Below are 56891 nucleotides of genomic sequence, written 5' to 3' on the forward strand. Positions count from 1 at the left end.
GGGGTGTCATGGTTCCTCGTTCGCGTACTGGTAGGTCGGACGGACATCCTCAAGGAGCTCTTCGACGATTTCCCAGAGAATCAGGGAGGGAGTCTCGTGTTCGAAGGTGATCCCCCAGCGGTCCTCCGTATTCGCGGCAGAGTACTGGAAATGCGCCCGTCCGAGATCGGGATGGTCCTCGTCCTGGTGCCAGCCGGCGTGAAAGCCCGTGTTCGGATCAGTGTAGTTGATACGGAACCAATCGTGTGGGTCCTGTCGATACCACTTGACGGTCAGTTCCGGCGAATCAGGGCCCGTTGGGGGATCAAGGCGGGCTGGATCAAAAACCGCCCGCAGCTGCTTGGCCTCGATATCATCAGGAACGTACTCAACGGCCGTGATCTGGGGGACACGGTCGAGGACGTCCCGCTTCAATTGGGCGTAGAGGTTCGCGTTCGGGTCACCACCTGGATGCGGGACCGACATCCGTTAGCTGCTGGCCTCGGCAGGCTCTGTCGTCGGAGCGAGGAAGTCCCATTCGCGGATGGCGAAGCCAACGATCTGGATACGCCGTTGAAGGTGCTCCCACTCGCGGGCGATCTCACGGCGACGATCTTCCTCATCAGCGTCAAGGGACTCGTCAGCGAGCGTTCCGCGAAGCTGATTCGGTGACTCGACGCCGAATTCGTCCTCCCAGTCGCGAATCTGCGTTTTCATATTGGCGAGCCGGTCCGTAAGCTCCTCAACAGTGTGTCCGCTATCTCGGAGGCGCATCGCCTCCTGCATCGCTTGGCGGCGGTAATCAGGGTAATACGTCGTGTGAGTACCGCTTTCGTCACGGTGGAGGATGCCGTCGTCGACGAGTCGTTCGAGGACGCGCTTAGTTGGTTCGTGTGACCAGCCCGCTTCGGAGGCGATCCAGTTGGCCGTCTGTGGCTCCGACAGCTGCCGAGCAACCATCCGCACGCGGTCTTCACCCGTGGTCTGGCGTTCCATCAGGCCCTCGGAGTTCGATTCGTCTTCGGTCATACAACATCGTTCGGGCTGTATCTTAATATAGGTTGAGGTCATTAGTTCTATATCGAATCGACTTCTTCGCCATCGCCCCGATCTCAGCTGTGGGTAGCCAGAGTAAACACGGAGCCTGGTCTTGGCGGCTCTATCCCGGGGGAAGCGCCGTTCTGAGCCGATTGCAGCATTTGTGCTTACCGGACGGCGGCGGGGTACTAAAAACTGGTCGTGATTATTGGCATAATCAGGACCACTTGCTGTATTCGCCCCATCAGGAGAATACCGGCATCTGGAGCCTCTTACCCCCGGAATTCCGCACCACAGGATATTATATATCGTATATCGCTATACAAAATCTCAGGCCCTGAAGTTGAGACTACAGCGGGTTTAGCGGGCCTGTGATGCGTGCTTTCAGTCGAATCGACGAGCTGAAACTGGTTGGGTCGCTCCCCCAACGGGCGTTCTTGTTATGTTGGTAACTAATTCGGAGTGTTTCCGAGACTTCGGGTAGTGTAGCCACTCAGACGCTGGGCTAACGCGGGTGGCGCACCCTCACTATCCGATCCCTGTCTCCTTCTTCAGCAGCGTCAGTGTGTTATCGGCCGTCACGACCGGCGCGTGCTCATACTCACCAGTCAACTCGACCTGCACGAGTAGGTCCACTGCTCGCCAAATCGAGTACAGCAAGCAGGCGAACGCGAAATAGAAGAATCGCAACCCGAAATCCTTCGACGTTGTCGCGGCCATGAACCGCTTGATCGACCTGTAGCCGCTCTCGATCTCCCACCGATACCCGTATTCAGTGAGGTGACCACTCCCGCAATTCGTCATGAACACCGAGTACTGCCGATGATCGTCGTGCTCGGAATCCTCTTTCCGACGGTAGATTAGCTTCGTCTCGTGCCACTCATTCTTGCCGAGGTGGAGCTTCCGGTCGGTCTCGTATCGGTCCTGGTCGCGCTGGAGCAATCGCTTCGCCTGCGCTTTCTCGCTGGTCTGCATCCGTTTCGGTACTACGTAGGAGAGCCCGCGCTGGCTGAGCATCTCCAGGACGTGCTGGCTGTCGAACTCCCGGTCCATCAGCACGTTATCGACGTGTACCAGCTCCTCGGCTGAATTCAAGAGATCCTTGACGATTTCTAAGCGGGACTCACCCTTCCGAACTGGCCGCGCGTCTAGAACGATCGGAACGGCATTCCCTACTAACTGGACGGTGGCCCACTGATAGGCGTACTCGTCGGTCTTCTCCTTCGTCCCGATAATTTCGTCTTTGTGGCCCGTTCTATCACCGGTGAAGGGGTCAGCTTCGGTGATATCGATGGCGATGATTCCGGCTCGGAAGAACTCCTCTGTCTCCGCGACTTCGCTCAGGAGCCTGTTGACGGCCTGTCGGTACATCTCGCGAACCTGTTCGATCGAGAGATCGCGAATCTGCTCGCGATGGGCGTGACCTAGCGGAGTCCGCTCCCGAGTCGACTCGTAGGTGAAACTACGAGCGCCTTCGTTCGCAGCCAGTCTCTCACGGAGTCCGAGATACGTCTGCAAGCCCCAGTACGCGTTCTCGTGTATCTCACAGCCCTCACCTCGATCCAGCGAGAATGCCGGGAAGACAACGCGACTGACGTGCTCCGTAATCGTTGCCGCTTCGTCGAGGACACTGTGATCGGTTTGGTCTGATTCGTCCGCTTCGTCACCATGAGATGGAAGGTTTCGGTCTGGTTCGCGCGGAACAGCGACACCCGCGTTCTGGGCTTTGATGAGGATGGTCCGTGCAGCTGTCTCGACTGTACCGCGAAACTCGGCAGTGAACCGGTTGTGCCAGCTTCGCCACAGCGTCGATTGATTCGGCACTGTCTCCAGCCCCAACTGCTCGCAGAGCTCTGGGCGCCGATCCAGATACTCAATGAGGGCTGTCTCATGATCCCAGCCGTGGCACTCTTTCAGGACGAACACGCGAAAGAGCGTCTCCGTCTCGTAGCGAGTCGGGCCCGCGTAGCGGTCGTGCGTGTCGAAGTTGAAATACGCCAGCGGAAGTGAGCAGGTGAAGTTCTCGACCGACTCGTGGCGGTCGTGCCTGAACCAGGTCTGCGAGACTGTCCGGATATCGGACTCCAGCCCGTCCAGCGAGCTTCGGTCGTACAATGGCGTCGAACTGTATGCTGGCCAGTCCGTGTAGGTTCGCTGAGCGATCTGTCGGAAAACGGTTCGACGAGCGTTACAACTCGTAGTCATTCATGCCGGTAGTTGAGAGGTTCCCAAGGAATCGTCTTGATGACTGTCGCCGAAACGTCGAATACTGGGACGCGACGAGGCACGGACTGTAATTCAGTTAATCAAAAACCGAAGATAGATGAAATTCGTCGGGATATATGCCAGTTCCACGACTTGCTCTAACCAGTGTTTGGACAGATTAAGAACAAGATTACACGCCTTCGAGGAGATTCTACGGACGGAGGGCACACAGCGACCACACCACAGACTGGCTCCATTGATAAGAACGGAACCTCACCTGAGCAGCAGACATCCTCGCGTCTGTTCCGGTGTCCCTCCTGTGAAGCCGTATATATCGCTCACGCAAAGGAAACATGCGGAACCTGTAACACCGAGGTCACACAGGTCCGGTCAACACTCCGCGACCAGCCGCATCGATAGATCCGGTCGAATATCGCCGTCGTCCTGCGCGTTGCACAGTTTGGTGCGTAACTCTGGAGTGGCGGCTTCCGTTTCGTCAGTGTCACCCACTTCCTCAAAAACGACAGTGGGATGAAAACGTGCAGGGGTTATCCGCGTTCGGAACCAAGTGGATGTATGACACAGGTGGGCAAGACGTCTTCATTCGACGAAATGCTGGCGGCAGTAGCCGACACTCACCGACGCACACTCTTGCTCGCGCTGTTAGAGGAGAATCCCCAAGATGAGTTACCAGTCGGCAATGACGACTCTGCCGACGACGCGGTCGAGCAACTCGTCCAGATGAGACACGTTCACCTCCCGAAACTTGTCGAATACGGTTTTATCAACTGGGATGAGGAGGCAAACGAAGTCACAAAAGGGCCAAACTTCGAGGAGATCAGACCCTTACTCGAACTGCTCCGTGACCATGAAAACGAACTCCCTGATGACTGGTTGTAGCGTCACTCACATCGGACTTCAGTAACGCTGGACCAAGCGATACAGCGACCACCTGTACTGCCTGCTGTTAGCGTTCGTCCGAGTTCGCACGGACAATCACATCGCCACGACTGTGTACAGTCACCTGCCAGTCAGCAAAGTTGAATGAGACCGTGACGGTCTCCACATCCGAGGATGCGGAGCCAGTCGGCCGAAGAAGGGTATCCAATGCATCCGGGTCAAGCGATTCGTACAGTGGCTCGAGAGTCGTCGGCGCGCGATTGACAGCGATCGCGACTGTTTCGATGACCGCCGTCGAAGGGGCTGTCGACGACCACTCGTACTGGGCGCGAACAGGTTCAGTTGTCACATCCTGTTCATCAGCAGATGAACGCTCAGACTCGTCAGTCATACGCTTCACCTCTTTCGTACGCTGAGAAGTAAGTCATTACTCTGATTGGTCCCCGGTGGTATCGGTGTTCTCCAACCGCCACGTGAAGATCGCTTTCAGCACGACGACGAGACTGTTCGTCTGTCCTGCGCCCCAGATTGCGGTTTCCGACCGCGGATCGGTGGGCGCTGCATCCTCGCCGTTGACGAGCACGCTCACGAGCGTCTGTGTTCCGTCGACCACCATAAGGCGCCCTGCCGGCGTGTCCGACCAGACCCACAGGGAGTCGAACAGCTCCGCTCCCGGAATCTCGTCTTGGATGCGTTCTTGGACGCCGTCGGAAACGCCGCCGAGGCTGATCCTTACGTTTCGTTCTGCTGCAGCACCTAATGCGTCGAGGATATCCTCAGTGAGCACGTCCTCGACGGTCATATAGACGATCTCGTCGTCTGCCCCGTCGATGAAATCCAGCACGCGATCGGTGACCGCCCCCTGACTGTCGACCGTCCAGACGCCACGTTGTTCCTCGCTGCGCTGGACCGGTTCGAGTTCATCCAACGCCATCGTCAGGACCGACGTCCGGTGGTCCATCTCCTGTTCGAACTTCCGACCAGTGGTTTCGGCCGAAATCGCCCAGAACTCCTTGGGTGAAGACTGCTGAACGTCGACGAGCCCTCGACCGTGTAACTCGTCTATCGCGTCGTAGACGCGGGTCCGGGGGACATCCGAGACCTGGCTCACGTCTTTTGCGGTACCCGTCCCGAGCGTCACGAGCGCGACGAACGTCCGTGCTGCGTAAGCACTCAGGCCGAACTGTTCGAGTTGCTCGATAGCCGCAGCACGGGGATCATCGACGGGGTCGGTATCCATGGTTCAAGTCTCTGCAGTATCGAACCCAGCCACGGAAGGTGGCCGGGGCCGGCACGCATCGGGTTGTGGTTGGGACACAAGTTCCGAGTCGCGTGCCGGATTGTACGGTACCGACTCGGTGGTCATAATAGTATTGTGATTAAATGGGTGAAAATCTTGAGTGTGTCATAGAGTCCTGTACAGTACGCAAAAATGATTTTAGATATTTGTGAGTGCGCGAATTACACCTTCTATCCGGAGAGTACGCAGGGCTCTGGCTAAGCGTCTCTCTGGCGATTCGGTTCTCGCTCGACGGTTGGGATTACGTCCAGTAGTGACAACGCCTATCCACCCGGGGCAACGAGTTGTTGAGAAGGCCCGGGTTCCGCCGGGTTGTGAGTTGGGACACATGAGCACAGATGACACATTAGACGAAGCGGTCGAGGTACTCCAGCAACTCGGGTTAAAAGAATACGAAGCGAAGTGTTTCGTGGGACTGTCACGCCTCTCGACGGGCACCGCGAAACAGCTCAGCGAAATCACCGACGTGCCGCGGACCCGCGTCTACGACGCGGTTCGAATGCTGGAAGCGCAGGGCCTCGTCGTGACCCAGCATTCGAGCCCACAGCGATTTCGCGCCGTCTCACTCGAGGAGGCGACCGAAACGCTCCGGGACCAGTACGAGGCCCGCGTCGAACGGCTCGCAGCGGCACTCGAGGACGCCGAGAAGATCGACGCCGATGAGGAAGAGGAAGTCCAGGAAGTATGGAGTATGTCGGGGACAGACGCGATTGCAAACCGCTTGAACACGCTCATCAGGGACGCGAGCGAAGAGGTGGTGTTGGTCATCGGCGACGAGACGCTGTTGACCGACGAGCTGGTCGAGAGCCTCACCGGGCTCGACGAGAGCGTCGACCTGCTCATCGGTGCGGTCACAGAAGAGCTCGAAGAGCAGATTCACGACGCCGTTCCGCGAGCGACGACGTTCCTGTCGGGACTGGGCTGGCTCCGCACGGCAGGTACCGCCGATGACGATCTCGCTATCGGCCGACTCCTCCTCGTCGACCGGTCGGCGATCCTCGTCAGCACGCTCGTCCCTGAGACACAGGAGGAACAAGCCGTCTTTGGCGGGGGGTTCCGGAACGGCCTCATTGTGATTGCACGTCGGTTACTCTCCCAGGGGCTCATTCCGCAACGTGACCCACAGGCAGACTAGCACCCGTTCAAATAGCGGAATCGACAAAGCGTCTCGATCTGGCTGCGACTTCACGGCCATGTACGACAGCGCCACGGCGACGCGGAGACGGTCCGTTCAGTCGGTCACACCCATCCGTCAGGGAGCTGTCCTCGATTGTTGTCGAGTAGTTCGAGGAGTGGCTGGATCTCGTTGAACCGAGGCCCCCTCGTCACAAAGTGTTCTTGTCGGTTAGCATCGATGAATCCGGACTCCTCCAGTTTTGGGAGATGTACGTGGTGCATAGACAGATTCAGAGTTTCGTCTTCAGCATCCGAATCGAGTTGGTCGAGGGTGACAGCCCGGTCCTCGTCGGAAGTGCCATTCAGCAACGAGAGAAGCAGCCGACGACGCTCAACGTGGCCTAATGCCTCGAGACACGCTTCAAAAGACGTCGCCGCGACTTCCTCGCTCATATGGACATCTACGGCACCAACAGTCCTGTATCCCCCACATTCTCACATCAAATATTCTTTTGATTAACCGAGTAACATTGTTCGACTAATCGACGAGAACGACTGCTTTGTCGGACGCTCATGCATTGAGAGCGCTAGTCTCAACTTCAGCGCGACCGGGGAAGTTGAGACTACAGTGGGCTTAGCGGGGCTGTGATGCGTAGTTTCAGCTGAATCGACGAGCGGAACCTGCTGCAGATCCCTCTCCAAACGGGAATTATTGTTGAATTAGAAACTAATTCGGAGCATTTCCGATACCTCGGATAGTGTCGCCACTCAGATGCCGCGCTAACCCAGATTGAGTGTCTCTCTACCCGATACCAGTCTCTTTCTTCAGCAGTGTCAGTGTATTGTCGGCTGTTACGATCGGCGAATGCTCGTACTCACCAGTCAACTCCACCTGCACGAGTAGATCGACTGCCCGCCAGATCGAGTACAACAGACACGCAAACGCGAAGTAGAAGAAGCGAAGCCCGAAATCCTTCGACGTAGTGGCGGCCATGAATCGCTTTATCGATCTGTAGCCGCTCTCGATTTCCCACCTGTAGCCATACTCCGTGAGGTGACCACTCCCGCAATTCGTCATGAACACCGAGTACTGTCGATGGTCGTCGTGCTCGGAATCTTCTTTCCGCCGGTAAATCAGCGTCGTCTCGTGCCACTCGTTCTTGCCGAGGTGGAGCTTCCGGTCGGTTTCATACCGATCTTGATCACGTCGAAGCAATCGCTTAGCCTGGGCTTTCTCGCTGGTCTGCATCCGCTTGGGAACGACATAGGAGAGCCCGCGCTGGCTGATCATCTCCAAGACGTGCTGGCTATCGAACTCCCGGTCCATCAGGACGTTATCGACATGGACGAGGTCCTCAGCCGAATCGAGCAAGTCCTCGACGATTTCCAGTCGTGACTCGCCTTTCCGTACCGGGCGAGCATCGAGGACCAGCGGGACGGCGTTGCCGACTAACTGGACGTCGCCCACTGGTAAGCGTACTCGTCGGTCTTCTCCTTCGTCCCGATGATCTCGTCTTCGTAGCCCGTTCTATCGCCGGTGAACGGGTCAGCTTCGGTAATGTCGATCGCGACGATTCCGGCTCGAAAGAACTGCTCTGTCTCCGCAACTTCGTTCAGGAGCCAAGTGATGGCCTGCCGGTACATCTCTCGCACTTGGTCAATCGAGAGATCGCGGATGTGCTCGCGATGGGCGTGCCCCAGCGGCGTCCGATCCCGAGTCGATTCGTAGACAAAACTGCGCGCTCCCTCGTTCGCAGCCAGCCGCTCGCGAAGTCCGAGATATGTCTGCAGGCCCCAGTAGGCGTTCTCGTGGATCTCACAGCTCTCGCCACGGTCCAGCGAGAATGCGGGAAAGACGACGCGACTGACGTGATCGCTGATCTTCGCTGCTTCTTCCAAAACAGTCCGGTCGTCCGGATCGGTCTCCCCAGACTCGTCGTCATGGTACTGGAGCTTCCGTTCCGGGGCACGAGGAACCGCAACACTGGCGTTCTGTGCCTTGACGAGGATCGTCTGAGCCGTTCTCTCGACAGTCTCCCGGAGGTCGGCGCTGAAGCGGTTGTTCCAACTGCGCCAGAGTGTCGACTGGTCGGGAATGGCATCGAACCCGAGCGAGCGACGGGTTTCTAGGTGTTGCCGGAGATAGTCGACGAGCGCTGTTTCGTGGTCCCAGCCGTACATCTCTTTCAGTAGGAACGCTCTGAAGAGCTGTGGCATCTCGTATCGAGTCGGACCGGAGTACTGGTCGTGGGGATTGAACTCTACGTAGGAAAGTGGATACTGACAGACGAACGCTTCGACCGAATCGTGATTGGGGTGCTCGAACCAGAACCTCGAGACAGTACGGAAGTCTTCAGTAAGCGCTGTCAGTGAACTCTGCTCGTACAGCGGGGTCGAGTCGTACGCCGGCCAGTCGAGATACTCCGTTGTTGCAATCGAACGGAACACATCGCGTCGGGAGACGGCAGTCGAAGCCATTAGAGACGTTTCTTCCGCACAAGAGTAATGAGATGGTATCCTGACTGAGCTGCCGAAAGCTACTCACTCTCCAGTACTCTCGGAATCGTCTCGTAACAGCAATCCGGTAGCCATCAGCCGTCGAACGATCTCGACGAGCCCGTTGTCGAATCTCACAACCAAACACGCCCTGATCGTGTTCTCGCTAGTCACCACGTCCTGAATATCAGTTCGAAGTACCTCGCCAATCGTCTCCATAATGACGGTTCCACCCCGTTCCTGGGCTTCCCACCAATCCTCGGCCATTGATCAGTAAAGGATACATGTCTCGCAGTTTCACTGACTCTCTTATTCATGACCCTATAGCGTGTGGTAGGCTGATATAGCTCGGGGACCTACTCAAACGTCAAAGAACAATGGAAACAGTCGCTTCAGGAGATGGAACACCCATCGCCTACGAAAGAACGGGGAACGGACCGCCGCTCGTGCTGGTCCACGGTACTGCCGGGGACCATACGCGCTGGGAGCTGGGCGACGTTCGATCCGTGCTCGCAGAGCACCACACCGTCTATGTGATGGACCGTCGCGGCCGTGGAGGAAGCGGCGACGCCCCGGAGTACGACCTGAAACGGGAGTACGAGGACGTCGCTGCGGTCGTCCACTCCATCGACGAGCCTGTGCACCTGCTCGGCCACTCCTACGGTGCTATCTGTGCCCTGGAGGCATCCCTCCTGACCGAGAACCTCCGGTCGCTGATCCTCTATGAGCCGCCGGTTCCCTGGGAGATCGTCGGGCCGGAACTCTTCTCCGAGGAGACGGTGTCCGAGATGGAGGCGCTACTGGAGGCGGGCAAGGATGAAGCGGCGCTCGTCGTGTTCATGCGCGACCTCCTGGAACTCCCGGAGGAACAGCTCAAGGAGCTCCGCTCGGCCCCGAGCTGGCAGGGCCGCGTGGACGCGGCCCATACGCTGCCACGCGAGGAGCGGGCCCCGTTCGACTATGAGTGGAACCCGAGCCGTTTTGCGGAGATGACCACGCCAACGCTGCTGCTGCTCGGCGGCGAGAGCCCGAAGTGGGCCAAAGAATCGACGGAGGCGATTCACGAGGCGCTCCCGAACAGTCGGATAGCGGTCCTCGAGGGACAGGGACACGTCGCGATGAACACGGCGCCGGAGCTGTTCGTCGACGAGGTGCTCTCGTTCCTCCGGGAGACGAGGTGACCGTTGTGACCATGACGCCGAAACTCGAGACAGTGATGTCGGCCGACGACACCGAGATCGCCTACGAACGTGCCGGGAGCGGGCCACCACTGGTGCTCGTCCACGGGACGACCGCCGACCACACGCGGTGGGAACCGATTCGTCCTGCCTTGGAAGACCACTTCACGGTCTACGCTATGGACCGCCGTGGCCGTGGAAAGAGCGGTGATGCCGACGAGTACGCGCTAGGACGGGAGGTCGAGGACGTGGTAGCGGTCGTCGAGTTGATCGACGAGCCCGTGATACTGTTCGGCCATTCCTTCGGGGCGATCTGCTCGCTGGAGGCGGCCTTGCGAACCGACAATCTGCGGGGACTCATCCTGTATGAACCGCCACTGCCGGTCAGCGACCACGACCCCGACACCGAGGACATTCTCGACGAGATGGCGGCCCTCGTGGACAACGGTGAGAACGAGCAGGCACTCATCAAGTTCTTCCGGGAGATCCCCCGGGTTCCCACGGCGGAACTCGACGCGCTTCGGTCGGCACCGAACTGGCCGACCCGAGTGGACGCTGCACATACAGCCATCCGGGAGGAACGGGCGCGGAAGGGATACGAGTTCGACGCTACGCGGTTTTCAGGGTTAACCACCCCGACGTTACTGTTGGCCGGGAGCGAGAGCGCTCCATTTCTCAGGGACGCAACGAACGTGCTCAACGACGCACTTCCGAACAGCCGGATCGTCATCCTTGAGGGGCAGGCGCACGCTGCGATGAATACCGCCCCAGAACTCGTCATCGACGAAGTGCTCGCGTTCGTCCGTGAACCGGGCGACAAAACACTCGACGAGGAAGGATTGTCCGGAGAGACAGAGAAACTGTTAGCAGACGTCTGGGAGTTCCCCTTGTTCGAAGCCCTGTTCGGACGACGCGCACGCCGATTCGGGTTCGGCGGTGAAATTCCGGATGGCCCCCTCCAGTACAAATCGGAGAAAGATCCCCTTCCGTTGTCTGAACTGGAGCAATCATTGCTCATCGCTTCGGCGGTAGGCATTTCTGGTTGGCATTTCGGGATCCCGTACGCCAATGCCGAAGACGGTCTTTCGACGTACTCGCTCCGATTTACTGGCCGCCCCACTCCGACAGCGGCCGGCATCGGGACCGTGGAACTGTTTTACACCGACGACGACGGCGTCTATTTCGTGAGCACTCGGGACATCGACCCCGAAGGGGGCGAGTATCGGCGGACAGTAGACGATGTCGAGGACTTGCTCCGTGTCTGCCGGGCTCACACAACCACACTGCAGGACGCGCGACTCGACATCCCCCGAAAATCACCGCACATCAGTGGCCATAACCTCTGGGACGCCAACGTAGAGGGATCCACGTTGTTCATGCCCGTTGCCGATGTGGGCGAGCAACTGCTGTCGTTCATTATTATGATCGCTCGCAATGGCATCACGGTGTACGACGACCGGGCGGGCCGCTATGCCGGAGAGTTAGATACGTACTTCGAATCTGGACTCCTCAATCCCGAACGGAAATATCCGCTGACAGAACTGGAACAGTACGCGCTGGTGACGAACGCGGCGGAACTCGGGATTATGGGCCACAACATCGTGCTGTCCTTGCAGGCGATTGGTTTGGGCGGGTGGATGTTCACTGGCATGTTTCCGCCGAGCCTCATGGGGGCGTTCGCGGACCAAGGTGTGCCTGGACTCGGCTTCCGGTTCCAACGCAGCGACGACTGGGCCGTCCCCAACCCGATCGGACTGGATGACTACTACGAGAGTGTCTGTCCACCGTATCATTCTGACATGCATGCTGCGGCAGCATCCCTCGTCGAGAAGAAGTTCGGCGACGGTGGCACCTACGATCCGGCACCGCCTGGTCCGTATCCAAAGGAGGTCATGGAGACAGCAGGAGAATATTCGGACGAGTTCGTGGATGCAGTGGGCGAGATGGCCCAGTACATCTACGACACATACGGAAAGTTCCCGGCCACGGTCCCGACGATCCTAATGCGGCCGCTCGTGCAAGCACAGCATCTCGATACGGACTACTACGATGCGCACTTCGGGCCGGAAGGCTATCTCGACACCCACGCCAATCACCTAGAGCGCTGGCATCCCGACGAAGTGGCCTGATCACATCTCGTTTTATTGTTGCCCGCACTCAGTACGACGCATTCGTCCGTTCTTGGTGTTGGTGGAAGCAATTCCGCGAACTCACCGCCCCCTGTCTTGTTCACAAGTTCGACCGACGCTCTTGGGTAATCGATTGTTGGTGGAGAGCCGTCTGGTGATTTCGTGACAGCCCTTGTTCGGATACTGAATAGTCTGATCTCGGTCGTCACAAGCTACACCCGGCGGTCAAGGGTCCCGAATCAATTCGTCCTTACCACGACCAACAATCCTCTACACAAGAGCGAAGTTCTATGTCACGTTGAGACTTTTACGATCGTATGCATTGAGACGATCAGTCTCAACTACTGCGCGACCGCCGTTCGGACCCGGTTCTGAGAATAATCGCGAGACTGCAAGCAGATAGCTTGCTACACAATCTGCATAATGTACAATGCGCACGAAATTTGAATGGTGAGGAAAATCAGCCAAATCCAATGTTAGTCGTTCGTAGCTTGCTCGCTCAGCATCTCAACAACTTCCTGAACACGTTCCTCATCGGCTTCGATACCACGCTCCCGGAGGATCTGGAGGGCAACCTCATCACCGTGATCCGCAATTACCCGGAGACACGCATCTTGAAACTCTCTTCCCTCAAACTCGGGAACATCAAACATAGAGCACGCAGCAGTTACCGATGATCGCATCCGGGTGACGCCATCCCACGTGTCCTCCCGGACATAGAAGCCGTGCATATCGGTCTCATCAAAGGAGAAGGCCGGTCCACCGGTGGATTCGTCCACATCCTCCTCATCCTGCTCAGGAATGGACTCAGTCTCCGACTCTGTGTCCTCAGTAGTTATCTCTTCATCTGGTTGCGGTTCATCCTGGGTGTCAGTACGTTCGTCGTCGTCCGATTCAGCTCCGTCCTCCGTTTGTTTGAGCTGTTCAGCGACGTCCCCGAAACGGTCGTCCTCATTAGGCATGGCTGTGTTCCTCCACGAGGTCCGCTAAGTGGTCGAAATTCGGGATCTGGTCGCAATCTTCGTCGAACTCCGAGACCGGCATTCCTTGCTTGAACGCGCGAGAAATCGCGGTCCGTTCGCGAATCCCTGGCTTCGGAATACTATCGATGGTGCGTCCCGAATCATTGAGGGCATCGAAGATCTCCGGGTCCACACGAGCGTACTCGGGGACGAATGAACCGAACTCCCGGTTGAGATTTTCAACGAGAGTCCGATGCTCGTTGCGTTGTCCCATTGTTTCGCGAATCATATTCGGAGTGACTGCGAGGATATCCAACCCGATATTCTGCCGGATTGGGGAGATCTGGCGTTCAATCATCTTATTGAGGCCGTTGATCGAGCCAGCACGCGGGATGAGCGGGATTATGACGCGCTGGACGGCGATGAGGGCGTTGTCGGAGAGTTTCCCACGGCCGCCTGCGGCATCAATTATCACGTAGTCGTATCCGTTTTGAATGAGCGGATCGACAACGTTCCGTCGAAGCTTCACGTCTGCGAACCGTTCGTCCTTCAGCCTCGTCTCAACATTCTCGAGCTCGTTACTCGACGGGAGGAGGTGAACGCCGAAGTCCGTCTCGATAAGCAGGTCTTCGGGGTCCTCACCATCGATAAGGGCGTCACCGAGGTTCGCATCTCGGTCGTACGCATCGTCGTATCCCAACTGGGTCGTCATGTGTCCGTCCTTATCCAGATCCAATAGTACCGTCTCATGGCCACGAGCAGCGAGTCGATCAGCGATGTTGAGCGCGATCGTGGATTTCCCTACCCCTCCCTTGAGCAACGAGACAGCTGCTCCGGGGAGCCCTTCAAACTCGTCAGCACTCATAGCTCAGCACCCCCGTAAGCAGCGGATTTTGTACATTTTGTAGGTAATGTACATTGGGTAGATGTTGAAGGTTGCGCGAGTTTTGTCGATAATGTAAGTTTCGTACTGGTCATACGCGGTCAATGAAGCTCGTCCACCTTAATTCTGTGTCAGACAGATTGCGGACGCCATCCACACAATCTACATTTTGTACATTACGTAGATTGTTGGCACAATCTCAATTGTCAAAATCACCGTCGACTCTACGCAATCTACATAATTTAGATTATCAGCATTTCATACGTATTCATCGCAATCTTTGCCACCCACACGAACCAATTGAAGAAGCCCAATTTGCATTATCTACATTATCCACATTATGCAGATTGGCTATGAGATCTACATTCTTCAGTCATTCAATAGGAGAGTCCTGAGTAATAGAACTCAGACAGAGCCGTTCTACCCCGTCCTCTAGTAAGACTTTTAACTGTTACCGGATTATTGGTAACTACCAGATGTACGAGGTTCTCGACGACACCGCGGCGCAGGTCATCCTCGCTATCGAGAGTGGTGACTCCATCCGCCGTGTCGCCCAACACCTCCACACACCGTACGAGACGGTGAGACAGGCCGTCAATCGGCTGGAAGACGCAGGCTACGTTTCCTATGACGACGGCCTCACTGTCGTCGACGAGCGCGTACGCGACTCAGCACTCGAGCTCGTTGCTGCCAGCGCCGGCGTCAGTCCACCATCCATCGAGGAGGCCTACGTCATCCCGCAGTTCGGTGACTGGCCGTTCGCGTTCACGCGGATCGACGCCGTCTACGTGTGGACTCAGGGCGGCTACCAGGTCGGTCGCGAGCCCGACGACTATCCACTATTCCTCGCTGTTCGTGAGCAGGACGTCGACGCCTGGGAGACGTTTTTCGAATCGTTCGACCTCCCGACCGGATTCGAACGACAGCCCCGAGATGAGCTGGACCGACCGCTGCAGATCGTCCTCGAGCCACGCCCGTCACTCGACATCGAATACGTCGAGGGATACCCGGTGATTCCGAGAGCAGAGACAATCGAGTATATGCGCGAGAACTACGCTCAGTTCCAGTCGGCGTTGGCAATGCTCGACCGGATGTACGAGGACCTCGATCTCGGCGTCACGTATCGAGAGATGGAACGGGCACAGCCATGAGCTTCAACAATCGAAGTGACGCACTCATCGAACTGCTTGAAGAGCTCACCCAAGAAGGCCACGAGTACGTTCTCGTCGGTGGCTACGCAGTCTCAGCCTTCAATGCTCGCTTCTCCACGGATCTCGATATCGTCGTCGCGCCGGACTCCAAAGCTGACTTCGTCGAATTCCTCAAACGTCGGAACTTCGAGGAAACGGACAGCCACGCCAAGGAGTGGTTCTACGATACAGAGGTGATCGAGTACGAAAAGCGGCTCACGCCGCAACAGCCGATCGGCTTCGACCTCTTGGTGAACGGGCTCGGGTGTCGTCAGACCGAGGCACAGTGGTCGTTCGACTACCTGTACGACCACAGCCACCAACAGGAGGTGAGCGGGGGCACAGTGACGACGACGGCTAGAGTCATCGATGGGGCAGTCCTCGTGGCTGCAAAGCTCCACAGCGGCCGAGAAACGGACCTTCGGGACGTCTTGGCAGTGGCTGAAGAGATCGACCTCGACGCTGTCACACCCCACCTGCGGCGAGGGGACGACGATGAGCTCCGGGAGCAACTTGAGCGTGGTCTGGAGATCTTGGAGAGTGACGAACTCAAACACGGATTTCGGAGTGACTTCGGGGCCTCAGCTGTCTCAGAAGAAACGGTCACCGCTCTCCAAGAGTATCTGTCTACACAGATTGACTACCTGAGCTGAAGCGGTCGGGACTCCCTTGATCGGAAGTGAAGATAGGGACTTCAGCGGTGCTTGCAGTCAGTCAAAAAAAATCGGAGGGGCGGTGTCAGTCGACCGTCGCTAACACACGGACATCCGTAGCTGAGTGTCGTTCCCGTTCAGTACGAGCACCGTGCTCGCGGAGGAACTCCTCAATACGATCGACAAGGAACTCCGCATCCTCCCTATCGACGTGAACGATCAGCGTCGGACGCTCCTCGTCGCTGTTCTCGATCACGAGCGAGACATCGTTGAATTCGTCCGGCTGTCTATACGCCTCGAACTCATCTGCGACTTGGTCGGCCAGGTCATCGAGTACCTCAATCGGTTCCTTTGTCATAGATTGAATTTCGGCCTTGGAAGGTTGTGCCATCGCGAACGCGTGAAGAAAACGTGACGTAACTTTCAGAACCACCTCCATCAGACAAACTCGAACGGAGCCTTCTCACACCGATGGTTTACCGAGAAGAAGACCGATCCACAGAAGGGACAATGGGTTAGAGTGCTCGCGGATCGCTACCGACGATGCTCGCAAACGCGACGTTCTCCTGAACTTGTTCGATTTCGACTGTTGGCTCGTCGCCGGGTTGAGCGCCGGGAACGATCACGACGTACCCCCGTTCGACTTTCGCAATTCCGTCTCCTTGATCACCGACGGTTTCGATTGTCACGTCGCGCACTTCTCCCTCATCAACAGGAGGACCAGATGAATCGTTGCTCGTGCTCCCCTGAGAGGAGGGATGCCGTGGGCTCTGTGGAGATGTTGATTCAGCTTCGGAGGATGAATCAAGAAGAGCGATGCGGTACGTTTCATCAACAGTCAGCGCCCCATGCTTGATCTCACTCGGAGGAATCTCGATGACGAATGTGCCATCCTCCTCCTTAATTTTCGCAGTGAACAGCGAACACAGAGAGTCTGAGATTTCTACCATAGCTGGGTTTTGATACTGGATACAATTAATCGGTCTCTTTGCAAAGGAGCGAACTGGATCAGCTGTCCTCAGCTGGTTCTTCCCATGGAATGTCTCGCTTGTGGACTACAGCGAGCTTCGAGTCGTCATCATCGTCCATTGCACTAAGACCACGCTGGACGAGAGTATGAACCTGACCAGCGGACTCCGGGAACGAAAATTTGTCGTCCTCCGCATCAGCACGGAGTTCCAAATAATGGAGGTACAACCTGAACGTCGTATCTGCTCCGATAGGCCACCAAATCGTCCCTATCTGCTCATCTACCTGATTGTCCCAATGCTCTATGAGTTCACGGATATCGTCTACGAGCTCCTCCCCGGATGTGCGAAGGCGAAGAGAATAGTCTCGGTCATGCTCCATATCCTCAATTATATCCCGGAGGAAGGGCTCTGCTTCTAAAGCAGTGGGAGAGTTCTGGTCAGCTTCCAGAAGTTGTTCCAACGCTTGAAGTTCCTCAGACCGGGCAGCTACAGCGTAAGCGACGGTATATTTCTCCTCTGGGAAAATTTCGTGTTGACCTGGCTGCTGTGCCTGCGGGACAGAATCACCGGTGGATGAGCTAAAGAGGGTCTCAAATAGGCCCATACGTTGCGTCCGGAGGGGATCCATAAGTACTTCGTGCCATTATTAGCTCGACTTTTCACCTCAATCAGTAGGAGCTCAACGGAGAACCGCGGGGTATTATATCCTGTCAACAGGGAACAGAAGACAATGGGTCGGTTCATCAATTCGTTTGAGATCGACGTGCCGTCAGTAACCGCGGACCTCTATGATATCGATCCCCAGCCCAACGATAACTACTCCCTCCTCAATGCCCACGCCACAATCCTCGAGAGAAATGTAGGTGGAAGAGCACGTTGGTACAATCAGGGCGGTCGACATTATATCGCAGTAATCGGCGCCGAACGGGATTACGGAACGATTCAATCAGCGGACGGAGCGGAGCTGGAATTCGCACATGAATCTGATCTCGATTTCTCTGAGTGGAGTGATTTCAAGGTTCTACAGGAAGCGCTTATCGATGAACTGAAGGACGATCTCGAGACGGACGATTACTGGTACGACTCGACGAAGAACACGTTCTATCACGAGGATCGAGAGGCGCGTATCGAAGGATACGACGTCCATCCCGGCGTCGAAGTGCGAATTAGTCATCACGACCGACCTCTCATCACATTAGATCCGACGTTAGGTGCATTCGGATCACGGACGCTAGCTGACTATCTAAATGATCCTGCCTGGGGGATAGATCGAGTCAACGACGAACTCGTCGGGCGTACATTCATTTACCAAACCTCGGATCGGGCTTCTTGCACTGTCACGGGAGTCTTTGAGAACACGACAGTCTCCGAGATTCCACCCGGGCGGTTCGACAACGAGACACTAGACGAAATCGAGAGCCGGCATGGCAAAGAATATGCCGACAGAATCGATCCATCTGAACCGACCGTCAAAATCCAGTACGGCAATAGTGATTGGTATCCAGCTGCTCCGTCGTTACTCCTGTTCGCACCGTCTGAAGATCGCCCGGACGAAATCAGCCAACGAGCGACATTCGGGCCTCAAGAGCGATGGCAGAAAGTCGAAGATTTCCGTGAGCTGATCGGCGACATCAGTATCGGCTCTATCCAGACCGACATTAGCCCATCCCCGGTACGCGACGGGATCAGCGCATACGGTTATCCGGTACTGACGTTTGGCGATGACCCTTCAACGGAGATGGCAATTGGGCGGCCGAACATCAGCTTTAACGGCAGCGAGCTCACCCAAGAATACTGGAACCCAGCAAAGCAGGGGTATCTCGAAGAAGTCGGCCCTCGACGCACGTTTGACCAAGATTTCAGTGTGGCTGTCCTCTTCCCAGAGGGGACGGAAGACGAAGCGCTCAGTGCCTATCAACAGGTGCGAGAATATGTTGAGGAACACCTTGGACTCATCCTCTCGGATCGGCCTGGAAGAGTCAACTACGAGGACCCGCGAGAGGTCGAAGAATGGCAACGCTCGCTTGAGGATGTCGACGCCGGCTTTGGGTATCTCCCCGAATACGACGAAGATGTCTACCACAAATTGATCGAGATACTGGAGGGGAAGCCGCTCCAATCGTTAACCGCAACGAATCTGCGAAGCGCCCAGCGGTCGGGACACGAGGCCGATGTCATTTCGAACACGGCAGTCGGGTTAGGGGTGAAGCTAGGCGTGATTCCATTCAGCATCGAGAATCAGCTAGATACAGACGCCTACCTCGGGCTTAGCGTAACAGGTCGTGACCGAACCGTTGCCAGCGGAGTAGTAGTCTCAGGTACTGACAACCAGATTCTCTATCAAACAGAGGAGACCAATCCGACCGGGCGAAGTACGGTGACGAACCAAGGGATGACGAAGCAGATTCTGATTCGGGCCGTTCAGGGTGCGGTCAACGATCCTCGCTCTGGGTTCGATCAACTGAGTTCCCTCACGATTCACCGAAACGGGTACCTCGGCGACGATGAGATCTCCGGCCTCAAAGAGGGGGTAGAGTATCTGAAATCAAATGATTTCGTAACTGAGTCATTCGAATGGGTGGGCGTCGACGTCCAACATTCTCCCACCTATCGCATCTACGACGACGACGGAATGCCGGATATGGGTTCGTATGCTCAGCTGGATGATGAGACCGTCCTGATTGTCACGACCGACGCACCCCGACTAGGTGAGGGGACCCCGCAGCCGATTCTCTGTGAAATTTCCGTTGAAGAGGGAGATTTCGACATTTACTCAGTCGGACGGGATGCGTTCTATCTCTCGGAACTGAATTGGGGCGCGCCTTCAAAGGGAATCAAAGACCCTCTGACGGTGTACCTCACTCGGAGAATGAATAGTCGTCTCAGTCACGACCGTGTTTCACGCCTCACTTACCCGCCGTTCTAAGGTGGATAGGTATCCAGCCAATATTGGTTTGCGGCTAATCGGTGAGATCGTTCCGGCCGGTCATCGGGAGTCACACCGGCTGTGATGTCGTCGACGAGTGCCTCGAGATCATGATCGACCGATGCCGGAACCTCTTGTGTTATGAATGTCCTGAGCTCACCGTAGTCGTAGGTGTCGTATATTCGAGGCTGACTGTGTTCCAGAGCATCGAGGTGGCGTTCGAACGCGATACGGTCATCTCGAATCCCGTTCAGAAGGTTCGGGAAGTACTCGTCAGAGAGATCCATCACAAGATCGAACCGAAGTGCAGGCGGTGGATGTAGGTCTCCATCTGGATCCTCCTCAATATAATACGGATTGGAATGATGAAGGTGCCTAACAAGCGAAGCGAGATAAGACGGCCCAAAAGTCAATACTCCACAGACATCACAAAACAGTTCCTCAAACCAAGCCCGCCACGAGCGTGCAAACTGAGCCTCATCATCAATCTCTTGCCGGGTTCGTCCCTGGATTTCTCTTACGGCATTATTGAAGCCCGTCCTTAGTTCGTCGTGTCGGTCCAAGACCGCATGCGCGATTTCATGGGCGAATATCGGGGCATAGACCTCTGGGTCACTCTGGGTTCTAGGGAGGATGAGGGCGTAAATTTGGCTCAGATCACCAGTCGCAGGAATATTTTCATCGAGAGGATCGATCGCAAATCCATTCCAGATCACCGGGAGGACTGTAATATCGATTCCAAATGCATCCTCGAGCTCAGATGAGATCGACGATGCATGGTCAAGCCGGCCAGATATAGCCGAATTGCGTTGATACTGATGTAGATCTAAGTAAACAAGTTCCGTCTCCAGAACTTGGAGCTCTAGGGCAACAGTATCGATGGCTCCTAGATACTCTTCATACAGTTCGTGAGTCGCTTCTGCATCCGGTTCCTGGTCGTACGCTCGCTCGTAGAGAAAACGCGTTTCCTCGATATTATCGAATCCATCCTCCACGGAGCTGTAAATCGAATCTGTCACAGGAATCCGAGTATCGAGAGAATCCAAGACCTCGCGGGCGGCCTCGAATTTGCCCCGAAGAAACGCAACTTGGGACTCAGCGAGTTCCGTCGGCAAGAGTACCCCGCATACGATTGATACTATCTCGAGAAGTGCGGTTCGCAGTCTCCGAGATCTCCTTCAACTTTTCACGGACATCATCAAGACCCTGTTGAAAGGTGAGGGTCTCTTCAGCGGCATCCACGACCTCAATCAGGTCATCGAAATCGCCGACCAACCGGGAGCGTGCAGTAATCGCGTTCTCCTGAATCTGGTCAGCGATGGCTAATTCATACGGGTCAGCGTTCGGGTCTTCATCGAGCGCGTCGCGAATTTGCTCAAGTAGGTGGCGGCCTGATTCAAGTTTCGCTCGCAAGTCGTCCTCACTCTGCTCGAGATCGATGCCGTCACGCTTAGCTTTGAGGATAGAGATGGCTACAAGCGCCTCATCTGCACGCTCGCCGAACCGCCGGTTTGCCTCGTACCGGCGCTTCGCTCGCCATCGAGTCATACGCTATTACGTGTGTACGCCTTGTCGAGTGATATAAGTTTTCGCTTTAAATTCCGAGGGTTGAGAATAGGAATTGGAGGTAGAGGAGTTCCAGAGCAGGAATAGCGTTGGTGAGCCTGGACTAGCTCAGAAATTGCTCGATTCTCCTCGGACTGCGGCGCCGTCGGACTGCGTTAACCCCTCAAGCTGTGTGTTCAGGTCATCACCAAGAATATCCAACGAAAGCATGTCGTGGGTCGTGGTCCGATGCTCATCAGCGTCGGCAAAGTACAGCGTGGTGTGAACGATTCGGGAATCGTCGTTCTGGTGGAGGGCAGCTGCATACACTTCGAGCTGGGGCCAATACTTCTCTGCGAGGTCGTCGACCGACCGTTGAGAGGTGTCGTTCGTCTTGTAGTCGATAACGTGGTAGCTGTCTGGAGTGACCAGGAGCAGGTCGATATCGCCGACGATTCGGCCTGCCTCCAATCGCGTCACAACCGAGAGTTCCTCGTGAATAGTCGTCGGCGACTCGTCGTCGACGACGCCGTCACGGAACTGTAGGCAGCGCTCAGTATACTCTTCGATCCGATCCAAATCCCCATCAGTCACCGTATCATCCAAAGCAGAACCCAGCCGAGCCGCGATGGAGCGCCACCGGTCTCGAGCAGGTCGTAGCTCACAGAGCTTGTGGACGATCGTTCCCAGATGGTTGGCCTGAAGGCCATCCGTTTCGAGGCTCGCGGCGTCCTCCTCGAGTTCGTCAGTGTAGATGGCTGTATCATCCGGAGAGAGTGCTTTCGCAAAATTCGTGGCCGTGATCGACGTCGGGGGAGTGGACAGTTCTGGAGCAGGAATGTCGATCTGGGGGTAGTCGCGCTCAGTTGCCGCTGACGCGTCCCAATCGTGGACAGGAGCGGTTGGTGTTCGAACTGTGTATTCGCTCCCACGGATAGTGGTCGTATGCTCTGCCCCGACGGAGAGCTGTCTCAAGATATGTCCTGCATCACCGTCCCCGTCTTCCAAGAGAATCGGTTGGAGCCAATCACGCCAGTATCGTGCATCCGCGGCGTCATTCGGGTCACCTAACCCCAAGCCATCCTCCTCATCAACGTCGGTAGAGTGAATGCCGCTGAAGAGCAGGTGGTCACGGGCCCGCGTCGCTGCGACGTAGAGGAGACGCTTCAGTTCGGCTCGTTCCTGCATTCGGACCTCCTCCTGAAGCCGCGTCCGAGCGAGCGTATTCTGGTGCTCATAGGGATCGTCGGCTGACGGAGCTTTCAGACCGAGCACGGGTTCTGACTCGCCATCCCCGACGTCAAGCTCGTCGAGGTAGACTTTCCCGTAGTCGTCGACATCCCCCTGAAAGTTGAACTCGGTGCCCACTTCTGGAATTGCGACGATAGGGAACTCAAGCCCCTTCGCCGAGTGGATTGTTCGAATCTGGACGCCGTCGGCATCTTCGGGAATAGTCGCTTCGTCAGCGTGGGATTCGATTTCCTTCCGACGGTCGATTCGCGTGAGGAGTTCCGAGACAGTCTTGACGCCACCCTCTTCCCAGGCGCGAACCTGTTCGCGGAACCTGTTGATATTCACTGCCGCCTGTCGCGGGCGTTCATCTGCCCCGACACTGGCGATATACCCGGTATCGTCGATAATCCGGGAAAGCAACGTTCCCCACGGAACAGTCGTGTCAGCCGTTACCTCGTCGTTGACAGCAGCGATCTGCCGCCACTCGTCTAGGAGACGGGCAGCGTCGCCGAGATCATCCTCAGCTGTCTGGAGAGCAATCCAGAGTGGCTGATCCTCGGAGTGGAGTCGGGCGAGATCCTCATCGGGGAAACCAAACAGTGGCGACCGGAGGACACCGTAGAGAGCGATGTCGTCGTCCGGGTTCTCGAAGAACCTGAACAGATTGACCAAGGCTGTGATCTCGGGGGCGTCCCAGAACCCAGTACCCGACACGACAGTATACGGAATTCCGTATGCATCCAGCGCTCGTTCGTGCTCCTTGAGCCGGGTGCGAGCGCGCAACAGGATGGTGACGTCTTCGGGTTTCGCAGGTCGAAGGCATTCCTCGTCGTCATCGTAGACTTCCGGAGGATCGTCCAGTAACGAGGTGAGACGGCTGGCAAGCGCGTGAGCTTCTCGTTCGCCGTGCCCAGCGAATCGAGGAGTTTGATTCAAGTAATCGGTACCGTGGAGTTCCGGGACGTCATCGTCAGGCACGAGCAGGTACTCGACTGATCCGGTGACATCACGTCCCTGCCGGCGTTCATCCGTAAGTTCCTGCGGCTTGGCTTCATAGTCGCGGTACTCGTCGTCCATCGGCTCGAATACCTTGTCGAAGAGCGCGTTCAGGAACTCCCGCGTCTCCTGAATCGTGCGGAAATTGCCTCTGAGCTGCTTGGTGGTCTCGACATCGTCCGGATTAGCCGCAGCGAGGTCCTCACGAGCCGAACCAAAGGTGGTCACGTCGGCGCCACGGAATCGGTAGATGCTCTGTTTCTCGTCACCGACCAAGAAGACGTTCTGAGCGTCAAAATCATCGGTATCGCCGGCAGTCAAGAGTTTGATGAGCTCCCACTGGAGCAGGTCAGTATCCTGCATCTCGTCGACCATTACGTACTCGAACTGTGACTGAACTTGCTCGCAGACGCGGTCGTACGCATTCAGGAACTCGATACAGGTCTGGATGAGGTCGTGATAGTCCAGAGCATTCTGATCCGATTTCGTCTGTGTGTATTCGTCCAGAACAGTGCAGTAGAGCCGAGCAAGGCTCAGGACGTAATGACTACTGTTCCACTCGGTATCGAGACCGCCGATGAACTCTCGTTCCTCAGGTTCGATCCCTTCCAGAAGCGCATCTGCAGCTGCGTCTAATTTCTCCTGCTCGTCCTCGTGAGCACCCCAGCTTGACTTGGACCCCCGGTACCAGTGACGCCGGCTGTATCTGCTACCACTCCCAGTCGTCAGTCGGTCACAAATAACGTCGAAGGCTCGTTGCCACTCTCTACCTTCTGCCTCGCCGGTGTGAATTCCGGTTTCACGTGCGATCGTAGAGACGGTCTCCAAGAAATCCATCCCGTTATCACTAGGATCGATGTCGAATTCTTGGTCGTAGAGGTCGCAAATGGTGTTCAAAGCGGCCTGTACTGACGGGTCGCTAAGGTAATCCTCAGCAGCCTCCTGATCCGTCGGATAGAACGTCCTCCAGACATGGTCCAAATATTCGTCTACAGACTCGTCTTCCCAGCGATTCGCCCATTCGGTACTCATCGGTCGGCTGTTGAGTAGACCGGCCAGAACCTGCTCAAGAGAATCTCGACTCCAGAGTCGAGCGAGGCGGCGAATATCCTCATCCGTTTCCCAGCGAGCGTCAATCGTCTCCCTGACCACCTCCTGCATCAACACCTTGGAATCGGCCTCGTCCAGCGTGTCGAACTCGGGTTGGACCGGGGCTTCGACGACGTACTCGCGGAGCAGCCGAGAACAGAAGCCGTGGATGGTATGAATATAGCCGTCTTCCAAATCGTCCTTGATGCTGCGCCATCGACTGTAGTCGTACTCGTCTGATTCGGGGGCCTCACTGAGACGCTCAGCTACTTCTTCCCGGATACGCTCCTGCATCTCATTCGCGGCATCGTTCGTAAACGTGATTGTCGCGATGTTCTCGGGCGCGATGTCGGGATCGGACTCCAGCATCTCGAGGTAACGGAGAGTCAAGGTCGTGGTTTTTCCAGTCCCTGCTCCAGCGGTAATCGCGATGTTCTGATCGAGTTCCAGAGCCTCCTCCTGTTCAGTTGTTGGGGAGATCTCCTCCTCGTCTTCGTCGTCCGTCGACGATGGCGTATCGTCGATACCCGTCATTGGTCTACACCCCCGAGCGTATCCAGGAACGAACCATCTCGCGCCCTCTGTGGGATATAACCGGACGAATCGGAGCGATCCATCTCTTGGATTATCTCTTGTCGTTGGTGGTGTCGAACATCGCAGATGTCCCGATAGTCACAGTAGCGACAGCCCGCTTCTTTCGGCGAAAGCGTGGTCGTTTGGAAAGCACCATTCTCGATGCCGTCAGCTATCTCGCCAACTCGCGATGGGACGGTTTCTGTGAGGAACCGCTCGTAGTCCTCGTCAGTTCCATCGTTCCGTTCAAGGTAGTATCGAAGACTCCACTTTCGAGTAATCTCTGTCGGGGGCTCCGTTACATAGAATTCCCCGTCCACATCGGCAAGTGTATCCTCGTATCGGGCTGCTAGTTCTGCTCGTGTGGCAAGTATATAGAGCGGGAGCTGAAATTCGATACCGTCGATTGTCTGAATGGTTTCTGGGTCGCTCGTCTTGTAGTCGTGAACTAATCCTTCGATGGTACCATCGTCCTGTTCGCGAAGGCTCACGCGGTCGATGAATCCCCCGACGGATATCTCTCTTCCATCCGGCGTCGTCACCGTGATCTCGCCCTCTTCCGAATCCGAGAAGTCCATTGGCACCTCAAACCATGCCGGAACATCGTCGTTGTCGTCGTGCTCCGCATCAAGGAACCGGACGAAGAGTCCTCGATCGATTCCCTGATGAGGTCGATCTTCACCGAAGTACTCGTTCACGTCGGGCGTCGCGAGCCCAGCAAGGAGCTGTTCCAGCCACCGTTTATAGAACACGTCGTCGAAGTCGATGTCGGAGTCAGCAAGGCTATCTCGTGTCTGCTCAAACAGCTGTTCTTCGAGGAATTCTCGATCATATTCACTGAGGTCAACTGGATCGCCGTGGTCATCCTGGAGCCCGCGATAGAACTCCTCGAAGATATCGTGGACGAGGCTCCCGAGATCGACTTTCTGAGGCTCGAGATGGAACTCGTCGGGCGCTTCGATGCCCAGTATCCGTTTCATATAGTAGGCGTGCCCACACTGAGCGTAATCTTTCAGCTGCGTCGGGCTGTACGGCCCACGTTCACCGTGGAGCTCCGAGACCAATTCGGGATCAAGCTGTGCATCGTGGGCGGTTAGTCCGGCGTCAGCCCGACTTTCAGCGCACCTCGCACCCGCCATGACGCGCTCGGCCTGCTGTCGCGAGAATACTCCGGAGTTAGCAGCGTACATAACGGCTTCCTCCCGTGCCTCCCTATCTCGGTGATGACGAAGGGCACGCTGGACATCTTCGGGAACGGCATTCCCAAGATCATCAGGCGTTGGCTCAAGGCCAGTTACTCGAGCGAGTTCATCGAGAATCGACGACTCAAGCAGGTCATCGTCATCAAATGATGTCTCGGGGGTCGTAATGTAGACGCTCTCCGCACCTGAGAGCAAAGTAGCAAACTGGTAGCGGGCCTCGGCTCGATCATCGGTGAACGAGAGGTCAGGAATGTCGTCGAACAGTCGCTTGAAAAAGAGCGGTCGCTCATTCTCGACGGGGAAGTCCTGCTCGGTCAACCCGACGAAATACAGGTGCGAATAGGACTGCATGTAGGCATCGCGTGGACCAACGATCTCAACGACCTCCTGTGTAGATTGACTCGGTGGGGGGACCCGAACCTTCTCAAGTGCATCGGCCACTTCTTCGATTGGCTCGTTCATCCCAAAGCGCTCAGCCACGAATTCGACGGCGTCAAGCACCCTCTCGACCCGATTGTAGGACGCGACTTCCATTCGGGCATCGAATGACGCCGCATCTTCTTCGATAGAGTCGACGTTTTCAGAGAGATCGACGGTTTCGAACACAGTTTGCACGGCTTCAACGACGTCGTCGGCCCCCGCGGCCTCAGCATCGTCGGCGACCTGGAAGAGGTTCTCCAACACCTCAGCGGAGGCATCGTCGAGTTCCTCGAGAAGTCGGTCAGTATCGACTGTCGGAAGACGGCGGGCGAGGTCAGCAACAGCGGACCGATCAACGTCGTCGGTGGCTCCTCCGAGAGTCACGAGCGGGTTCGTCGCGAGACGAGCTACCGTATCTGTGCGTGGGTCGTCGACACAGAGTTCAGCCAGATCGAGCATTGCCCGCCCAGCATACGTTTGATACAGCAGTTTGTTCGCAAACCCGACTGACTGGATACCAGCGGCCTCGAATACGTCGGCGACTTGCTCCTGATACGAAATTAGACCCGGAATCACAACCAGGATGTCGTTCGGGTCGGCGCCGTCAGAGAGCTGTCCCCGTACTCTCCGGGCAACTTGTCTAACCTCTCGATCTGGTGTGGGGGCGCTATACCATTGAAGCTGGTCGGGAGGAGCCGTATCCTCATCAACTCCTGGAGTTGGCGTATAGAGCTTCCCAGCAGCGTCGATGAGTGAACTCGGAGAATCGGGAGAGACAGTGGTTGGTGGGCCAGCAATTGCTTGGTACGTCTCCATTGCGTCAGCTGTAATCTGGTTTGCTCCACCGGACGGCGTTTCTGTGTCGGCTAGGGGGAGCGAGATACAGACGGGGAACGCGGTGGCTAGTCGCTGAAGAAAACTCTTCTCGTGCTGGGAGAGGTCGTAGAATCCAGAGATCACGACGACGTCGACGTGAGGGAAGATCTCCGTAAGGGAAGCTCCGCTATCAAGGACCGTCCGATACGCCTCACTAAGAGTGTACACGTCGTCCTCGACACCTTCTCGGCGGAGCTCATAGAACTCTTCATACACGCTCGCGACCAGATCAGCGGTTCCAGGAGATAACTGGGAGTCAGCAACGAGGGTTCGAACTGATTCAGGTGAGTGGTAGCCCTCTCCCTCCAGTTCTGTAATGAGATCGGTGAAGTGGTCTCGATAGAGATGCGCATCGTCCAAGAGACCACGGTCAGCGACAGTTCGAAGCGCTCGGTCGATTAACCGGCGCCGGGTCAGCGCATCCAAAAGAGAACTCGGGTCGGCGATTCGCTCGTAGCATTCACCGATGACAGTATTGAAATCGGTTACTCGAAGCCGGAGCGGTTCGTAATTCTCGGCCCACGCGTCGGCGACCTCATCCGTGCGATGGTCGTTGTTCTCGATGTAGAGGATACTGCCGGGCTCGTCGCCAGCCTGTTCAGCAACCTGTTCAAACACCTCAGATTGAAGTTCGTCGAAGGAGGGACTGGTGAGAAAATCACAACCATTAGCCATACAACAAGCAGACTAATCCCCGTGACATAATTCTGTCCCAGAAGAGGACAGTTTGATAGAGGACAGATTAGAGGGGTGCTGGAACCAACGAACGGAAGGGGTGCGTATTGATAACTAACGACCGTACTGCTAAGCTTGTACCGGTTCGTCAAGAAGTTCATAGAGGCCCACTCCCTCCAGATTTTGAACTAAGTCATGCTCATCAAGTCGTATTAGACGTTGGGTCAAGTATTCTCGTTCCCAGTCAGTTCGTTTAGCGAGAAATGCTGCGGTGACACGCCCATCCCGTAGATGCTGTAGAATAGCTTCATCAGCATCATTAAGACGAATATTTGCCATATCAATGGGTTGAGGTCGATGTATACTTAACGCTACTGATTGCTAATATTATCTAATACCATAACTCAGTATCATTTATTCATATCATTAACTATATCCCGTCAGCACGCATATTCCACCTATGACGCGGACTTCCGAATCCTCAGCCACGGCCAACCACTACTTATATACTAACCCAATCAGAGGTAAGAGCAAAGAGACAGAGTATTTCATCACCCTAAATCCTTACAACTGATACCATGAGCTTCTCCGATAAACGTCCACGCTCGATCCAATCTCTCGAGTTTCTTCTCAACGAATTCATAGACAGTGATCAGATTACAGTAGATGATTTTAATGCAGTTGAAAACGACGGAAAGCGTCTCGTCCTACAGCTCTATCTTGTCGCAGACTACCGTGAACAAGCCACAGAAACCCAGGAAACACCAATTGAGACAAGGGATCGAATCGCGGACACAGTAGCCTCAGCTGAAAACGACCACGCATTATCTGGGCTATTTGATCTAACGGCCATCACTGCAAGCGGCCATACTGACTATCTGGAATCCGCATATGAACAGCTCACGAAGTCGTCGGATTTCAACGAGAACCGCGCCTTCTTCCGAAACGCATCAACTGCACTGGAGGACTTTCTAAGCTACGAAGCAGAAGTCAACGACAATACGATCGAATATGTCGAGAGCGACGACCGACGGGTCTCAGGTACGTATCTGACACCGCTCCAACTAGCTCAGCGCTGTTGTAGACCCTCCGTAGTCGATCTTGTTGAGGACCGGTGTACTGAGAACGGGTGTTGGCCGGGCGATTTCAATAGCTTCGATGATCTCGACGAGGGTACGGCCAACGCCGCGGTCGACGCGATCCTTTCTCTCGACTTAGTCGACCCTGCCTGCGGAACCGGGAGTATGCTTCTAGCAGCCGTCGATATTCTCACGCCAATCGTGGCACAACTTGAAGCAGAAGGAGGCGAGCCTACTCCATCTCAGACGGCAACTGCTCGTAAAGCAATCATCAAAAACTGTATCTATGGTGTTGATGCGAATCGACTATCTACAGATACAGCGCTAGGGGTGCTCTGGGTGGAAGCCGCAGAAAGCGTCGACGAGTCGTTGGGAGAACTTTCAGAACACTTTGCGACGGGTGATTCACTATTGGGGCATGTCCATCAGCAGAAGATGGCAGAGACGCCGGGAGAGGATAATGAGAACGGGCGAACATACCGCGAAAACCTCAAGTCGATTCACTGGGGACAGACGTTCTCAGAAGTCTTTGAGGAGGGGGGGTTTGACGCTGTAGTAACCAATCCACCGTGGGAACGGGTGAAAGTACAGACTCGGGAATTCTTTGCCGGGCGGGAACCTGAGCTAGCTACTGTGGCGACAACCGCAGAACGGGAAGTAGAGCTCCACAAAACGGAGAATGGGAAGGCGAAAGCAGCTCTTGAAGAAGCCAAGGAGCAGTCGAAAGCCTTCGCCGACGCAATCCGTGACTCTGACCAGTACGAGTGGACAAACGTTGGCTCACTCAATCTCTACAGTCTGTTCGCTGAACGAAGCCTCCATCTCACGAAGGATGCCGGGAGAATCGGACTGCTCGTACCCACAGGAATTGCAACCGACTATTACACCCGTGAGTTCTTCGAGCACCTGATGACGACCGGGAAGCTCCGGTCTCTGTATGACTTTGAGAACCGTGAGAAACATTTCGAGGACGTTGATGGACGCACACGGTTCTCACTGGTCACCATCTGCAACGCACCGGGGGAAACGGAAGCCGACTTCGTATTCTTCGCGCACAACCCCCAAGACCTTGATGACGCTGACCGGCACGTCAAGTTGACCGCTGACGATATCAGCGGCCTGAATCCGAACACGAAGACGTGTCCGCTCGTTCGCGGACGGACAGCCTTGGATATCCTGCAAAAGCAGCATGACGCTGCCCCTATCCTATCAAAGGAAGGTGAGAACGGTGAGGAGGAGAACCCGTGGGGTGCTAAATACCTCCGAATGTTCGATATGTCTCTCGACTCCGATTTATTCCATCAAGCATCCGAACTCCAAGATGGGACACAGTTACAGAACGGAAATATCCGGCACAACGGCACGGAATACACTCGTGTGTATGAGGGGCGGATGATCAGCCAGTACAACCACCGTGCGTCGCATGCCAAGAACTCGAAAGACAACATCTACCGATCCGGTGCGTCGGAGGCAACAACAATCGAACAGCTCCGTGACCCAGAGTTCACCGTTGCAGCACGGTACTACGTGACGAAGGATCAGGTTGACGGCCAGATGGCGGACCAAGACTACGACCGAGACTGGTTCATCGGATTCAAGGACATTACCAGCGCGACTAACACGCGGACGATGATAGCGTCGGTCCTGCCGTATACTGCAATCGGAAACAAAGTCCCGGTTTTGCTCGCCGATCATCCTGCACGATCGGCCGCGTGTTTTCTGGCGAATCTGAACTCGCTGGCCTATGACTTCGCCTGCAGGCAGAAAATTGGGAATGTCACACTAAACTGGTACATCGTCCGGCAAACACCGGTGTTCCCGCCAGAAACGTTCAAGCAACAGTTCCAAGGACAGCAGCTGCGTGATTGGGTAGCTGAGCGGGTAGCTGAGCTCACGTACACTGCCTACGATCTTGATGCTTGGGGAGCAGATCTGAACTTTTCAGATGAACCTTATATGTGGGACGAAGGGCGGCGCAGAGACTTACGTGTGGACCTCGAGGCACTATTTTTCAGCCTCTATGGATTGAGCGAAGACGAAGTGGATCACGTGTTCGAGAGCTTCTGGTCTGTTAAAGAAGACGAAGTCAACGAATATGGCGAGTACAAGCTGAAGCAGCAAGTTATGGATCGTCTGGAAAAGTTTCAGTCGCTTTCGCCATCCCCGTAATCCAAAACACGATCCAGTTCGGACGATACATCCGTTAAGAACGTCGCTTCATCCTCTCGCGTGAATTGAGCAGGATCGATTTCTACCGTGTGCATCGTTCGTGGTAACCCCTCGCCTTCAATCTGCCAAGCGGATTCGAAGGTTCCCGGTATGTTCGGATATACGAGCACGGCTTTCGAGGTATCGAACACTCTTGACCCAGCCATAATTTGATATACGTCCTGGTTTCTAAGCGGAGTGCCACCTTCTTCCTCTTCTTCTGTCCACTCAGTTTTCCCCTTGTATTTCGAATCCAAGAGAAGAGCATCTTCATCAGCGACAAGATAGTGATCTGGTGTCGTGGAGATCGTTTTCGCACCAAAAGCAAGTCTCCGAGTGGGTTCATCGTCGTACTCCCATCCCCGAGAACTAGAGATACGGCGAAGACAGGAATCCACGAATCCTTGATAGATACTACGTGATTTCAGCAGTACACCTGGAATCTCGACATTCTTCGTCGTCAGGGTGGGTCCTTGGTTGTAGGCCAGCCACTTCGCCATATTAAACGCATCCTCGAAATGGCGGTGCTTGGGTGAGAGGAAAAATCGATCGAGGGCTGCCTTCGATGGTTTCTTTGCGGGGACATCCACGAATTGTTGTTTCACATCCAGCAGCTCGTTTCGAACGGCAGTATCATCCACGAGAGCAGCGAACCGGTCACAAGCCCAGTGCAGCAACCTAGTCAGTGTAGTGTCCTTGCTGAACTCGTCAGTCTCGAACCACAGTTTCGACGGGTCCTGCAAAGCTTGAGGATAAAGCTTCTCCGTCATCAGCCGTCCACGAGCCATTTCCAGCAGTTTCTCTGACTGCTTGTAACCACGCGGCGCTCCCCGTTCTAATGCCAACTCCAAAGCCTCGGCATAGGACCTTGCGAAGAGTTCAATGAACCCATCCGTTTCCACACCACCCTCAACGAACGTGGAGTGCCGGAACGCTGGTGTATTAGCGAACGCCAGCATATCGAACAGCGATTCTTGCCATTTCTCCACCTCGTCCGAAGGTAAATACTTAGGCGCGATATGCAAATCATGCTTCCCAAGCCGAATCTGTCCGGTCACTCCACGTGCCCGGACCTGAACACCTCCGTCCTCCCCTAAGACCACTTCAAGCGGTTCGTTCCGTAATCCAAGCTGATTCTGCCAGTATGAGTTTGTATTCTCAATTGCTCGAAGAAGCTGTTCTGCGTTACCTTCGATCCGGACGGGGGAACCGTATTCTTGTAGCAACATAGAGACTCATCGTTCGAACGTCGCCAAATGATAGAGAACCTCTTTCTGTTCATTCTCGTCTTCTAGCACCGTAAGCGGGCGGAATTCGAATGATTCTCGGATTCCGGAAGTTTCCCACTCTTCCTCAATATCTATTCGTCGATATGGATAATTATCGACCTCAAGACCATCTGTACGGTCAATTTTGAATAGCATCGCCAGCTGGTCTTCACGTGATCGGTAAAGTTCACGGAGTTTTGGGATGACCCGACCATCCCAAACCCGGATTAACTCTGCCATCCGCTCTTCCTCCGACGCATCGATAACTCGACTGAAGTACCATTCACCGATCTGAAAGTCCTCCCCAAGCGTGCTTTGTAGAAAAGTGTTCACACGGTGCAGGAGTGCGATAGAGAGCTGCTCTGCAGTCGTGTCTTCCACATGGGGGAGATCTAATCCAGCCTCGAAGTCGGTCTCAAGCTGATCGGCCAGATTTTCATAGTCGGGGAACACGCGGATCTGCTCAAACCGCCTCATTAGTGCAGAGTCGAGCGGTTCTGTAGAGCGATCAAGCGAATTCATCGCCGCAACGATATAGAGATTTTGCGGGAACTCATACGGTACGGAAATATTGAACTCCTCTCCACGGATTGGGTCCTCAATACTATCGCCATTATTCACTTGAGGAAGAGATAGACCGATCGTGTCAGACGACTGGGTTCCGTCCTCGGACAGCCGGAAATCACTCTCCATCACGGAAATGAACTGCCCAAATACCTTCGGCACATTCGCCCGGTTAATTTCGTCGATGAACAGGATACTGGTGTTACCGGCCTTTGCGTGTTCCGCGAGCGAAAGCAATGTCCCAGCTCGAGGTTTTAAAGATACACCTCCGCCATCTGGTTCAGGACGAAGTCCAAGTATAAAGTCTTCATACCCGGTATCTTGATGGAAGGTCATCCATGCTGTTTTGATTTCTCCAGGGAAGGAATCAGTCGCCGATTCATCGTCTTCATCGGCTTCTGTGAGGAATGGGAATTCGACTTCATCGGGAGCAAATTCTGATCCAGGCTCCAGATCTTCAGGATCGGCTGCAGTGGTCGACTCCTCCAACCGCGATTGCAGCTTTTTCATTGCATAGGTTTTACCAGTACCTGGTGGGCCATAGAGCAAGATATTGGGTACATCCTGCAGCCGGTTGAGGATTTGTTGGTCTATATTCATCCTATCAAATCAAAGCCGTGATTGGTCAAAGTCGATTATCCCAATGTTCTTGTAAGTACTGGCTTGGCTCCATTCCGTGCGAATTTGATCAGGGAATTTGGCTAGATTATCCGGAGTTGATTTATATACGGCCCTGGCATGGAATGCAGAATCAGTATCTTTGACAAAATATATAATCGGAGGGTGGCTGTTTTTATAATCCTCCTTATCTTCGAAGTCGCTAAGTTTCGGAAAGCCATATTCTGGTTTCCACAGCTCGTATCGGTTTTGATGCTGGTCAGCAATCATCCATTCGCCACCTCGTTCCCGAGTGGGAGTGCATCGGAGAATTATCGGCCCCTCAGAACCGGGAGTTCCATTAACAGGTTCTAGTTCAATCTCATGTTCGATTGGCTCATCCTCATGCTGATGGTAGGGTATATCAAAGAAGTCAGCCACTTCTTCATGATGTCCTGCTGGGAGAGAGATGTGTTTCCCCCCTGCACCGGTATCTGTCCCGTACCCCCCATGGATTTGATTGAAATCAGTCCAAACCACATAGCGCCACAGAATCTTGTCAACACTTTCAGTATCCATATCAAGAACTATCCTGTATGATTAGAAAATTACTTTGGTTGTATCGCGTAGAGACACTCGGTGAGGTCGCCGCCCTTGGCTCCATCATTACTTTTGTACCGAGGATGATCGAATTCGTGAAGCTCAAACGAACCAATCTCACTTAGGATATCTTCAATTGTGTCCGGGGATATGTGACCCTCAGTGCTGTAGCTCAGGAAGATGTACCGAGTATTCAGACGCGATAGAAGATCATGTAGCTGGTCCGGAGCCCGCTTCTTGTGGCAATAGTCGGAACTTTTCTCCTCCCACGGACGGAGCCCAGTTTTCCCGGAGAGATCTGGTTCATCCTCTTCAGCAATAGTTTCCGGAATGTGGTAGTAAGATGCGTACTGCCGTTTCGTGTATGGTGGATCCAGGTAAACGGCGTCGGGCGAAATCTCTTCAGCGAGTTCATTTGCGTCCCGTTGGTGGATTTCATGGTCCGTAGGTCCAGACGGAATCTCAGCCGGTGTGAGTTTAATCGGTTCACGAGCTCGCTCATACCATTCCTTGAGATAGGCACCGTAAGTGCCCGCAGTATTCGCGATCTCGTTGGTCGCCCGGATCAAATCATACAGTAGCAAGGAGTGTTCTGCCTCCGAAAGCAGACCATCATTGTTCCACTGCTTGATTGTTGCTCGGATCGCATCGATCCTCTGGGCATTCTCGTCAGTAAAGTACTGCCGAGGTTCGTCCCGAGATTGTGTGCCACCGGGAGCATAGTGTTTATAAAAGAATCCTTCCGTGCCATCAAGACTGTTCAGGTAAGAGAGTACATGAGAATAATCAGTTTGGACGACAAACGTATTCGTTACTTCTGTAATTTCAGGGTAGCTATCTAGCAGTTTGTCGAACGAAGGGGGCTGTGAATTCAGCAATTGAGCACGAGTGAGCACACAGCAATGAGTGAGAATGTCGTTCGCGATAACGTGGTATCCCTTGCTTTTTAGTCCAGCACTAACTGCTCCTGTTCCAGCAAATAGATCTGCGATGTGAGTCACATCGTCATCTACAGTATTGTCAATTACGTCAAGAATTCCAGGAAGAAGCCGTTTTTTATGTCCAATAAAGCGAATACCCATTCCTCTTCGGTTATCGACGCGGGACAAAAATAACTCTTCCTTCTCTGGACCCACGTTCGGTATCGCGATTTATGAAAAGGTAGCCGTCCCGCCCGCCTACCAAAGATCCATCCATTCGAGTTAGTCAGGCCGAAGATCTCGCCAACGAACGTCAACTGTCCCTCCATCATCCAACTCTACTCTGTAAATGTATCCCTCTCTCATATCGCCGGTCATAACTCCAGCGTCGTCAGAAATGACTTTGGTCACTGTTCCACATCGACCGTGGAGACTATTGTGATCTGAATCAGTCTCATCAGGGATGTCAATCCGGACGCAGTCTCCTGGTTCGAAACGTATCGTCATCAGGAATTCTGTAGCTGTTCAAGTATTATAGCAAGAGTATATAAATGGTCTTGTGGGTGACTGCTGGCTTCTCCCGGTGAAACCAATTTGAAGCACAACCCTCTCCACATTATTGAGAGACCCTAGATCGGTTTATCCCAGTCTATTAGTAAGGAGATGTTCTCGGAAATCCCGAAACCATGAGTATTCACAAGCAAGAATCGCGTTGAAGCGCGTAGATTTCGGTGGATATGTAGGAAGAGAGAAGTCGTTTCCGGAAGCAACCCGGTTACGTTTTTAGTACTAGCCAGAAAACCAGTCTATCAAGCAACGATGATCCGCGATGCTCGCGTTCTCCGCGCCGGGTTCGTCCCTCGGGAAGTTGAGCATCGCGACGCCGAAGTCAACCACCTCTCCAGCGTTCTCGAGCCCATTACGAACGGTGAACCCGCCGACACGGCCATCGTCACTGGACCCAGCGGAACCGGGAAGACGTGCATCTCGAAGTTCGTCACGGAACGACTTCGAGAAGAGGTCCTCGACGTCGAGGCCATCTACGTCAACTGCTGGCGTAACTACACCCGATTTCGGACGCTCTACCAGATCCTCGACGATCTCGGCGCGACCATCGACATCCACCGGCAGTCGACGCCCCACGACGAACTCGTCGATCGCTTCCAGCAGCATGACGGCCCGCGAACCGTCGTCATCCTCGACGAGGTCGACCAGCTCGAAGACCCCAGCGTCATCTACGACCTCCACAGCCTCCCGCAGTTCGCGATCATCTGCATCGCGAACAAGGAAGAGGAGCTGTTCAGCCGCGTCGACGACCGCCTCGTGAGCCGACTGCGCTCCAGCGAGCACGTCCGGATGGACAAGTACCACGACGAGCAGCTGTACGACATCCTGAGTGCGCGGGCAAAGTGGGGGCTCGACGAGGACGTCATCACCGACGACCAGCTCTACCGGATCGCCGACGCGGCCGCCGGCGACGCCCGCCTCGCAATCGGCATCCTCCGAACGGCCGCCGGCAAGGCAGATCGCGAGAACCACGAGCGCATCACCGACGACATTCTCCTCGACGCCGCCGAGGATGCTCGGGCCCAGATAAAGCAGAAGAGCTTCGACTCGCTCACGCCGCACCAGCGCGTCGTCTACGACATCGTTCGCGAGCACGGCCCGGTCGGGCCGAGCGAGATTCACGAGCGTTACTCCGAGGACGTCGATGATCCGCGGACGAAGCGGACTATCCGCACGTACCTCTCGAAAATGGAGCAGTACAACCTCCTCGAGGCGGAAGGGACGAGTCGGGACCGAGAGTACTCGCTCGTCGATTCAGCAGCTGCGTCGCCGATGCAGTGACCGTAAGCCCGTCAGCTATCAGGAACTGAACTCGCCGAGGCCCGATTGCTCGTGGTCTAGCGGCTCGATGACCTGGGGATCGTCGTTGCCGGGGTTGTTGACTCGCGTCGAAATCTCGTAGGCGTCCAGATCGTCCTTCGGATACGGCTGGCACAGTTCCTTGCGGGTGTCCGGGTCTGCGGCGAGCCAGTCAGATTCCGCGTCCTGCGGGAGGACGACCGGCATCCGGTCGTGGATTGAGTTCATCAGGTCGTTCGGCTCCGTCGTGAGAATCGTGACGCACGAGATCGTCTCGTCGTCGCCCTCCCAAACGTCCCAGAGCCCGGCCATCGCGAATGCGGGGTCGTCCTCCCGGTAAATCCGGTAGGGCTGCTTCGACCCGCCGTTCGGCGATTTCCATTCGTAGAACCCTGACGAGGGGACGAGGCAGGGACGTGATTCCCATGCCCGCTCGAAGACGCGTTTCTCGTCAGCAGTCTCGGAGCGAGCATTGATGATGCCTTCCTCAGGTTCATCCGCCCAGAACGGAATCAGCCCCCAGTGGTAGGCGTCGATCTCGTCGGAAGCCTCGTTCGTGATGATGTGGAGGTCGTCGCCAGGCGCGATGTTGTATCGGGGGGTGTACCCGCCGTCCGCGACGACCTCGGCTTCGAAGCGGGCCTCAAGGTCGGCCTGGTCGATGAAGAGCGAGTTCCGGCCACACATACCGAGGAGTTCGGAGGGAGGCATCTTCAACGTGGTCGCACAGGAATCTCACCATTAACCAACAGATTGACCGATGAGCCTGATTTGTTGGTTAACGACAACGGGCGGAAAAACTCCTAATGACAAACGGTACACCTAAACAAACGATAGAAGAGGCCACACTAACTACGCTCAACCAAAATGACCCACATTCTCGCTGTATCTGACTGGCGCTCTCAACCTATTGACGATCTCTACACCATTCTCGAAACTGTAGAACCAACTCCAGATCTACTACTGTATGCCGGCGACGACCTTTCACGTTTCAAAAACGCCGATACTGACACAGATCATCTGGCAGAACTTGCTCGCCTCACGAAGCATCAACAATCGCTCTATGTCCGAGGAAACGACGACTTCCCTCCGTCAACCGGTCCGCAATTCGATTCGGAATTTACCACCGACCTCCACAGGACACCATACATCTACGAGGATCTCGTGTTCATCGGCCAGGAAGGATCAACCCAGGGACCTGGTCGCATCACCTATACCGAGGACGACGTCCAACGGCACCTTTCCGAACACCGCACCGCTTGTGAAGACAGAACTCCGATTCTTGTCACACACACTCCTCCCTTCGGCATTCTCGATATCGGGAAGCGATTCGGGCAACAACATATCGGGTCGAAGGCCGTCAGGAGCTTCATAGACGACATCCAGCCCCCAGCTACCGTCTGCGGTCATTGCCATCAATTCGGAGGTAGAGCTGAAACCCTCGAGTACGGCACGGTGATCAACATCGCATCCCACGACGGAGTAGACGACCCAGGAAGATACGCACTCATCACCATCGACGCCTCGAACGAGTCAATCGAATACGAGTTCTACGACACTCGCCATCTGCTAGGCAGTCGCCTGACTGATCTCGTCCAGGTCGGGAGAAACCGAGTAGAACAGTTCAGTGAGTTAGGGATCACTAACCCAGATGAAATTACCGAAGAACGGCGTGCCGAACTCGAAGCCCTCCCTGGAGCCTCGTCATGGCACGTGGACCGGTGGATTGCTCATCGACAGGCTTTCGAAAACGATGAGGTCGTGATTCTAAACAAGTCCGCCTTCGACGACCTTCACGATACGAACCCGCTCCTCTTGGACATAGAAACGGATCTTCAGCAGGAGCGGATCTGGCTGGTTGGCACCTACAGTTACCAGAACGATGCGTACCGACAATTCTTCGAGCCGGACGACGAGTCAGCACTCCTTCAGGAGCTGTCTGAGTACCTTGATGAGCACGGCTCCGAGCCGATCATCTACTACGGAGGGAACTACTTCGACGAACAGTGTCTCAGTCGCAGATTCGACGAACACGGCATTACTGAGGGGATCGACCATCTGGAGCGAGCACACGACCTCGGGATTACTGCCCAACAGGAACTCTTTGGGCCCTTCAATCGGCATAAATTGGACGTCGTAGCGAGCGCACTCGGCTTTGAATATCAAGACCCGACCGTCGACGGGTTTGTGGTCGGGAGCAAGTACACGCGATATCTCCTCGACGGCGAAGAACCAGACTGGGATCGACTCAAACAGTACAATAACGACGATGTAACCGCTCTGAGAACAATCGTCGATCACATCAGATAGTAGGCTCGGGGAATATGCGGGGCCGTCAACCGAATTACGTGAGGGCGAGATCACCATGGGTTCGGAGAGTCTTAACCAACAATTGAGCCGTGATCCTCTGGACTGTTGGTTAATCCGACGATGCTGTCTGCCTTCCTCTCTGGAAACGTTCTCGGAAACGGTCAAACGATGGCAGAAATCCGTTGCCTGAGTCCGGTTCTACATACCTTCCAGCCCTTCCCTGAAACACGGAAGCGCCACGCCGCGGCTTATCGGGAACGTAGACAACTAGTCGAGTATGGGAGAACACTCAACGTCGAACCGATTGGCGGTGGATCAGCCGACACGGGGAGCTGACCGCAATCGGTCCCTCGCTGACCAGGCCGATCCGACTACAGACGAGATGCTGCTGCCACAGCTCGACGACGGCATCACGCTGCTCAACGTCGAGGGAGGCCGTGGCGTCCCGATCCTGCAGTCGCTCGTGCTCGACCATCTCCTCCTGCACGACGGGCCCGCCTTCTGGGTCGACGCAAACGGACACGCAACGACGACGACACTCGCTCAGATCGCGCCCAGTCAACGGCTACTCAACCGAATCCACGTGGCACGCGGATTTACCGCCTACCAGCACTACGGCGCCGTCTGTGGTCTCCCGTCAGCGGTGAACAAGTCGATCCAGATGTCCACCGTCGATGCCGGGGCGGCCGGTCGAGGGGCACCAGGTCGTGACGAGGACACGTCGCCCCACACGCCCGCCCTCATCATCGCGCCGGCCGTCGACGCCCAGTACCGCGCCGACGATACCCTCGGCGAAACCCACGCGGAAACCCTTCAGGCTCGAACTCTCGCCCAGTTAGCGACCTACGCCGAGGGGTACGACATCCCGGTGCTCGTTACGCGAAACGAACGAAACGAATTCACCGAGTCAATCGCGACGGTCGCCGACCACCACCTGGAGTGCGAGCAGACTCGGATGGGGCCACGGGTCGTCGGCAAAGACTTCGAGACGCTCGTCTATCCCGTCGACGACGGCGCGTACTACCAGACGACGTTCGCGTACTGGCGGCAGCTGCTCGCGGCACGCGCCACGCAGGTCGGCGTGGAACCGACAACGCCGACGCCGTCGACGCCGACTCCGGAGGGCGTCGGAACGGGCGTCACAGCTGACGGTGAGACCGTGTCGGCCACCGCCGACCCCTTGCTCGACGCGTGGACGACGACCGGGGTAGGAGGACGATAGCGATGGGGCGTACGAACCCAACCTACCGAGATGCGCTGCGGGCAATCGAAGAGCGCTGGGCTGAGTTCCGCCGGGCACTGCGGCGTCGCGACCAGCCGCACTTCGACCGGCTGTTCGAGTACGCCCGCGAGCACGCCGACGCGAGCGGGCTGTTGAACCACCAGAACCCGCTGCTGCCGGCGCTGCTCAGCATCGATCTCGAACAGGAGGCCCGCCTCGACGACCACGAGGAACGCCTCGAGGAGCTTGAAGCCGCGGTCGCAGCACGCGATGATCAAGAGAGTGCCCCACCGGACTCGAACCCGTGACGATGCCGTTCAGTATCGACTTTCTGGACGACGGCCGCGTCCTGGAGTGGGAGGCAACCGCCGACGGCGCCGTCGCGACCGAGCGCCAAGACTACACCCCACGCTTCTACGTCGCCGCTCGCGACCCAGCGTCCGACATCGACCTCACGACACTCCAATCGGTGTACGACCAGCACCCGGACGTCGTCGCGACCGAGATGGTTACGCGACGCCCCGGCTTTCGACGAGACGAGGAGGCCGTTCTCGCAGTCGACGTCGCCCACATCGACCGCATCACTCCACTCGCTCGGCAAGCGCGCCAGCTGTCGGCCTATCCAGTCGGGGATCTCGCCTGTTTCAACGTCGACTTCTCGCGAGAGTTCCGGTACTGTCTGGAGACCGGCGCCGATCCGACGCCGGCGAGCGAGCTGTCGACGCTCCGGCTCAGTATTCCGGTGACCGAAACGAGCAACGACATCTATGGGGAGCTGTCCGTCACCGGCGACACCGTCACCGGCTCGCCGACGGATATCCTGACCGCCGTCCAGGGGGCACTCGAAGCGTACGATCCGGATGTCCTGGTCTGCTCAACCAGCGAGATCGTCCCGACCCTGTACGAGATGGCGACGGACGCCGGCGTCGACGACTTCTCGCTGAGTCGGTGGCCGGACGTCGACTACCAGCAGCTCGCGAGCCGGTCGACGTACTCGAGCTACGGCCGCGTCGGCCACTCGCCGGCGCGGTACAACGTGCCCGGCCGGGCAATCATCGACGAGTCGAACACGTTCTTCTACGGGGAGACGAACCTCGACGGCGTTCTCGACCTCGTGTCGCGCTCAAAGAAGCCCGTCCAGGAACTTGCGTGGGCGTCGATCGGGAACGTGCTTACGGCGATCCAGATCTGCGAGGCCCACGACCGCGGTGTCCTCGTGCCATGGAACTCCTGGCGTCACGAGTTCTACAAGCCGATGGGGACGCTCCACGACGCCGACCGCGGCGGGTTCATCTTCGCACCCGAGGTCGGGCTTCACGAGAACGTCCACGAACTCGACTTCTCGAGTCTCTATCCGAACATCATCTGTACCCGGAACGTCTCGCCGGACGTCATCCGGTGTGAGTGCCACAGCGACCGCGACGACGTCCCCGGCCTCGGATACTCGATCTGCGACGACCGGGGTTACCTCGTCGACGTGCTCCAGCCGATCATCGACGCGCGCGACGAGATCAAGGCGGCCATCCGTCACGAGAAGGGACGAGACGACCCCGATGAGGATCGGCTGGCGGAACTCGAAGGGCGGTCGGGTGCGCTGAAGTGGATTCTCGTCGCCTGCTTCGGCTATCAAGGGTTCAGCAACGCGAAATTCGGCCGCATCGAGTGTCACGAGGCGATTAATGCATTCGCTCGCGAGATCCTGCTGACGGCGAAACAGCGGCTGGAAACTGGCGGCTGGCGGGTCGTCCACGGCATCGTCGACTCCATCTGGGTGACGCCGGACCCCGACGTCGACGACGAGGACCGCGAGAACCTCGAGGCGCTCGCGACGGAGATCACGGGACGTGTCGAGATTCGGCTCGAACACGAGGCCCACTACGACTGGGTGGCGTTCGTCCCGCAGCGCGAGAGCGACGCCGGCGCGCTAACGAAGTACTTCGGGAAGGTCGCCGGCGAAGACGACTTCAAGATCAGGGGTATCGAAGCCCGGCAGCGCTCGACCCCGCCGTTCATCGAGGACGTCCAACGAGACTGTCTCGACCAGCTCGATGCCACGCGGTCACCGGACGCGGTGCTCGGACGGCTCGAACGAGCAATCGGCGAACTACAGGCGGGCAACGTAGAAGTAGAGCGGCTCGTCGAGCGGAACCGTGTCTCCAAGCCCCTGGAAGGCTACTCACAGAATACACAGAACGTGGCCGCCTTGAAGCGAGCCCGCGAGCAGGACCTAGCAGTCCACCCGGGCCAGGATATCGAGTACGTGGTCGTCGACGACGACAAATCCTCGCGAGACCGGGTCGCACTCGCCCACGAGGAGATCGAGACCTACGATGCCTCGTACTACGAAACGCAGCTGGTCAGAGCCGTCGAGAGCGTGCTTTCACCGCTCGGGTGGGATCGGACAGACATTCGACGGAGACTCGCAGAGACACGAGAGCTGGAGCTGACGGAGTTTACAGCAGCCCGGAACGGATGAGTTGTCTCAAATCTCTTCTGAGGTGAGCAAAATCACAAGTGGGCGACGAGGTCGATCCCATTCACACTCTGGGGGGGTCCTGCTCTCTGGAACACCCCCCGGAGTGTGAATGGACGTAAATCAATCACACCGAGGGTGGACAACCTATATGTGAATGGGGCGAATTGGTCCGGTCATGCCAAACAACGATTCCACGCAAACAACCGTCGACGAGATACTAAATGTCGACGAGGGGGATAGCGAAGATGAATCGGATATTTTTGAGAAACCGTGGTTGCTCGAGATCGATAACGTTCCTGACGCCAATCGAATTGTCGGACGAGACGACCATATCACGTTCTTGGCCAAGAATCTCCGAAAGATGCGGACAAACAGCGTCCCGGATAACGTCCTGGAGTGGGGAGAAACCGGCACGGGGAAGACACTAGTTGCAAGACACGTCTGCGAGCGGCTTGAAGCAGCAACTGCAGGAACGGACTCCCCCATCGTTACTGCCTACATTAACCCAGACCCCATCTCTACGTATACCTCCACCTTCCGAAAGATTGCAGAGCAGGTGAACGCGAAAGCAGAGAACCCACTTGATGTCCCCTATCAGGGCCTCTCAGCCGAGCATTATCGGGATCAGAAATTATGGCCCGTTGTTCAGCGGGAGTTCTCTGGCGGTCTTGTCGTCATTATCGATGAAATCGACAAGCACGGAGAAGTGAACGAAGTCCTCTACACGCTATCACGGTCACAATCAAAAGACGACGTTGACTTCCCAGTCCTTACAATCGGGATTTCGAACGACATCGAATTCAAAGGCGAAATTGAGTCACGGGTTCAATCGACTCTCCAGCCAGAACACCGAACGTTCACACCGTACGAAGAAGACCAGCTCATTGCAATCCTCGAAAATCGACGGGACGCATTTTATGACGGTGTCCTCGATGACGAGGTGATTCCAACCACCGCTGAACTCGCAGCTGAAGAACACGGTGACGCTCGACGGGCAGTCCGATTGTTCCGGAATGCGGGCGAGATCGCCGACGAAGAAGGCGACGATATCGTGACTGCGAATCACGTTCTCGAAGCTGACGAACTCGTCGAAGTAGAACTCTTTATGGAGATGGTGAAAGGGACTCCGTTGTCCGGGAAATTACTCCTGTTTGCTCTCACGCGTCTTGACCGGAATAACCCAGAGAAAGAATGGTTCCGGACGTCAGAGATTCACGAGGTTTACCAAACAGTAGCACGGGACGTCGAAGTAGAGCCCAAGGGGTACAATCGTGCGCTCGAGCTTCTGAACAAGCACGTGACGACAGGAGTTCTCGAATCGAAAAAGAAGGAAGGCGGAGATCAGGGGAAGTTCAGGTCGTATTCGCTCCAAGGAGACGTCGAGAGTACACGAACTGGACTGATCAACTCGACGCCGGAACTCCAGACGTTGATGGGATGGTGACACCCCCACCCCTCGGTGTGAATGGTCCCCCATAGGATACGACGGTTGTAGAGATAGAGCGGGAGTCGAGGAAGCAGGGTCGTTTGTCTGAAGAACCTAGTACGGTACGGAGAGCGGCTCACACGTTCTGTCACGGTAGCTGGCCCGACCCGCTACTGCACCGCACCGCAGTTGTAGTTATCTTTATTATACTACAGTCTAAACAGCTCTCCGAGTAGATGTATTTTGAAAGGCGAGGCCTTGTGCCGAAGCCGAAGGTTCGCCACTGAGGCGAGAACCTTTCCTACGGCGTGAGGACTTCAGCTGTTAATGCCTTCTTAATCGCGGTACCCTGGGTGGTGGACCATTCACACTGAGGGGTGTGGGGGTAAACGAGGCGTAATCTATCCGCGTGTTGCTCTGTCTTCTCTCGGCGTGAAGTCTCGTTAGAGATCGGCGGTTGGTAGCCCATTCACACCGAGGGGTGTCGGGTAAACCGATCCCATTCACACTCTGGGGGGTGTCATCTGCTACGCTACGAATCACGTTGAAAAGAACATCAGGCTACAGTTCCATCTCGTCTACTCGTCGGGATTCACCGGCCCTTTGTACTTCGACGTCACCGAATCGCCTTCCCGCCACTGCCAGTAGTAGTAGCGGTTGTCGTTGATCTCCTTGATCGTGATCGTCGCCTTCGCCGGCACGTCGTCTGGGAGGTCATCGGGGCGCTCCTCGACGTCGGCGTCGTCCGCTTCCTCCTCGAGACGAGCTTCCCGCTCTTTGTGTTCGGCCAACGCCTCGGCGTAGCTGGCAACGTCCCGAAGATGCTCCTGTGTGGCTTCATTGAGCGTGTTGACGATCTCCGTCGGGAGGTTCGCCGGTGGGGTCGGGGGTTCGTAGGACATCGGCTACTCTCGTGTTAACCAACACAGCCCACGATTCCATAGTTTTGTTGGTTAAGACGATGGGGCGGTTCTCGCGATTGCTGGCTGTAACACTACTCGAAACTTATTTAAATACAAGTTTCGTACTATGTTACACCGTGCTCCGGCGCATCGAACTCGAGGTCCTCGCCACGGTCGACCGCGGCGACACGATCTCCGAGATCGCGACGAAGCTCGACCACAGCGAGAGCTACCTCTCTCGTGCCGTCGGCGACCTCGTTGAGAAAGGGCTCGTCTACACGGAACGCGACGGCCGCCGAAAACGAGTTATCCCGTCGGATGCTCGCGCCGTCGAGCTCTACCAGGACCTCGTCCGCCAGCACTCCCACATCGAGTTCCCCGAGCTGCTGACCGGCAAGGCACTCGAGGTGCTGTACTACCTCGACCAGCCGCGAACCGTCTCCGAGATCGCCGACCGAAGCGACAATTACCGCAACACGGTCAACCGCGTCCTCAAGCGGTTTCGCGACCGTGGGCTCGTCGGGACCGTCGACGGCCACTACGAGTTCAACGCTGACTTCGACCGCCTCCACGAGTTCGCGCGTGAACTCGCACATCATCTACATCGCCAGCGCCTCGAAGCCGTCGCCCCGAAGGGCACGATTCTCTGGGAGGACTACGACGAATTCCTCGCCCAGGCTGAGACGGAGATCGAGGCAGAGGGGTTCCACGAAACCGGCCTCGGTCGGTTCGCGGCCTTCGACCTCCAGTTCCTGCTCACCGGCCACCGCAACTACGTCTACTCCGAGGATCTCGACGCAGTCTCGCCGGCGGAACTTTGCTGTCACACGCTGCTCATCGACAACGGCAGCCGTCACCGCTCGTACTGCCTCCTCCTGCTCAGCCACGTCGACGTCGACGAGGAGGACCTCCGAGAGCAGGCGGCAAAGTATGGTCTCGAAGACGAAATCGACGCCTTGCTGCGCTACCTCGAGACGCACGGTGAGGTCGATGACGAGCGACTCCCGGAGTGGGACGAGTTTCAGGAGCTGGCGGCTGACTACGAGGTACCACTACCACAATGAGACCAACATTCGGACGCGAGTACATCGAGAACGAATTCCAGCGAATCGGGGACGGGCTATCTGAACCGCTCACGGTCTACCTGATCGGTGGTGGCGCGATGTCGCTGCGCGACCTCAAGGGGGCGACGAAAGACATCGACCTGGTCGTCCCAGATGGCGACGCGTACGGCCAGCTGTGGGCCGTCCTGATGGACCTCGGGTATGCGGAGGTTCAATCGCTGGATCCAGATTACCGGGCGCTGGGGGCGACGAGCTGCGTCGAGAACGACGACGGGTGTCGCCTCGACATCTTCAACCAGCAGGTCGCGAACAAGCTCGTGCTCACCGACGGGATGCAAGAGCGCAGCGAGCCGTTCCTCGACACGGATCGACTGACGGTTCGGCTGGTCAGCAACGAGGATATCTTCCTGTTCAAGGCGATCGCAGGCCGCGATGACGACATCGAGGACATGAACATGCTCGTGCAGGCCAGCCTCGATTACGACGTCGTCCGGGCTGAACTCGAAGCCCAGATCGAACGCCTGGGGGACGATCAGTTTGCCACGTTCGCGAACGAGGCCCTGGTCGAACTCGAGGAGCGGTACGGAGTGACCACGCCGATCGAGGCCCGCGTCCAGGAGCTGACGAATAGATACTACCGGGGGCTCGAAGTCCTCCAGGCACTCGACGAGCCGATGGCCGTCGACGAACTGGCTGCGGAACTGGAGCTGGATGACGAAGAGGTTCGGGACCGGATCGCGTATCTCTCAACGTTCGACCGGGTCCACCGAGATGGCGACACAGTCCGTCCCGTGGAGTAGCTCAATCGTTACCCTACGGGGAGGGATGGCGGCCGTCTGGACGGGGAACGCGGCCCCGTTTGATCTCTTGATCGACGCGACGCAGATGCTTGCAGCCGCCTTCGGGTGAGCGCTGCTGCCAGTCGGGACAGGTACACGATTCGTCGACGACGTCGACTTCGTACCTGTTGCCGGACGCGGACTGCACCTCGTAGCGGCCACCTTTCGAGAGGAGTGAGACGTCCATCGCTTCGGCAACGGCACGCTTCGTGCGGGGCTCAAGATCGTCCTCCGACTGTGCGTTCTCGTCGACGACCAGTCGGTCGCGAACGTCGCCCGTTCGGCCACCGTCGGGAGCGACGGCTTCCGCAGGCCCCCTGAGCCGCTCGTGGAGCAGTTCCTCCACCGGATGGCCTTCCGGCCACAGGTAGTGGACTTCGCGGCGCTCGCGATGGTCGTAGGAGCCGCACGCCGCTGCGCTCCCGGTCCAGACGCGCCAGGCCCCGAGCGCGGCCATCACGTCGACGATGTCGCGGGGAACCGTCTGGTGGTCGTCCGGGAAGAACACCCGGAAGCGGGTACACGCCTCCTGCGGCGGGACGGTCTCCCACCAGTCTTCGCTGGAGCCCCAGCTGTCGTACATCGCGTCGTCGCTCCCGTAGCCGACGATCACGCCGTCGATCGGCGTCCAGTCTGCTGGGAGGTGTTCCGACTCGCCTTCGAGCACCCGAAGAACGGCGTATCGGAGGTACTCGTGGGTTTGGTTGTCTGTCGTTCGAGCGACCTGGTCGTGTTGCTTGGCAACGTGCTCGGCTTCCTCGAGGACCGTCGTTAGATAGGGTTCAGTCATCATTCGACGGAGGTTAGAACGCGCCTCCGCCCCTCGGCGGGCGCAGAAAAACTTAACCAACAGAGCGGAAGAACCCATCACTCTGTTGGTTAACTGTGTTAGGACGAGGATTCGCTTTCGAGCACGTCGATGAGCTCTTCTGCTGTGGAACTGATCCGTCCGAGCCGCTCGCGAACGACCTCGGGATCGTCCGACTCCCACGCAGCGAGGTAGAACGCCGACCCACTAGTGTCGAGCCCGCAGTACCGCCCGACGACGTACGCGACGGCTTCGGCCTCGACTTCGCGTTTCGCCCGCTCGGTGTCATCGTCGACGTCGAAGTGGAGCAGAGCGTGGGCATACTCGTGAATTAGCGTCCGCGCGAGGTCGGCCTCGTTCTTCCGATCACGCACCTCGACGAGCGGCTGAACGTCGACGAGGCTCAGCTGCTCGCAGATGCCCTTCGCCTCGCCGTGGGTCCACTCCTCGGCTGGAACGATCCGCACCGTCACGCCGAGGTCGTCAGCGGCGGCAGTCAACTGTTCGACGAGGTCGCCGGCGTCCCCGGTCGCTTCCGTGTCGAGGTCGGGAAGCGGCTCGCCCTCGGTCTGGGAGACGTCGAACACCGGAGCAGGCTTGAACCCGACCAGGCCCTCGGACCACTCCTCGGGTGGCGTCTCGTCGTACTCACAGTCACTGTCCTCGTGGTAGCTCGGTGAATTCTCGCACTCCGGGCACTGCTTGGAGATGATCGGCGCCCAGATCCAGATGGCCGATTCACCCTCCGTGACGTGGCGGTCGAACTCCTCCTGCCACGTCCGGTAGCCCGCCACCCGGCTCGCCTCGGGACACTGCCGCTTGATGAGGAGCGTGTTTCGGTAGGAGTAGTCGTGGAAACGACTCTGGACATCGAGCCACTCTTGGAACTCTTCGCTGGCCTGTGCGTCGTCGACGCCGGCGACGAGGTCGTCGATCCACTGTTTGATCGTACTGTTCATCTCGTCGGATCGCGTGTCGGTCTGGTCGAAGGAGACCGACGAGTCACTAGTCGTAGCCATTGTGTTCTCCGAATCGAGTTCACAGCGACTGCAGCAGTTCAGAACGCGCCGCACCCCTCAGGGGCGCAAAAACAGAAATTCACCAACTAGCTCTCCAGCCGTCAGCAACGTGTTCAGTTTCACTCCACTTTCCAACATTTTACACTACACGTCTGAGTACGCTGTTGCATGAGCAAATGGGCAGATTACGTAATCACTGCAGTTAGATACAGTGGTGACTCTATCGAACAAGTTCAGGTATATGAGGACGATGGAGATCAACTAGTCAACCGAGATACCAAATCGCGAATGGCCGTCATCCTCAGCTTATCGGTTGGACAAGAGTACTGTACGGCGTACAAGAATGACAACGGGAAATGGACAAAGGGTGATGATGTCGGGACAGTAGAAGTTGACGGGACAACCTACCTTCGGACTGACGGGAACAACATCGCGAGCGACAATCTAGGCGAACTGCCAGAGTTCTAGGGAGTCTTGGCATCGCGTAGAGAGCGTTTTTCTTCGGCCAATCCGACCGTGATGAGGTACTCGAGGAACTCGTCGAACCGCTCGACGTCGCTAGGCGTGTCAGTCGCAAGATGACGCGCCCACTCGATGGCCCACTGGAAGGCGGGATCCGTACCGCCCTTGCCGTGAATGTACCACCACCGGGCCGCTTTTAGTACGACCAGCGGATTCGTAGGTGGCTGCTCACCGGCGAGCCCACGGGTGATGGATTCGATTTCGTCGGGGACGTCGGCGGAATCGACCTCCGCTGATTGCGTGTTGTCGATATCGACCGGGATCTCGTCGATCGAGACGTTGTCAGGACGCTGTTGTTGACTCATTGTAAGTCACCTCTGAGGACTCTCGAAGGAGCCCTCGCCCTCTCTGGGGGCACGAAAAACAGGTCGCGAAGTCACGCCGGCGGGAGGTAGATGCTCTGCTCGCCAGCGATCTCCTCCAGGTTGTTTCGGTGACGGTGGCTGAAGTAGCACTCGTAGCTGCAGTATCCACAGATTGCGCCGGTATCGTATTCGGCGACGTACGGGCCGCGGCGAGTTCGCCAGACGTTCGTCCCGCACTCGGTACAGGCGGCGTCCTCGAGATCGGCAGGACTCGGTCCCTTGTACTCGACGTCGAGCCCCTCGTCTCGCGGTGTCGTTTCGGGCCAGATTCCGTGGGTCCTCCAAAACTCACGGACGCGAGCGAGGCTGTGGCGCACCGTCTTTCGGACGGTGACGTGGTCGGCGTCGCGACCGCTGTCGTCCCAGCCGTCGGCCGTCCAGAACTCACCAAACTGTGCGCCGCGATGCAGGCCGTTCCAGTCGACACCGACGATGTCGGCTGGTGGCTCGTCCGTGAGTGTTGGCCTGGTCAGCTGTCGAATGGCGTCGAGCTGCTTGGGCGGACTCCCACCGAGGATATGGACGCGCCGCCCTCTCCAATCAGCTGGATCGGAGAACTCGTGGGCCAGCCGGTCGGCGTATCCCCGTGAATACCCGAGGACGAGGTTCTCGGGTATCGCGTCGATCACCGCCCGCGACTTCGGAACGACGATGAGCTCGGCCTCGGGATAGCTCGCTTGGATCTCACGAGCCGCAGCGACGTGGGCGTCGACATCAGCTGGTTCGTAGATGTCGCCGATGACACCGACCCGAGGCTCGTGCTCGAAGAATCGCTCGACGAACCGTTCCAGGTCGGGATTCCGGAAGTCGTTGTCGAGCATCCCGACAGGAATCTCGAGGTTCAGGTACTGTTCTGCTTGATACCCACAGTCTTCCCGAAACCCGGGGAGAAATCCGAGAGCTAGAGCATCAGCCGCGAATGGAGCTCGATGAAGGAACGCTATATGGTCTGCTTGTCTGGCGGCAGCAATGTCGCTAGCAGTGCTGGAGTCTGTACTCAAATCGAGGGACATGATTGGGATCGCGAGGTCGCTGCTGGCTGCCCCGCACCCATTCAGGGGCCCGAAAAACCGAGACACAGCGGGTTAACCAACAATAGGGGAACTCACGCGGAACCTGTTGGTTAAGAACAGAGCTTACTCTTCGCCCTCACGGAGCTCTTCAGCCTTCCACTTGAGCCGGCGCAGGATCTGCGTCCGATTCTGGTGGGCGTTCTCGTAGGCAACACACTCTTGGAGGATTTCCATATCCGGGATCGTCGCGATACCGGCCTTGACCAATCGGTAATTCGGTGCTTCAAGACGCTTCTCAGGTGGGAATTCGTCGTCACTCCCGTCGCTAATCGTGGACTGTTCCATCTCGGTAGCCCTCCACCCCTCGAGGGCGAGAAAAACAGAACAGACGACTACATCACCGCCGCGGCGTCAGGCCATCGCCTCTTGGAACCGCTCACGCAGCGCGTCCTCACGTTCTTCGAACTGTTCGACTTTCTCCTGTAGGTCGTCGCTGACGCGCTCGATGCTCGCCAGCGCTCGTTCACCCTCCAGCGAGGCCTGCGACCCGTCGTCTCCGTCCGCCTCTAGCTGCTGCTCGTACGCCTGCTCGACGCGCTCGATCGTGCCTTCCGGGTTGAACAGAATGTCGTTGGCGATCCGAACGTACTGATCGAGAGACGCCCCTTCTTTCCCCTGGAAGAAGTGAGTGAGCGCGTACGTCGCGCCGGAATGCAGCGTCCACATGTCGATCTCGAAGGGAGACGCCGCATTGGCTTCCGCATCGCCGGCGGCACGCTCGGCCAGGTAGTCCGGGAACCCCAGCAGGGTGTAGAACTCCGTGACGGTGAACGGGAGCTCCGAGAAGTCGAGGTCGATGTCCTGAGCGTCCCGGATGAACTCGAAGAGGTCATCGGCGACGAGTTCGACCTGTGCGAGGAGTTCCTCCCACCAGCTCCGGAAGTTTCGCACGTCGCCGACGTGTTTGATGACCTCTTTGTCGGTGAGCGAGCGCATCGTGTTCGAGCAGTAGCCATCCTGAGCGAACCCTTCCACGTAGACGGCGTGCTCGCCGAAGAAGTCGTAGCCCGACGTGACGCCCATCGTGATCGGGTCCGACCGGCCAGGAAGGCGCACCTCGAGGCCATCGAACATGATGTCCATATGGACTTCGCCGCCGCCCCGGTAGCGCCGAATCTCGCCAAACATCACCTCGCCCAGCGGCGTCCCGTCGATGGTCTCCTCGCGGAGGACCTCCTCTAGCGGCCCGTAGACGTCGACCGGGTTGATGATCGAGTACGAGTCAGTCGGGATATAGAACAACGGGTCCGTCTCCGTGTCCTCATCTCGGGCCTGCTCCCGAGCTCGACTCGGCTCGACGAGTGCGTTGAACCGCTCCGTCTCAACCCACTCGTCGGTGTAGGGATTCTGGTACGCCACGGTCGTCTCGACGGCCTGCGGAAGATCACGAACCGCCTCGGCGAAGGTCACGGGATCTGCATCTCCATGGCGCTCTCGATACCACTCGGGTAGTTCGGTGTCGGTACGTCCACCGACGCCAGCGAAGATGGTTCTGGACTCTGGATCTTTCATCTTAGTCACCTTCCTTCAGGAATCCTCGTCGACGTGCGACTGTATCGTCTCGCGCCCTGCGCCCCTCTCCCGGGCGCAAAAACAACACCACGTTAACCAACGCCCGTCTCTGAATGGCGGGGAGTGTTGGTTAATCCAGATCCAGTCCACGGCTCGGAACAGATGTCGGAACTACTCAGATTCGTCTCTCCGTACCCGGACCTGCTCAGGATTTGGAACCCAGGGGTGTGCTTCCCAGCAATGCCGAGCGTGACTATGCGGTGAGTCGAACTCTCTACTACAGGATCCACACTCGTAGGTGGCATCGGGCCAAGGCTCGCTGACGAACATCGCTGTCACCGTCGTCGCCACCGGCTCGGGGGCCTCGCTCCGCGTAACGTACCTGTAGCCGAGAACCGTCCGTTGCCCCATCGCTGTTCGGGCGATCTCGGTTGGCTTGTCCTCGGGGAGATACACCCAGCGAACGAAGTCGTCGACCGATTTCTCGGCTGAGGGCTGGAGGATGAACCATCGCTCGTGATTATCTCGGAACAGGTAGCGTTCGGTCCCCCTGTTTTGGAGGTATATTGGGTCACCCCTGCCGGGGACGAGCTGTAGTCCGAGCGACGGCGATACCGGTTTCAACAGCTGGTCGAGGACCGATGGGGCGTCATCTGTCCGGCAGGCCGAATCAGCCTCCGCTACGAATTCATCGAGACTGGCATTCGTGGTCACGGGGACCACCTCCCGAGGGAGGCCTGTTCCCGGTCGGACTCAGCTGGAACTTCGCAGAGAAACCGCCACTTTGGCTGTTCTCGGATCTGCTTATCGGGGCGATTTCCCGCTTGGCCGGGGTCCGTTTTACCGGCACAGTGCCAGCCCTTGTCTCTGAGCGCTTTGATCATCGAGCCGTCGAAGTCGGCTCGCACGAACGTCAGCAGGAGCCGAACGCCTCGTCGCCTGCCGTGCCGACGCACGAACTGTTCCATCGACCGGGCGAGGGCGGCAGAGGCGAGATTGGGGAAATCGACGCCGATGCAAATCCGTGCTGCCTCGACGATTTCGTCACCCTCGAATCGCGTCCCGTCGTACTCCAGCGAGCGAATCAGCGGATAGCGCCACGTAATCGCACCTAGTAGCTGGTCCTGGTAACAGAGTCCGTGATGGACGAGATTCGTCCGGGGGATATCGTCCATATAGGAGTGATGCGCTTCGTAGATCGCGCCGGCGACGTGGCGCGGGATCGATTCGATATGGACGCCCTCTGCGAACCCCAAACCGAGCGGCGCCGTGACCGGCTGGCCTTCCCGATGGATGGGACACGAACACCCATCGGGGGTAGGCGTATACTGGAAGCCGGTACTCCGTATTTGGTCTAGAGAGTGAGTTTCGGTCACGAGTCGGTGTCGTCGGTGCGCTCCTGTCGGTCGTTGTATCTTTCCAGTTCACGCCCGATTTTCTCGAGCGCCTCGACACCACGTTCGAGGAGCTGATGGGTGGCTCGCGCCAGTCGAAGCGTCTCCATCAGTGCTCCCCCTCCGGGGGTTCGATGAGATCGTTGCTCTCTTCGGTGAGTTCCCGGATTACCCGTTCCACGTCAGCCTCTTCGGACATCGTCCGATGTGCGAGCGGGGCAGGATATGCCCGGTCGCCCTGGCTGCAGAGCACGACCAGCCACTCGTCGCTTCCATCCCCGAGTACGATGTAGTGGTCGCGATCAGCGCGCTGGAACACTCTTCGATCAGGGCGGGAGACGGTTCGCCAGTTCTCGGGGAGCGTCGGTGATGGCCGTCCGCCGTCGGCGAGGGCGACGACGTCGTCGGTAAGGGTCGCCATCGCGGCGTCGATCTCCTCGCCGGGGAGGTGCCAGCACGCCGCGGCACCGTCGCACTCCAGCTGCGAAACCACCTGATTCCGGAATGCGATGTAGTGCTCACGGGCGAACTGCTCATCGTCGTAGTAGTCGAGAAGGAGCGCGCACGCGAGCTGGGCGGGCCCGCTGCCTCGATACCCGACCTCGAAGCCGCTGGGACTGTGGTTGACGAGATCGAGACTGCGGTCGGGTGTGAGCTCTGTGTCCTCGGGACGACGAGTGACAACCAGATCTCCACGTCGACGTCGGCCGACGTACGCCGTCGTCATTTGAATCGCCCCCGTTCGTCCCGCTCGCGATTGGACACGTCCCACTCGTGGTCTGTTGGTTTAATCTCGGACCCGAAGCCGTGTCGTTCGGCGTGTTCGGTGCGACTGAGGAGTTCGAGGTTTTCTGGTCTGTTGTCCCACCTGACACCATTCTTATGATGAACGTGCTTGTCCGCGACGGCGTCGAACCCGCGCTCTGCCACCATTACGAGTCGGTGGATACCGACCGAGTCTGTCGTCCCACGATAGTTTGTGGCACAGATGACGTAACCACGGTCGGTGAACACGGCGGGATGCCGTCGACGGTTCGGGGCCGCCTCACGTGCGTCTCGACGAGGAATGTCGAACTTCTGCATCCACTTATGCACCGTCGGTTGCGTACAGTCGAGCTTATCTGCGATCTCGTTCGTACTCAGATCCTGTTCCCAGTAGAGTTCGTAGAGGAGCGATTCGTCTCGCCAGGGGTACTCTGAATCGGTCATGGCTCGGTAACGGGGAGTGGCTTCCCCCGCGCCCCTCTCGGGGGCAATAAACACTACCGAGCGGAATCGTACTTCAATCTCAGATCCAGTTCGTCACCGACCCGAGCAGGTCTGCAGACAGCGTGAGTTACGGTGGGAGGTGACGGTCGTAGATATTCCGCCGATGCCCGACCGCCTCGACGATGAGGACATCCTCGTCTCGGTCCCACGTGATGATCGCACGGTAGTCACCGGCACGAAGCTTGTAGTACGGGTAGCCGGTGAGCTTTTCGAGTCGGTGGGAGGTCCAGTCTTTAGCCTCGTCGAGTTTCTTCACCAACCGCTCTTGCGCTTCCGATTCGAGTCCCTCTAGCAAATCGAGTGCTTTCGGTGTCCACTCGACCTCAGTCATCGATGCCTAGCCGGTCCTTCACGTCGTCCTGCGACACCGTCTCGCCCTGCTCCCGCTGCTCGCGGCTCTCGGCCAGATGCTCCAGCGCTTCCTCGGACAGCTGCGTTGGCGGGTTGACAGCGTCCCGAAGCGCGTCGCGGATGAACTCGGATTTGTTCGCGTAGCCACGCTCCTCCCAGACGTCGTCGACCTGTGCCAGCAGCGACTGTGGCACCCGGACGTTGATTTTCTCCATTTCACCGTCGCCGCCGGCGTCGCTGTCAGTGCTCATATGCTGTGATACGTCTGTATCACGTAAGTAGCTTCGGTTGGATCTGCGGACTGTGGTTGACGAGGTCCAGACTGCGCTCGAGGGAGAGTCGCCGATGCTCCGAGAGGTTCAGGACGACAGCTTGGCCGTCGACGCGGAAGCCGACGTATTCGACTGTATCTTGGTGAGCCTGACCTGGCGATGCGACTGGGACCGATTCCGAACTGGCCATAGGTACATTCCCGTTCATCGTTGCTCGCGGGCGGTTCGGTGACCCCCGCACCCCTCTCAGGGGTTCAACAAACAGGATGGCGTAGCGTTCGGCAACGTACTGTCCACTTGACCTCCTCCCACCCCTGAAGAGATGGAATTCCCGAGCGTTGGGATATTAAGGTTTAGAGTCCACCACCTCGGCCTGCGGTTCGAATCCGCAGGAGAGGTCGTACAGGTAGACTCCGGGCTGGGCCAACCA

At 57.0% G+C, this 56891-nt stretch carries 55 protein-coding genes and 1 pseudogene (2 of these 56 cut by a window edge); 17 read left to right on the plus strand and 39 right to left on the minus strand.

Annotation, left to right across the window (positions count from 1 at the left end; genetic code table 11):
* From DVK01_RS18820 to DVK01_RS18835, 4 genes are all read right to left on the minus strand, one after another.
* Positions 1–10, minus strand: the 5' portion of a protein-coding gene (locus DVK01_RS18820; RefSeq protein WP_121538157.1) for a phage integrase SAM-like domain-containing protein. Its footprint begins 1229 nt before the window's first position; 10 of the gene's 1239 nt are visible here — the first part of the coding sequence; it begins with the start codon at positions 8–10; its stop codon lies off the left edge, out of view.
* Entirely contained in the window at positions 7–465 is a 459-nt protein-coding gene (locus DVK01_RS18825) for a hypothetical protein (RefSeq protein ID WP_121538159.1), read from the minus strand. The genes DVK01_RS18820 and DVK01_RS18825 overlap by 4 nt, the downstream gene beginning before the upstream one ends.
* Positions 466–468: 3 nt before the next feature.
* Positions 469–1050: a hypothetical protein gene (locus tag DVK01_RS18830; protein WP_121538161.1), complete on the minus strand. Its 582-nt coding sequence runs from the start codon at positions 1048–1050 to the stop codon at positions 469–471.
* A gap of 495 nt (positions 1051–1545) precedes the next feature.
* A complete protein-coding gene (locus DVK01_RS18835) occupies positions 1546–3222 on the minus strand; it encodes a transposase (protein ID WP_121538163.1) in 1677 nt (558 codons plus the stop codon).
* A gap of 576 nt (positions 3223–3798) precedes the next feature.
* Here DVK01_RS18835 and DVK01_RS18840 point away from each other — a divergent pair.
* On the plus strand, positions 3799–4122 hold the full coding sequence (locus DVK01_RS18840; protein ID WP_199708854.1) for a hypothetical protein: 324 nt from the start codon (positions 3799–3801) through the stop codon (positions 4120–4122).
* Between the two features lie 67 nt (positions 4123–4189).
* Here DVK01_RS18840 and DVK01_RS18845 read toward each other — a convergent pair whose 3' ends face one another.
* On the minus strand, positions 4190–4513 hold the full coding sequence (locus DVK01_RS18845) for a HalOD1 output domain-containing protein (RefSeq protein ID WP_121538165.1): 324 nt from the start codon (positions 4511–4513) through the stop codon (positions 4190–4192).
* A 36-nt stretch (positions 4514–4549) separates the two neighbouring features.
* A complete protein-coding gene (locus DVK01_RS18850) occupies positions 4550–5362 on the minus strand; it encodes a TrmB family transcriptional regulator (protein WP_121538166.1) in 813 nt (270 codons plus the stop codon).
* 388 nt (positions 5363–5750) lie between these two features.
* On the opposite strand from DVK01_RS18850, the gene DVK01_RS18855 reads away from it, so the two are divergent.
* Positions 5751–6557, plus strand: a complete 807-nt coding sequence (locus DVK01_RS18855) for a TrmB family transcriptional regulator (protein ID WP_119712865.1) — start codon at positions 5751–5753, stop codon at positions 6555–6557.
* 104 nt (positions 6558–6661) lie between these two features.
* On the opposite strand, the gene DVK01_RS18860 is transcribed toward DVK01_RS18855, so the two are convergent.
* The 3 genes and pseudogenes from DVK01_RS18860 to DVK01_RS18870 all read right to left on the minus strand — a co-directional run bounded on the left by DVK01_RS18860 (position 6662) and on the right by DVK01_RS18870 (position 9301).
* Positions 6662–6991 carry a hypothetical protein gene (locus tag DVK01_RS18860; protein WP_121538168.1) on the minus strand — a complete coding sequence of 110 codons (330 nt, stop codon included), beginning with the start codon at positions 6989–6991 and terminating at the stop codon, positions 6662–6664.
* 349 nt (positions 6992–7340) lie between these two features.
* A pseudogene (locus tag DVK01_RS18865) lies at positions 7341–9016 on the minus strand (transposase).
* Between the two features lie 63 nt (positions 9017–9079).
* Positions 9080–9301, minus strand: a complete 222-nt coding sequence (locus tag DVK01_RS18870; protein ID WP_121538170.1) for a hypothetical protein — start codon at positions 9299–9301, stop codon at positions 9080–9082.
* Positions 9302–9411: 110 nt separating this feature from the next.
* Here DVK01_RS18870 and DVK01_RS18875 point away from each other — a divergent pair, with 110 nt between their 5' ends.
* Both DVK01_RS18875 and DVK01_RS18880 read left to right on the plus strand, forming a co-directional pair.
* On the plus strand, positions 9412–10215 hold the full coding sequence (locus DVK01_RS18875; protein ID WP_121538172.1) for an alpha/beta fold hydrolase: 804 nt from the start codon (positions 9412–9414) through the stop codon (positions 10213–10215).
* An 11-nt stretch (positions 10216–10226) separates the two neighbouring features.
* Positions 10227–12341 carry an alpha/beta fold hydrolase gene (locus DVK01_RS18880; protein ID WP_121538174.1) on the plus strand — a complete coding sequence of 705 codons (2115 nt, stop codon included), beginning with the start codon at positions 10227–10229 and terminating at the stop codon, positions 12339–12341.
* 476 nt (positions 12342–12817) lie between these two features.
* Here the strand turns inward: DVK01_RS18880 and DVK01_RS18885 are convergent, their stop codons facing one another.
* Together DVK01_RS18885 and DVK01_RS18890 are read right to left on the minus strand one after the other, a co-directional pair.
* Positions 12818–13303, minus strand: coding sequence for a hypothetical protein (locus tag DVK01_RS18885; RefSeq protein WP_121538176.1), 486 nt, complete (start codon positions 13301–13303; stop codon positions 12818–12820).
* Positions 13296–14168, minus strand: a complete 873-nt coding sequence (locus tag DVK01_RS18890; RefSeq protein ID WP_121538178.1) for a ParA family protein — start codon at positions 14166–14168, stop codon at positions 13296–13298. The genes DVK01_RS18885 and DVK01_RS18890 overlap by 8 nt, the downstream gene beginning before the upstream one ends.
* 494 nt (positions 14169–14662) lie before the next feature.
* Between DVK01_RS18890 and DVK01_RS18895 the strand changes: the two genes are divergently transcribed.
* Positions 14663–15337, plus strand: a complete 675-nt coding sequence (locus DVK01_RS18895) for a helix-turn-helix domain-containing protein (protein ID WP_121538180.1) — start codon at positions 14663–14665, stop codon at positions 15335–15337.
* Positions 15334–16029 carry a hypothetical protein gene (locus tag DVK01_RS18900; protein WP_121538182.1) on the plus strand — a complete coding sequence of 232 codons (696 nt, stop codon included), beginning with the start codon at positions 15334–15336 and terminating at the stop codon, positions 16027–16029. Before DVK01_RS18895 ends, DVK01_RS18900 begins: the two co-directional genes overlap by 4 nt.
* Before the next feature lie 85 nt (positions 16030–16114).
* Here the strand turns inward: DVK01_RS18900 and DVK01_RS18905 are convergent, their stop codons facing one another.
* The 3 genes from DVK01_RS18905 to DVK01_RS18915 form a co-directional block, all read right to left on the minus strand.
* Positions 16115–16387, minus strand: coding sequence for a hypothetical protein (locus tag DVK01_RS18905; protein WP_121538184.1), 273 nt, complete (start codon positions 16385–16387; stop codon positions 16115–16117).
* Between the two features lie 157 nt (positions 16388–16544).
* Positions 16545–16979, minus strand: a complete 435-nt coding sequence (locus DVK01_RS18910; RefSeq protein ID WP_121538186.1) for a TRAM domain-containing protein — start codon at positions 16977–16979, stop codon at positions 16545–16547.
* A 58-nt stretch (positions 16980–17037) separates the two neighbouring features.
* Complete coding sequence (locus DVK01_RS18915; protein WP_233562810.1) at positions 17038–17604, minus strand: hypothetical protein; 567 nt, start codon at positions 17602–17604, stop codon at positions 17038–17040.
* Positions 17605–17730: 126 nt separating this feature from the next.
* Here DVK01_RS18915 and DVK01_RS18920 point away from each other — a divergent pair, with 126 nt between their 5' ends.
* The gene (locus tag DVK01_RS18920) at positions 17731–19926 is read left to right on the plus strand and encodes a hypothetical protein (RefSeq protein ID WP_121538190.1); all 2196 of its coding nucleotides are present in this window, start codon (positions 17731–17733) and stop codon (positions 19924–19926) included.
* Here the strand turns inward: DVK01_RS18920 and DVK01_RS18925 are convergent.
* From DVK01_RS18925 to DVK01_RS18940, 4 genes are all read right to left on the minus strand, one after another.
* Positions 19923–20945 (minus strand): hypothetical protein, encoded by a 1023-nt coding sequence (locus DVK01_RS18925; RefSeq protein ID WP_147435188.1) that lies wholly within the window; start codon positions 20943–20945, stop codon positions 19923–19925. The genes DVK01_RS18920 and DVK01_RS18925 overlap by 4 nt on opposite strands.
* Positions 20946–21021: 76 nt before the next feature.
* On the minus strand, positions 21022–21474 hold the full coding sequence (locus DVK01_RS18930) for a hypothetical protein (protein ID WP_121538194.1): 453 nt from the start codon (positions 21472–21474) through the stop codon (positions 21022–21024).
* A gap of 126 nt (positions 21475–21600) precedes the next feature.
* Positions 21601–25323: an exodeoxyribonuclease V subunit beta gene (locus DVK01_RS18935; RefSeq protein ID WP_121538196.1), complete on the minus strand. Its 3723-nt coding sequence runs from the start codon at positions 25321–25323 to the stop codon at positions 21601–21603.
* Entirely contained in the window at positions 25320–28535 is a 3216-nt protein-coding gene (locus DVK01_RS18940) for a PD-(D/E)XK nuclease family protein (protein WP_121538198.1), read from the minus strand. The genes DVK01_RS18935 and DVK01_RS18940 overlap by 4 nt, the downstream gene beginning before the upstream one ends.
* Before the next feature lie 578 nt (positions 28536–29113).
* On the opposite strand from DVK01_RS18940, the gene DVK01_RS18950 reads away from it, so the two are divergent.
* Positions 29114–31783 carry an Eco57I restriction-modification methylase domain-containing protein gene (locus DVK01_RS18950; RefSeq protein ID WP_121538202.1) on the plus strand — a complete coding sequence of 890 codons (2670 nt, stop codon included), beginning with the start codon at positions 29114–29116 and terminating at the stop codon, positions 31781–31783.
* Here DVK01_RS18950 and DVK01_RS18955 read toward each other — a convergent pair.
* The 4 genes from DVK01_RS18955 to DVK01_RS18970 are packed head-to-tail and all read right to left on the minus strand — an operon-like array spanning position 31759 to position 35987.
* On the minus strand, positions 31759–33051 hold the full coding sequence (locus DVK01_RS18955) for a hypothetical protein (protein WP_121538204.1): 1293 nt from the start codon (positions 33049–33051) through the stop codon (positions 31759–31761). The genes DVK01_RS18950 and DVK01_RS18955 overlap by 25 nt on opposite strands.
* Before the next feature lie 6 nt (positions 33052–33057).
* Positions 33058–34254, minus strand: a complete 1197-nt coding sequence (locus DVK01_RS18960; RefSeq protein WP_121538206.1) for an AAA family ATPase — start codon at positions 34252–34254, stop codon at positions 33058–33060.
* Between the two features lie 9 nt (positions 34255–34263).
* Positions 34264–34830, minus strand: a complete 567-nt coding sequence (locus tag DVK01_RS21680; RefSeq protein WP_147435189.1) for a hypothetical protein — start codon at positions 34828–34830, stop codon at positions 34264–34266.
* 29 nt (positions 34831–34859) lie between these two features.
* A complete protein-coding gene (locus tag DVK01_RS18970; RefSeq protein WP_147435190.1) occupies positions 34860–35987 on the minus strand; it encodes a DNA adenine methylase in 1128 nt (375 codons plus the stop codon).
* Between the two features lie 603 nt (positions 35988–36590).
* Between DVK01_RS18970 and DVK01_RS18980 the strand changes: the two genes are divergently transcribed.
* Positions 36591–37619, plus strand: a complete 1029-nt coding sequence (locus tag DVK01_RS18980) for a Cdc6/Cdc18 family protein (RefSeq protein WP_121538214.1) — start codon at positions 36591–36593, stop codon at positions 37617–37619.
* An 18-nt stretch (positions 37620–37637) separates the two neighbouring features.
* Here DVK01_RS18980 and DVK01_RS18985 read toward each other — a convergent pair whose 3' ends face one another.
* On the minus strand, positions 37638–38324 hold the full coding sequence (locus DVK01_RS18985) for an SOS response-associated peptidase (RefSeq protein WP_121538272.1): 687 nt from the start codon (positions 38322–38324) through the stop codon (positions 37638–37640).
* Positions 38325–38504: 180 nt separating this feature from the next.
* Here DVK01_RS18985 and DVK01_RS22380 point away from each other — a divergent pair, with 180 nt between their 5' ends.
* The 5 genes from DVK01_RS22380 (at position 38505) to DVK01_RS19015 (ending at position 45089) form a co-directional block, all read left to right on the plus strand.
* Entirely contained in the window at positions 38505–39947 is a 1443-nt protein-coding gene (locus DVK01_RS22380) for a ribonuclease H-like domain-containing protein (protein WP_199722381.1), read from the plus strand.
* A gap of 277 nt (positions 39948–40224) precedes the next feature.
* Complete coding sequence (locus tag DVK01_RS19000) at positions 40225–41169, plus strand: hypothetical protein (RefSeq protein WP_394337681.1); 945 nt, start codon at positions 40225–40227, stop codon at positions 41167–41169.
* 2 nt (positions 41170–41171) lie between these two features.
* The gene (locus DVK01_RS19005; RefSeq protein ID WP_121538216.1) at positions 41172–41477 is read left to right on the plus strand and encodes a hypothetical protein; all 306 of its coding nucleotides are present in this window, start codon (positions 41172–41174) and stop codon (positions 41475–41477) included.
* Between the two features lie 2 nt (positions 41478–41479).
* Positions 41480–43645: a type B DNA-directed DNA polymerase gene (locus DVK01_RS19010; RefSeq protein WP_199722382.1), complete on the plus strand. Its 2166-nt coding sequence runs from the start codon at positions 41480–41482 to the stop codon at positions 43643–43645.
* Between the two features lie 175 nt (positions 43646–43820).
* The gene (locus DVK01_RS19015; protein ID WP_074878724.1) at positions 43821–45089 is read left to right on the plus strand and encodes an orc1/cdc6 family replication initiation protein; all 1269 of its coding nucleotides are present in this window, start codon (positions 43821–43823) and stop codon (positions 45087–45089) included.
* Positions 45090–45649: 560 nt separating this feature from the next.
* Here DVK01_RS19015 and DVK01_RS19020 read toward each other — a convergent pair.
* A complete protein-coding gene (locus DVK01_RS19020; RefSeq protein WP_121538220.1) occupies positions 45650–45973 on the minus strand; it encodes a hypothetical protein in 324 nt (107 codons plus the stop codon).
* Positions 45974–46110: 137 nt separating this feature from the next.
* Between DVK01_RS19020 and DVK01_RS19025 the strand changes: the two genes are divergently transcribed.
* Complete coding sequence (locus tag DVK01_RS19025; protein ID WP_121538222.1) at positions 46111–47037, plus strand: MarR family transcriptional regulator; 927 nt, start codon at positions 46111–46113, stop codon at positions 47035–47037.
* Positions 47034–47837, plus strand: coding sequence for a DUF6036 family nucleotidyltransferase (locus DVK01_RS19030; RefSeq protein WP_121538224.1), 804 nt, complete (start codon positions 47034–47036; stop codon positions 47835–47837). Before DVK01_RS19025 ends, DVK01_RS19030 begins: the two co-directional genes overlap by 4 nt.
* A 13-nt stretch (positions 47838–47850) precedes the next feature.
* Here the strand turns inward: DVK01_RS19030 and DVK01_RS19035 are convergent, their stop codons facing one another.
* Positions 47851–48666, minus strand: a complete 816-nt coding sequence (locus tag DVK01_RS19035; protein WP_121538278.1) for a hypothetical protein — start codon at positions 48664–48666, stop codon at positions 47851–47853.
* Between the two features lie 98 nt (positions 48667–48764).
* Positions 48765–49703, minus strand: coding sequence for an ArdC-like ssDNA-binding domain-containing protein (locus DVK01_RS19040; RefSeq protein WP_121538226.1), 939 nt, complete (start codon positions 49701–49703; stop codon positions 48765–48767).
* Between the two features lie 168 nt (positions 49704–49871).
* Between DVK01_RS19040 and DVK01_RS19045 the strand changes: the two genes are divergently transcribed.
* A complete protein-coding gene (locus tag DVK01_RS19045; protein WP_121538228.1) occupies positions 49872–50171 on the plus strand; it encodes a DUF3892 domain-containing protein in 300 nt (99 codons plus the stop codon).
* Here DVK01_RS19045 and DVK01_RS19050 read toward each other — a convergent pair.
* From DVK01_RS19050 to DVK01_RS19105, 13 genes are all read right to left on the minus strand, one after another.
* Positions 50168–50530: a hypothetical protein gene (locus tag DVK01_RS19050; RefSeq protein ID WP_121538230.1), complete on the minus strand. Its 363-nt coding sequence runs from the start codon at positions 50528–50530 to the stop codon at positions 50168–50170. The two genes, DVK01_RS19045 and DVK01_RS19050, sit on opposite strands and share 4 nt — an antisense overlap.
* A 71-nt stretch (positions 50531–50601) precedes the next feature.
* Positions 50602–51603: a DUF6610 family protein gene (locus DVK01_RS19055; protein ID WP_121538232.1), complete on the minus strand. Its 1002-nt coding sequence runs from the start codon at positions 51601–51603 to the stop codon at positions 50602–50604.
* A gap of 123 nt (positions 51604–51726) precedes the next feature.
* Positions 51727–51948 carry a hypothetical protein gene (locus DVK01_RS19060; protein WP_121538234.1) on the minus strand — a complete coding sequence of 74 codons (222 nt, stop codon included), beginning with the start codon at positions 51946–51948 and terminating at the stop codon, positions 51727–51729.
* A 66-nt stretch (positions 51949–52014) separates the two neighbouring features.
* Positions 52015–53175 carry a hypothetical protein gene (locus tag DVK01_RS19065; protein WP_121538236.1) on the minus strand — a complete coding sequence of 387 codons (1161 nt, stop codon included), beginning with the start codon at positions 53173–53175 and terminating at the stop codon, positions 52015–52017.
* A gap of 171 nt (positions 53176–53346) precedes the next feature.
* The gene (locus DVK01_RS19070; RefSeq protein WP_121538282.1) at positions 53347–53889 is read right to left on the minus strand and encodes a hypothetical protein; all 543 of its coding nucleotides are present in this window, start codon (positions 53887–53889) and stop codon (positions 53347–53349) included.
* On the minus strand, positions 53886–54551 hold the full coding sequence (locus tag DVK01_RS19075; protein ID WP_199722383.1) for a hypothetical protein: 666 nt from the start codon (positions 54549–54551) through the stop codon (positions 53886–53888). The genes DVK01_RS19070 and DVK01_RS19075 overlap by 4 nt, the downstream gene beginning before the upstream one ends.
* Positions 54548–54679 (minus strand): hypothetical protein, encoded by a 132-nt coding sequence (locus tag DVK01_RS22895; RefSeq protein WP_008458061.1) that lies wholly within the window; start codon positions 54677–54679, stop codon positions 54548–54550. The genes DVK01_RS19075 and DVK01_RS22895 overlap by 4 nt, the downstream gene beginning before the upstream one ends.
* Positions 54679–55296, minus strand: a complete 618-nt coding sequence (locus DVK01_RS19080) for a DUF6166 domain-containing protein (protein ID WP_121538238.1) — start codon at positions 55294–55296, stop codon at positions 54679–54681. The genes DVK01_RS22895 and DVK01_RS19080 overlap by 1 nt, the downstream gene beginning before the upstream one ends.
* Positions 55293–55778 carry an HNH endonuclease signature motif containing protein gene (locus tag DVK01_RS19085; protein ID WP_121538240.1) on the minus strand — a complete coding sequence of 162 codons (486 nt, stop codon included), beginning with the start codon at positions 55776–55778 and terminating at the stop codon, positions 55293–55295. Before DVK01_RS19085 ends, DVK01_RS19080 begins: the two co-directional genes overlap by 4 nt.
* A gap of 127 nt (positions 55779–55905) precedes the next feature.
* Positions 55906–56169: a type II toxin-antitoxin system RelE/ParE family toxin gene (locus DVK01_RS19090; protein WP_058984726.1), complete on the minus strand. Its 264-nt coding sequence runs from the start codon at positions 56167–56169 to the stop codon at positions 55906–55908.
* A complete protein-coding gene (locus DVK01_RS19095) occupies positions 56162–56440 on the minus strand; it encodes a ribbon-helix-helix domain-containing protein (RefSeq protein ID WP_121538244.1) in 279 nt (92 codons plus the stop codon). Before DVK01_RS19095 ends, DVK01_RS19090 begins: the two co-directional genes overlap by 8 nt.
* A gap of 19 nt (positions 56441–56459) precedes the next feature.
* A complete protein-coding gene (locus DVK01_RS19100; protein WP_233562812.1) occupies positions 56460–56651 on the minus strand; it encodes a hypothetical protein in 192 nt (63 codons plus the stop codon).
* Between the two features lie 156 nt (positions 56652–56807).
* Positions 56808–56891: the 3' portion of an RNA-guided endonuclease TnpB family protein gene (locus tag DVK01_RS19105; protein WP_121538248.1), read on the minus strand. It continues 1227 nt past the right edge of the window; only the last 84 of its 1311 coding nucleotides appear in the window; its start codon lies beyond the right edge, outside the window; the stop codon is at positions 56808–56810.

Source organism: Haloarcula sp. Atlit-120R, from assembly GCF_003665885.1.
Lineage (GTDB): Archaea > Halobacteriota > Halobacteria > Halobacteriales > Haloarculaceae > Haloarcula > Haloarcula taiwanensis.

Excerpts from the sequence above, each read along its gene's own strand:
- DVK01_RS18960 (WP_121538206.1), bottom strand. The coding sequence starts at position 34,254 with ATGAATATAGACCAACAAATCCTCAACCGGCTGCAGGATGTACCCAAT.
- DVK01_RS18840 (WP_199708854.1), top strand. The coding sequence starts at position 3,799 with ATGACACAGGTGGGCAAGACGTCTTCATTCGACGAAATGCTGGCGGCA.
- DVK01_RS18895 (WP_121538180.1), top strand. The coding sequence starts at position 14,663 with ATGTACGAGGTTCTCGACGACACCGCGGCGCAGGTCATCCTCGCTATC.
- DVK01_RS18900 (WP_121538182.1), top strand. The coding sequence starts at position 15,334 with ATGAGCTTCAACAATCGAAGTGACGCACTCATCGAACTGCTTGAAGAG.
- DVK01_RS18880 (WP_121538174.1), top strand. The coding sequence starts at position 10,227 with ATGACGCCGAAACTCGAGACAGTGATGTCGGCCGACGACACCGAGATC.
- DVK01_RS19020 (WP_121538220.1), bottom strand. The coding sequence starts at position 45,973 with ATGTCCTACGAACCCCCGACCCCACCGGCGAACCTCCCGACGGAGATC.
- DVK01_RS18905 (WP_121538184.1), bottom strand. The coding sequence starts at position 16,387 with ATGACAAAGGAACCGATTGAGGTACTCGATGACCTGGCCGACCAAGTC.
- DVK01_RS18825 (WP_121538159.1), bottom strand. The coding sequence starts at position 465 with ATGTCGGTCCCGCATCCAGGTGGTGACCCGAACGCGAACCTCTACGCC.
- DVK01_RS19010 (WP_199722382.1), top strand. The coding sequence starts at position 41,480 with ATGCCGTTCAGTATCGACTTTCTGGACGACGGCCGCGTCCTGGAGTGG.
- DVK01_RS18830 (WP_121538161.1), bottom strand. The coding sequence starts at position 1,050 with ATGACCTCAACCTATATTAAGATACAGCCCGAACGATGTTGTATGACC.
- DVK01_RS19060 (WP_121538234.1), bottom strand. The coding sequence starts at position 51,948 with ATGGAACAGTCCACGATTAGCGACGGGAGTGACGACGAATTCCCACCT.
- DVK01_RS21680 (WP_147435189.1), bottom strand. The coding sequence starts at position 34,830 with ATGGATACTGAAAGTGTTGACAAGATTCTGTGGCGCTATGTGGTTTGG.
- DVK01_RS18940 (WP_121538198.1), bottom strand. The coding sequence starts at position 28,535 with ATGGCTAATGGTTGTGATTTTCTCACCAGTCCCTCCTTCGACGAACTT.
- DVK01_RS19100 (WP_233562812.1), bottom strand. The coding sequence starts at position 56,651 with ATGGCCAGTTCGGAATCGGTCCCAGTCGCATCGCCAGGTCAGGCTCAC.
- DVK01_RS18890 (WP_121538178.1), bottom strand. The coding sequence starts at position 14,168 with ATGAGTGCTGACGAGTTTGAAGGGCTCCCCGGAGCAGCTGTCTCGTTG.
- DVK01_RS18875 (WP_121538172.1), top strand. The coding sequence starts at position 9,412 with ATGGAAACAGTCGCTTCAGGAGATGGAACACCCATCGCCTACGAAAGA.
- DVK01_RS18950 (WP_121538202.1), top strand. The coding sequence starts at position 29,114 with ATGAGCTTCTCCGATAAACGTCCACGCTCGATCCAATCTCTCGAGTTT.
- DVK01_RS18835 (WP_121538163.1), bottom strand. The coding sequence starts at position 3,222 with ATGACTACGAGTTGTAACGCTCGTCGAACCGTTTTCCGACAGATCGCT.
- DVK01_RS22380 (WP_199722381.1), top strand. The coding sequence starts at position 38,505 with ATGACCCACATTCTCGCTGTATCTGACTGGCGCTCTCAACCTATTGAC.
- DVK01_RS18915 (WP_233562810.1), bottom strand. The coding sequence starts at position 17,604 with ATGGGCCTATTTGAGACCCTCTTTAGCTCATCCACCGGTGATTCTGTC.
- DVK01_RS18885 (WP_121538176.1), bottom strand. The coding sequence starts at position 13,303 with ATGCCTAATGAGGACGACCGTTTCGGGGACGTCGCTGAACAGCTCAAA.
- DVK01_RS19000 (WP_394337681.1), top strand. The coding sequence starts at position 40,225 with ATGGGAGAACACTCAACGTCGAACCGATTGGCGGTGGATCAGCCGACA.
- DVK01_RS18855 (WP_119712865.1), top strand. The coding sequence starts at position 5,751 with ATGAGCACAGATGACACATTAGACGAAGCGGTCGAGGTACTCCAGCAA.
- DVK01_RS19015 (WP_074878724.1), top strand. The coding sequence starts at position 43,821 with ATGCCAAACAACGATTCCACGCAAACAACCGTCGACGAGATACTAAAT.
- DVK01_RS19095 (WP_121538244.1), bottom strand. The coding sequence starts at position 56,440 with ATGAGCACTGACAGCGACGCCGGCGGCGACGGTGAAATGGAGAAAATC.
- DVK01_RS18955 (WP_121538204.1), bottom strand. The coding sequence starts at position 33,051 with ATGTTGCTACAAGAATACGGTTCCCCCGTCCGGATCGAAGGTAACGCA.
- DVK01_RS18850 (WP_121538166.1), bottom strand. The coding sequence starts at position 5,362 with ATGGATACCGACCCCGTCGATGATCCCCGTGCTGCGGCTATCGAGCAA.
- DVK01_RS18930 (WP_121538194.1), bottom strand. The coding sequence starts at position 21,474 with ATGACTCGATGGCGAGCGAAGCGCCGGTACGAGGCAAACCGGCGGTTC.
- DVK01_RS18980 (WP_121538214.1), top strand. The coding sequence starts at position 36,591 with ATGATCCGCGATGCTCGCGTTCTCCGCGCCGGGTTCGTCCCTCGGGAA.
- DVK01_RS18870 (WP_121538170.1), bottom strand. The coding sequence starts at position 9,301 with ATGGCCGAGGATTGGTGGGAAGCCCAGGAACGGGGTGGAACCGTCATT.
- DVK01_RS19085 (WP_121538240.1), bottom strand. The coding sequence starts at position 55,778 with ATGACCGATTCAGAGTACCCCTGGCGAGACGAATCGCTCCTCTACGAA.
- DVK01_RS18935 (WP_121538196.1), bottom strand. The coding sequence starts at position 25,323 with ATGACGGGTATCGACGATACGCCATCGTCGACGGACGACGAAGACGAG.
- DVK01_RS19030 (WP_121538224.1), top strand. The coding sequence starts at position 47,034 with ATGAGACCAACATTCGGACGCGAGTACATCGAGAACGAATTCCAGCGA.
- DVK01_RS19055 (WP_121538232.1), bottom strand. The coding sequence starts at position 51,603 with ATGTCCCTCGATTTGAGTACAGACTCCAGCACTGCTAGCGACATTGCT.
- DVK01_RS18845 (WP_121538165.1), bottom strand. The coding sequence starts at position 4,513 with ATGACTGACGAGTCTGAGCGTTCATCTGCTGATGAACAGGATGTGACA.
- DVK01_RS18860 (WP_121538168.1), bottom strand. The coding sequence starts at position 6,991 with ATGAGCGAGGAAGTCGCGGCGACGTCTTTTGAAGCGTGTCTCGAGGCA.
- DVK01_RS18985 (WP_121538272.1), bottom strand. The coding sequence starts at position 38,324 with ATGTGTGGCCGGAACTCGCTCTTCATCGACCAGGCCGACCTTGAGGCC.
- DVK01_RS19090 (WP_058984726.1), bottom strand. The coding sequence starts at position 56,169 with ATGACTGAGGTCGAGTGGACACCGAAAGCACTCGATTTGCTAGAGGGA.
- DVK01_RS22895 (WP_008458061.1), bottom strand. The coding sequence starts at position 54,679 with ATGGAGACGCTTCGACTGGCGCGAGCCACCCATCAGCTCCTCGAACGT.
- DVK01_RS19050 (WP_121538230.1), bottom strand. The coding sequence starts at position 50,530 with ATGAGTCAACAACAGCGTCCTGACAACGTCTCGATCGACGAGATCCCG.
- DVK01_RS19035 (WP_121538278.1), bottom strand. The coding sequence starts at position 48,666 with ATGACTGAACCCTATCTAACGACGGTCCTCGAGGAAGCCGAGCACGTT.
- DVK01_RS18920 (WP_121538190.1), top strand. The coding sequence starts at position 17,731 with ATGGGTCGGTTCATCAATTCGTTTGAGATCGACGTGCCGTCAGTAACC.
- DVK01_RS19005 (WP_121538216.1), top strand. The coding sequence starts at position 41,172 with ATGGGGCGTACGAACCCAACCTACCGAGATGCGCTGCGGGCAATCGAA.
- DVK01_RS19045 (WP_121538228.1), top strand. The coding sequence starts at position 49,872 with ATGAGCAAATGGGCAGATTACGTAATCACTGCAGTTAGATACAGTGGT.
- DVK01_RS19040 (WP_121538226.1), bottom strand. The coding sequence starts at position 49,703 with ATGGCTACGACTAGTGACTCGTCGGTCTCCTTCGACCAGACCGACACG.
- DVK01_RS19080 (WP_121538238.1), bottom strand. The coding sequence starts at position 55,296 with ATGACGACGGCGTACGTCGGCCGACGTCGACGTGGAGATCTGGTTGTC.
- DVK01_RS18910 (WP_121538186.1), bottom strand. The coding sequence starts at position 16,979 with ATGGTAGAAATCTCAGACTCTCTGTGTTCGCTGTTCACTGCGAAAATT.
- DVK01_RS19065 (WP_121538236.1), bottom strand. The coding sequence starts at position 53,175 with ATGAAAGATCCAGAGTCCAGAACCATCTTCGCTGGCGTCGGTGGACGT.